This is a genomic window from Moraxella nasicaprae (assembly GCF_025643275.1).
GTDB classification, from domain to species: domain Bacteria; phylum Pseudomonadota; class Gammaproteobacteria; order Pseudomonadales; family Moraxellaceae; genus Moraxella; species Moraxella nasicaprae.
Window position 1 is genome coordinate 346,029 of the sequence record NZ_CP089977.1, and the last position, 57,671, is coordinate 403,699.

Sequence of the window (57,671 nt, forward strand, 5' to 3'; positions counted from 1 at the left end):
AAAAAAAACGGATTTTTTAGTTAATATCATCAATCAAGCAATTTAAAAAAATGCTCACGGTAATGACGAAGTTCACGAATAGAATCTCGAATATCGTCCAACGCCAGATGCGAACCGCTTTTTTGATAACCATCAATCAAATCAGGTCGCCAACGATAGCACAGCTCTTTGACAGAAGACACATCAAGATTGCGATAATGAAAATAGGCTTCTAACTTTGGCATTTGGCGAGCCAAAAAACGGCGGTCTTGGCAGATGGAGTTACCGCACATTGGCGATATGCCAGCATCGACCCATTTTTTCAAAAATTCAATGGTCTGCTCTTCGGCATCAGCCAAAGTGACTTTGCTGCGTCGTACACGGTCGGTAAGACCTGATTGTCCATGCTGCTTGGTACACCACTCGTCCATGCCGTTTAGGATAATGTCTGGCACTTTGATGGCAAGCACAGGACCTTCGGCAAGGATATTTAAATCATCGTCAGTAACAATGGTGGCAATCTCAATGATTTCATCTTTTTGGGTGTCAAGCCCTGTCATTTCCAAATCAATCCAAATCAAGGCTTTTTTTGCTTTGGCAGACGGTTTTGGTGTATGGATTTTTAGTTTATCACTCATGGTAAATTTCCAATCTTTTTTGCCATTTTAGCATACTGACAAGCCATCGACCAAGTGCTAATTTACATAAAAATATGATGCCAAATCGCCCAATCAATCTATTTTTGGTATATCAGTAACAATCTCTTTACATTTTTGTTCAAATATCATACAATTTAAATATAATGATAATTGTTCTTATTATCATTTTTACTCAAAAATAAAAGGGAGTCTTCTGATGAAACATATCCAAAAACACCCACTTGCTGTTCTGATTGGTGCCGTCATGCTGACCGCTTGTTCTAGTGGTGGCGGTGGTTTTGATTTACCAAGCACAGGCAGTACCGCCATACCAGTCGCCACCAAACCAAACACAGCAGGTACGACTGGCTCGGGTGGCTCGGGCGGTCAGTCCACCACCCAGACCACGCCAGCAGCCCCACCCAGCTATCAAGATGAAAACAATCAAAGACGCACCATTGACACCAGTACCAGTCAAGCAGCCTTGGGTTATGTGGTTGATATTCCACGCCGTCATAACAATGCTGAAATCGCCAATATTCAGACACCAAAAGCCACCAATTATGCACTAGACAATCTGCCTTATGCTGACGAAATCAAAGCCAGACCAAAAGCCAGCGAAGACGGCTTGGTGCATTCTCACGACGGTGGTTCGCCATCTCGCACTCGCTCATTTGATTATGTGCGTTCAGGTTATTTTATTGACACCGAAGCTGGCGTATTGTTTATCAAAAATGAAGAAACAGGCAAACGAGATATGTATCAAGGGGCATCTGGCGTGGTCTATTATCAAGGCACAAGACCCTCAACCACCCTGCCCACGCAAAGTATCAAATATCAAGGTGTTTGGGATTTTGTGAGTAATGCCGATAAAACTCGCACCAATTTGGCTGATGGCTTTACCAGAGACAACCAAAGCTCACCTGCCAACGCATCAGGGGCAACCCCGCTTGATGCCTATGTCAATCACAGAATTGATGGCAAAAAATTGGCTCACAGTAGCGAATTTGATGTAGATTTTGGTTCAAAAACTTTGACAGGTAAACTTTATAGCAATGGCTATGTCGCCACACAAGACAGCGAGCAAAAAATCAACGAAAACTACACCGTCGATGCCAAAATTCACGGCAATCGCTTCAAAGGCACCGCCACAGCCACGCAGAACAATCACGAGATTTTTGGTAAAAATGGCGAACTTGAAGGCGGGTTTTTTGGTGAAAAAGCCGAAGAACTGGCAGGTAAATTTCTAGCCGAAGATAACTCTTTATTTGCCACTTTTGCCGCCAAAAGAGACAAAGTTAGCGATGATGACTTACAAAAATCATTTGATGCCATCAGTATCGCCACCGATACTGACAATCTACAAAAAAGCGATTTGGACACTTTTGGTAATGTGGCTTACTTGGTATTAGATGGCAAGCCTTTATCGCTCCTACCAGCAGACAAAACCAAATTTGCCGATATGGCATTTTATGATACCGTTGTACACCAGCACAATGACAAGAGCATCTCTGTTGGTGTATGTTGCAATAATTTAGACTATGTCAAATTTGGCAACTATGCCACCGCCAATCAAGATGGTGGCGTAACCAGACTAAGCGATGGGCATTTGTTCTTGCTTGGCGAACGCACTGATACCAATAAAATCCCAAATTCAGGCACAGCACACTATCGAGGTACTTGGGAAGGCTATATTGAAAGTAAAGATGGTCGCAGATGGTCAGAGAGTGCTGGTAATGGCGAGGCGGACAATCGTTCACGCTTTGATATGGATTTTGGCAACAAAAGTTTTACAGGCAAGCTCATCGCCAAAAATGGCACAGAGGATTTACCACTGCTGACACTTGATGGCAAAATCATTGGCAATGGCTTTACAGGCACAGCCAAAACTCGTGCAAATGGCTTTACGCTTGACGCTGGTAGCACAGGCAATGCCGCCATCGCTCATCTAAATGCTGATGTTATTGGCGGATTCTATGGACCAGACGGTTTGGAGATTGGTGGTATCATTCACGCCAATCAAGCTAATGCAGATAAAGTTGGCATTGTCTTTGGTGGTAAACGCCAAACCAAAAAATAAGACTTTTGTATTACTTTTGGCAAGCCAGTCTTACAAACTGGCTTGTCTGTGTTGATATTATCAAGGAATGAGTATTTATGAATCATTTTCATCAAAAACCAACCATGCTATTTTTGGCAATCAGCACCATTTTATTTAGTAGCATTGCTCACGCTCAGCAGACCGATGACGACAATGATGAAACCGTCGTCAATCTTGGCACTCAAACCGCCAATATCAAACTTCGCACCACACGCAAAACCAACGAAATCACAGGACTTGGTAAAATCGCCAAACAAAGTCGTGATATTGACCAAGAAATGGTACTGGGCATTCGTGATTTGACTCGCTATGATCCTGGCATTTCGGTTGTCGAGCAAGGTCGTGGAGCAACTTCTGGCTATGCCATTCGTGGTGTAGATAAAAACCGAGTTGCTATTAGTGTCGATGGACTTAGTCAAGCACAATCTTATCTGACACGACGGACGCTGGCAGGTAGTGGCTCTATCAATGAAATTGAATATGAAAACATCAAAAGTATTGAGCTAAGCAAAGGGGCAAGTTCTTCCGAATATGGCAATGGTGCTTTGGGCGGTGCGGTTGGTTTTGTTACCAAAGACCCAAGTGATGTGCTTAAAGATGGGCAAAATTGGGGTGTGGATACCAAAAGCAGTTATAGTAGCAAAAACAAGCAATTTACCCAATCTGTCTCTGGTGCGGTCAAGCTGGGCAATTTTGAGCAACTTGCCATCTATACACACAAAGAAGGAGAGGAAACTCACGGGCATAAAGCCGCTGATGATTATGTGCATCATTATCAGCCTTTGACAGGTTATTTTGAAGAATATCGACTCAATAGCAGTACGCCAGAAGTACGCAATCGTGGCTACTATCTGGTAGCTGATGACTGCCCGACACTTGACTGCACCCCAACAATCATCGCCAGTCCAAATAATAACAAAACCCCCATTCGTACCACGCCAGCACTGACTGATAAAGAGCAGCTGCAGGCAAACAGCACTCGCTATCCAACGCATACCGCTAGCACCAAAGCCTATACAGGCATTGATCGCATTCACGCCAATCCTATGGAACAAAAAAGCCAATCCATTTTTTATAAAGCAGGCTATGACATCACACCAGCACATCGTGTGGAGGGTGTGGCTGAATACACCAAACAAAGGTACGACATTCAAGATATGACTTTGCCCGCCTACTACACACAAAGTGATGTTGATGGTCAGCCAAGCCGTCTAACACAAGGCAGTGTCAATGCCGAGACGGGGCTTGCTGTGGGCAACTCTGGCATTCCTGATGTGGCGGATAATCCTTTGAGTGGACTGGTGTTTAACATTGGCAGCAGTAAATATGGGGCAAGATATAGTCGCACTCGATATTTTGACGAGCGACACAACAAAAATCGTCTGGGTTTATCATATCATTATACAAGCCCTGATAAAAAAGGTCTGATTGACCACGCCCAAATCCAGCTAGACAGACAAGTCATTGATTTGGATAGCACTGTGCATTTGGGGCGTTGTAATGATTATCCCAATTTGGACAAATGCCGTGCCAGTATTGATAAGCCTTGGTCTTGGTATGGGAGCGAGCAAAACAACTATCAAGAAAAACAACTGTCGCTACGCCTAAATTTTGATAAGCTCTTTCATTTGGCTGGCGGACGGCACAAACTTAGTCTAAGCACTGGCATCAACGACCTACGCTCTATTTTGGCACGCCAAGCAATGCAGGTAGAATATGTCTCAGCAGGCTATGACAACATCTACCATCAAGGACATAATGGCTCTTATGAAAAACCCTATATTTATCAAAGAGTAACACCAACCCTACAAACACTCTCATCGTGTAACGAATCCAATGGCGATAACAACAGCTGCCAGCCACGCATCATCGATGGCAAACAATACCATCTGGCAGTGCGTCATCACGCCCATCTGAACCCTTATTTGGATTTGGGGCTGGGCGTACGCTACGACCATCATCGCTTTGATTCAGATGACAGCTGGACAGTAACGGATAATTATCACAACATATCCTACAATGCTGGCATTAACTTTCGCCCAACCGACAATCTGGTATTATCCTATCGCTATGCCAATGGATTTCGTGTGCCGTCATTTTATGAATTATATGGCGATAGGGTCGGTGCGTCTGGCAAAGATAATGAATATTCTAATAGAGGCTACACCAGCCGAGTGGCTCCAAAGGCTGAAAAATCGCATAACCACGAATTTGGCATTGGAATTTTGGGCAAATTTGGTCAGTTAGAAACCAGCGTTTTTTATAATCAGTATAAAAATTTGATTGCTCGTGGCGATCGATCAAAAGCAATCATACGCATTACCGATTTTTATAATATGCAAGACATCAGCTTGCAAGGCGTGAATGTGCTAGGCAAACTCTTTTGGCATGATGTGTCCGCCAAATTACTAGACGGTCTATATTCCACGCTCGCCTACAACCATATCAAGGTCAAAAAACGCCAAATCCATGATGGTTTTACGATGACAACCGATCCCATCTTGGATGCAATCCAGCCTGCCCGTGTGGTTGCTGGTATCGGCTATGATGACCCAGACGGTCAATGGGGCTTTTATCACACCTTGACATATTCGCAAGCAAAGAAAGCGGACGAGCTGACAGGCAATGCGTACTATGGCATCTATCGTGTCAATCTTAATAGCAAAACCAGCAAAGATTGGTACACGCACGATTTGACCGCCTATCGCCGCTTGGGTCGTCATTTTACCTTGCGTGCTGGCGTGTATAATCTGATGAATCACAAATACAGCACTTGGGAGAGTGTGCGACAATCGGGTGTCAATGCCGTCAATCAAGATTTTGGCACAAACACCGCTCGCTACGCTGCTCCTGGTCGAAATTTTGTACTGACCTTGGAAAGTAAATTTTAGCCAATATAATCAAATTGACCAGCCAGTCAATCACACAAAAACCCACGCCAAGCCATCATTAACCAAAAACCAACGATTTTTTGGAAGGTTTTGCGTGGGATTTTTGTGCAAAATTTGCTATAATCTTACAATATTATCACGCATCAAATAGCCCAAACGCAGCCAAAGATTATGCCAAAGAATAAACTAAAAGCCTGGTTACCCACTCCTGAAAAACTTCGTGAAAACCGACTGGTTGGTATGTTTGCACCATTTTTGGCAGACCCTAGACTTTGGCAGATGAACCGAAATTCTTTAAATCGTGCGGTATTTATCGGTGTATTAGCAGCATTTTTTCCCCTGCCAGGTCAGATGCCACTTGCCATCATTGGTTCGCTTTTGGTTCGTGCCAACATTCCTATGGCGATAGCCTTAACTTGGATTACTAATCCTTTGACCGCCATTCCTGTATTTTGGGTGGCGTATTGCTTAGGAGCATTTTTGCTAGGCGAGCCAATTTTGGGCATACGGGACATCGGTGTGTTTTTAACCGACTTAACGCTATGGCTAACTGCTGATGGCATCAACCCTTTTACCCGTCATCAGATTTTTTCTTGGCAGGCGTTTGCCTTAGGCTTAGTATTATCCGCCATCATCACCAGTACCGTGCTAGGATTGGCGTTTCGCTGGTTTTGGCAATATCGCACCATCAAAGATTGGCAAGCACGACATGGATATAACGCCAAAGCACCCAAATTTTCTAGCCAAAAAGGTCATAAGCAACGAGAACAACAAAAACAACCGATTGATGAAGATTTTTCCATCTAAATATCCATTTTGACACCTAGTTAAAACGCTGATTGGTGGTTTTTTCATGGTCATATAACAATTATTCATTAGCAATCATCATCATTTTAGCGTATAATTTTCCGCCAAATACCCAAAGATTTTTTGGTATCTGATGCTTGGAGCATCAAGATGTTTGCTTGCATGATGGGTATTTCTTTTGTCAAGCCTAAAAAAGCCACCAAAAGTCATGCAATTTTTTTATTAAATTAAGCGAATTTTTTATGAATTATCATCTATTTACCTCAGAATCGGTCAGCGAAGGTCATCCAGATAAGATGGCCGACCAAATCTCAGACGCCTTGCTTGATGCCATCTTAACCCAAGACAAAGACGCTCGTGTGGCGTGCGAAACCTTGGTAAAAACAGGGGCAGTGGTACTGGCAGGCGAAATCAGTACACACGCCAATATTGATGTTGAAGCCATTGTGCGTCAAACAGTCAATGACATTGGCTATAATCACTCCGACTTAGGATTTGACGGCTCAACCTGTGCGGTCATCAACATGATTGGCAAGCAGTCGCCAGAAATCGCACAAGGGGTAGATAGACAACGCCCAGAAGACCAAGGGGCTGGCGATCAGGGATTGATGTTTGGCTATGCGACTATTGAAACCGATGTGTTGATGCCTGCACCAATCCAACTATCGCATCGCTTGATGGAATGCCAAGCCAGATTGCGTAAAGATGGCACTTTGCCATGGTTGCGTCCCGACGCCAAAGCTCAGGTTACTTTGCGTTATGATGATAATTTTAAACCTGTGGCGGTTGATGCGTTGGTCTTATCCACCCAGCATGACCCAGACATCAGCTATGATAACCTAAAAGAAGCAGTGATGGAAGAAATCATCAAAAAAACCATTCCTGCCGAACTGCTGCACAAAGACACCTTATATCACATCAACCCAACAGGCAAATTTGTCATCGGTGGTCCTGTGGGCGATGCTGGTCTGACAGGTCGCAAAATCATCGTTGATACCTATGGTGGCATGGCACGACATGGTGGCGGTGCATTCTCTGGTAAAGACCCTTCAAAAGTGGACAGAAGTGCTGCCTATGCTGGTCGTTATGTTGCCAAAAACATCGTAGCAGCAGGTCTGGCTGATCGCTGTGAAGTGCAGGTTAGCTACGCCATCGGTGTTGCTGAACCAACTTCCATCTCGGTCAATACCTTTGGTACAGGCAAAATCAGCGATGAACAAATCATTCGTCTGATTCGCACTCACTTCGACCTGCGTCCTTATGGCATCACTCGCATGCTAGATTTGCTACAACCCATGTATCAAATCACCGCAAGCTATGGTCATTTTGGTCGTGATGGCTCCAACCATGCCTTTACTTGGGAAAAAACCGATAAAGCAGAAGCCTTGCGTGCTGACATCTGATTAAGATACAAATTGACAGTTTGCTCATTAAGCCTTAGAATAAATGCGTTCTAAGGCTTTTTATTAGGAAAAAACAATGAGCAATCAACCAAACAACGAAAACTTTAATGAAGAAGAATTTCAAGCTCAAATGAATGCTTTTTTTGAGCGTGCAGATGCCATCATTAATCTTGCCAATAGTCAACTTAGCCCAAGCTCGCACTCTGGGCAAGTGGCCGCATCGCTCAACTATGCCGCTGCTCGTTTTGCCATCTCGGCTGCAACCATCGGCTTTGTTAAAGGCAGTGACTTAGCAAAAGAAAAAGATGAGATTATTAAGTTTTATACACAAAAATATCAACAAATGCTCATCGAAAATCTTGACCAATACATCGAAAATTTTGATAAATATGTTCAGCTTACTGACCAGCAAGGCTGATGATTTGACATCAGATTGTTCATCATCTGGCCACCAAGAGTCATCTTTGTACTACAGTATGGTTGGTTTAGCTTTAAAAAACCGTCAAAATCGCCCAAGCCAAGCCTGTGGGCAGAGCGGTTTTTTGTTAAATTTTCCAAGCTCATCACAAACAAAAAAACTTAAAGCGGTGTATTTTTAAGTTTAATTAGCCATACAATAAATTTGTATGTCCGTCCTGATGACAGCGATAATCAAACATCATAAAAAAAACACAATGCCATCAACATTGTGTTTTTGCTTATCTCTCCAACCAATCACATACCGCTTATGGTCAAATCATTCAAAATTTGGCTTGATACTCATGCCCACTGACCACTTTTCATGGTCAAAATACGGTCTGCTTTGGCAGCAAGCTGACGGTCATGCGTGACCATCAATAATGCCATGCCAATCGATGATTGTAATTCACTAAGCAGCTCAAAAACCATCTGAGCATTTTCATCGTCCAAATTACCCGTTGGCTCGTCCGCCATCACAAGACTGGGTTTGGTGACCAAAGCACGAGCAATGGCAACACGCTGTCTTTCGCCACCTGACAGCTCGCTGGGGCGATGATGACAGCGATGAGACAGACCTACTCTATCTAGCAGTTCATTTGCTTGTCGCTTGGCCTCTTTGATGCCAACTTCATGACGCATGAGTAATGGCATGGCAACATTTTCGGTTGCACTAAACTCTGGCAATAGATGATGAAATTGATAAATGAACCCCAAATGACGGTTACGAAGCTCGCCACGCTGTGTTTCATTAAGCGAACTTAGGCAAACATCGCCCAACCACACCTCGCCTGTGGTCGGAATATCCAGCCCACCAAGCAAATGGAGCAAGGTAGATTTACCAGAACCGCTACTGCCCACGATGGCGACTTTTTCGCCAGCCTGCACGGTCAAATCCAGCCCCGACAACACTTCGGTGTGGATTTTGCCTTCTTGATACACTTTGCTGATATTTTTGGCTTGCAATACAATGCTCATCACACACTCCTATTCATAGCGTAGCGTTTGGGCTGGCTGGATTTTGGCAGCTTTATAGGCAGGATAAATCGTCATCAAAAAACTCAGCAAAAATGACGCAATCACAATCAATGCCACATCAGCAAACTGCACCTGCGATGGCAGATAATCCATGCCAAAATACACACTGCCGTCAAATAAACTGATGCCAAAAGTGCGACTGATTAAAATCAAAATATCATTGACCGTCAAAGCAAGCGTGACACCTAACACCGTACCCAGCACCGTACCAATCACGCCAATAATCATGCCTTGCACCATGAAGGTTTGCATCACAAGTTTGGGCGATGCACCAAAGGTTTTTAGGATAGCAATGTCTGATTTTTTGTCCGTTACCAGCATGACAAGGCTTGATACGATGTTGAATGCCGCCACAATCACGATTAAAAATAGCAACAATCCAATCATGGCTTTTTCCATGCGAATGGCACTAAATAGATTGCCGTGCGTATTCGTCCAGTCGCCTGGCAGTAGATTGCCAGCGTCCAATGATGCTGCTTTTTGGGCAACTTGTGGGGCAACAAAAATATCGCTCAATTTCATACGCAGACCCTGAGCCCCTTCTGGCAATCGAAGCATCACGCCTGCATCACGCATCTGCACAAAACCCATCGCACTATCGACTTCATTGCTGATGCGAAACACACCCACCAGCGTAAATCGCTTAAATCTTGGGATAACGCCCGCTGCTGATGGCGAGGCCTCTGGCAATACCAAAGTCACTTTATCGCCTAACTGCAAGCCTAATGAAATCGCCATGCTCTCGCCCAGCACAATACCAAACTCGCCTTCTTTAAGGTCATCAAGACTACCTGCCAGCATATGCTCATCGATGATGGATACTTGTTTTTCATAAGCAGGGTCAATGCCTGTCACCATCACGCCAGATACCTGACCTTCGGAGGTGAGCATGCCTTGCAAATGAATAAAGGGGGCGACTGCCTGTACCTCTTTATTGTCATCTTGGATTTGTTTGGCGAGCGGCTGCCAATCGGTAATGATGTCATAAGAGCTGACTGTCGCTTGGGGTACCATGCCCAAAATTTTTGATTTTAGCTCTTTGTCAAAGCCATTCATCACAGATAAAACGGTAATCAACACCGCCACACCCAATGTCAGACCAATCATCGAAATGAGTGAAATGAACGAAATAAAGCCATTTTTTCGTTTGGCTTTCGTGTAGCGAAGTCCAATGAACAAAGCTAACGGACGAAACATAGTCATTTTCCAAAAATTAAAATAGACGCATATTTTACCAATTATTAACGATAAACGCCAATCAAACCGCTTCTTGTCTTGATTTTTTTATAAAAATCCCCATGATGTCAGCAGGTTTTTTTGAGATTTTATCATGACAAACAGCACACAGACTTTTCATTACCGCTATCAACACGACACACCTGTGATGAAGATTGACTTACCCAAAGACAAAAACGCCAGTCACGGCGACCATTGGGCGATTTTGACAGAACACATTGGTGATGATGTGCCAAACTGGCTACAACAGATGCTAGATAAGGCGACTTTACCAGTCGGATTGGGACAAAATCACGCCAACGCAGGCAAATTATTGATTGGCACTAATGACACTTGTCACATCAAACAGATTCTTGCCATCAAAGACGGTAAGCCACAATCATTCATCAACGCCTTTCCTGCGGTCAATAGCCCATATGGTCTCACTTGCCAAATCGAACGCATCATTCGCTGCGATGAGACTTCTGATGCGATTTTACGCCTCAAAACCCCCGATGGAGCAATCATCTACGCCTTTGACCAGCTATACGCCATCAATCGCACCGAATATCGTGCCAATACAGATTATTATGTCAATTTTAGTGCGTGGGCATATAACATCGAACCCAGTCGAGATGATGAGACGATTTTGGTTGAAGACCAAGACGCCATTCGCTATCATCGTGCCTTTAATGACATTGTTGCTGCCAATGATGGCAAAGTACCCAATGACATCGATGAACAAATTCGCCAATGGCAACCAAAGGACCATAATCCAGATGAGCCATTTGCCCCTGTTGAAATCAATCTAGGACACATGTGTGCCTATCTGTTTGGCGAGACTTTCGGTCAAGAAGACGAAGCATGGTGTCAAGGTCAGGTGCTTGGCAAATCATCTGACAGCTTTTTTGGACAAGACATCACTCTATTTGATGTGGTCATTCTAAGAGAACCTGACGCTCAGCCATTTGTGGTGCGTATTGCCACCCCAAGCACACCGCAGACGCACAGCATTCAAGTTCATGACTACATTCAGGCAAACATTTGGCTACAAGCTACCATCTACGCTGCCAACCAAAAATAACTGGTTAAACAAAAAACGCAAGACAATCAAGCTTGCGTTTTTTTGTGATTGATGAACATTGATTGTCGATCAAGGCAGTAAATACGGAACAAAAATCGGGGCAAGAAAAGCGGTGATGATGCCATTTAAAATCAGCCCCAAAGTTGCATACGCCACATAGCGAGAGCCAAGCTGCATCGAGCGAGCCGTCCCCAAAGCATGTGATGCCGTCCCCAACGATAAGCCTGTCGCCATTGGGCGATGAGATTTGGCGGTGCGTAGTACATACACACCCACCATCTGACCAACCACGCCTGCCACCAATACCGTCGCTGAGGCAATACCCACCACACCGCCTAGCTGCTCAGTCACTTCGATGGCAATCGGCATTGTTACTGATTTGGCAGCCACAGCAATCATGCTTGCCTGACTACCGCCAAGCCATCTGACCAATAGCACCCCTGTGATGATACCAAGCACGCTACCAATCATCTGCGAGGTCAAGATAGGCAACCACTGCACCTTGATTTTTTGCCATTGTACATACAAAGGAATGGCAAGACACACCACCACAGGTTGCAACCAAAAGGTCAAATAACTGCTGGCTTTTTCAAAACTTTGCCATTCAATGTTCAAAAATTTTAACACAGCAATCACCACAATCGTGGTAATCAGCGTTGGATTGATGAGTGGTTGCTTGGTTTTTTGTCGCAACCAAACACAGCATTCAAATACCGCAATCAATAAAAACAACAACAAAAACGGACTGCTTGACAATGCCTTAAAATCCATCTCTACCCCTTTTGATTTTTATTTGCTGGTGTATTGGTGCGTTTTTGTAGGATTCTTAATCCCTGATAAGACCATGCTGTCCCAATCAAAACCAACACCGTGCTGACTGCCGTACCCACCAGCAATACCCAAAAATCATCACGAATCACATCAAGATACTGCATGATAGAGATACAAGCAGGCACAACCAGTAGCACCAGATAATCCAGCAGCACTTTGGCAAGTTTTTCCATTGTGCTTAATTTCACCAGTCCTGATTGTAAAGCAAAAAACAGTAGCAACAAGCCAATCACACTGGGTGGCAAAGGCAAGGTAAGCCACTCAACAAGCACCTGACCGATGAATAGGCAACCAAAAACAATCAAAATTGCTTTTAAGACCATCTCAATAACCCTTAGGATTTTAAACCCATTGCATAACTTGCCACCATCGGCTTAATACCTGGAATTTTGTCAAAAGCAATCAGTCCAACATTGCGAGCAAACTTCATCACAGGATTGGTGCTGGTAAAACTACCCACCACCGTATCACAAAATTTGATGACTCTTTTTTGGTCACTTAGGCGAGAGCGTTCATAATGAGACAATCTGGCATAATCGCCAAAATCATAGCCATCATCACCTGCCTGACTTTTGGCGCGTGCCAGTAGCTGTGCTAGACTTCTGGCATCTCTTAGACACAGATTAAAGCCCTGCCCTGCCACAGGGTGCAAGGTATGAGCAGCATTACCCATCAGCACAAAGCGTCCCAAGACTTGTCTGTCCGCCAGCACCTTGCTCAGCGGATAAGCACCTCGCCTGCCTGTCGCCAAAAAACGCCCTGCACTATCGCCAAACACCTGTTGCAAAGTCTGCAAATAGTACGCATCATCAGTCAGGTAACGCTCTTCTTCGCCTTTTGGGCAAATAAACACCACAGAGCGGCGATGACCCTTAGTATCATCTGTACCACCATCGCCAAGACCATCTGTCAAAGGTAGTACCGCCAAAGGCCCTGCACTACTAAATCGCTCAATGGCAATATGCTGGTGCGGCTTATCCGTCTGCACCACGCCAACAATGCCCACCTGCTCATAGTCGTGTGCCTGTATGCCAATGTTTAACAGCTGTCTGATTGGCGAATCCCTACCATCACACGCCACCACCAACGGAGCGGATAATTGCATCGCTGGCGTATCATCGTCAAACACCACCTTGACGATGGCCTGCTTTTCATCTTGACTGATGTCAATCACACTAGCTCCATCATATAGCGTGATGTGATGATTATCCTTGACCGCCAACAATAGCTGTCTGCCCATGTGTGCATTTTCGATGACCTGACCAAAACTCTCCACACCCTCTTCATGTTTATTAAGCCTTGCTCGACCAAAACTACCAAGCTCACTGATGGTAACTTCATCGATACGGCAAGCATGGCTTTTTAGTCTATCCCACAGACCAATCTCTTGATAAATTTGTACCGTTTTGCGAGAAAGTGCCGTATTGCGACTGTCCAAGTATGCCTTTCTTTCAAGGTCTTCATCAGGGCTAATCTTTGGGTATCGCTGCTTTTCGATGATGGTGCTATCAATGCCAAAATGAGCCAATAATAAAGCAAAAGATAAGCCCACTTGCCCACCGCCAACAATCAACACATGATTTGGGTTATTCATAATCAGTCCAATGTCATCAGTCTCATAGATAATCGGCTAATTTTAGCAGATTTTTGGTAAATTTGATATGAATGCATCAAGCGTATTCTAAAAGAACGATAAATCAAGTACAATAAATTCCATCACCCATTGTATTAAGTGTCCGATTATGAACAAGCAACCAAGCCTCTTAGAACGACTGACCATCGCCATGATTGGTTTTTTTGCCTTTTTACAAGTGTATTCAGTACAGGCGATTTTGCCCGTATTGCAGTCTGATTTACACGCCAGTGAAGTTCAGATTGGCATGGCAGTTGGTGCAACAGTGCTTGCCATTGCTCTGATTTCACCATTCATTGGTATGCTTTCTGATGCCTTTGGACGCAAGCGATTCATTGTCGGTTCGCTGTTTTTATTGGCGTTACCAACGGCGATGATTGGCTTTGGGCATACCGTTGATGAGTTGATTTTTTGGCGATTTTTACAAGGGCTGAGCATTCCTGGTATCACGGTTGTGCTGATTGCCTACATCAGCGAAGAATACAAAGACAGCCTGACCGCCATGATGTCTTTGTATGTCTCTGGTACGGTACTAGGTGGATTTAGTGGACGATTTTTTGCAGGCTATTTGGAACATTTTATCGGCTGGCGTTATGGCTATTTGGCGATGGCAGGCTTGACGCTCATTGGGGCGGTGTGGGTGCTAAACAGTCTGCCCACCTCACGGCATTTTGTGGTGAGCGAAAACTTCAAATCCGCTTTTGCCACGCTCATCAGCCACACCAAAAATCCCCATGTCATCAGCAGCTGTGTGCTTGGTGGCTGTGTGCTGTTTTCTTTGGTGGGTTGTTTTACTTTCATCAATCTGCATTTGGCAGACGCTCCCTATCAACTCTCCACCGCACAGCTTGCCAATATTTTTTCTATTTATTTGATTGGCATGGCAATCACACCTTTGACCACACAACTGATTGCTCGTGCTGGCATGGTTAAAACCATCATGCTTGCCATCAGCCTATCCGTCATTGGCATCATACTGACGCTTAGCACGCCTTTATCTTTGGTCATCGTTGGTTTAACTTTAATGTCATCAGGCGTATTCATCACTCAGTCAGCAACCATCAGTTATCTGACCAGTCATGTCAATCAAGGTCGTTCGCTGGCATCAGGCTTATACTATTTTAGCTACTATGGTGGCGGTTTTATTGGTGCTTATGGCTGTGCCATCGCCTATCAAATGGGAGCTTGGAATGGCACAGTTGTGTTGATTTTGATATTGCAACTGATGGCCTTGATGATTGCTTGGTTTTTTATGCACCAAAAAACCCAATCTGCCCATTAGCCAAGCCCCACCAGACCACCACATCACACCAAGCCAACCACCCGTGTCAAAAAACCGCTCAATGTTAACATTGAGCGGTTTTTTTATCAGCGTTTTTTGGCATCAAGCATCGCTTGGATATTGCTTAGATAATTTTCTGCCACTTTCTTTGGGTCTGACTTTGGTCGTCTGTCTGGATATTGTACATATTCCTCAGGCATTTCGTCCAAAAAACGAGAAGGTGTTGAATGCTTCATATCTTTACCAACTTTGTACTTTTTGGGGTATAGCACCGTCAGCTCTTTTTTGGCACGAGTGATGCCCACATACATCAGTCGTCTTTCTTCTTCGACACCATTATCGTTAATCATGGCATTTTTGTGTGGCAGGATTTCTTCTCTAGCACCAATGATGTACACAAAATCAAACTCCAAACCTTTGGCAGCGTGCAGCGTCATGAGGCTAACCTTATTCGTATCGCTCTCCTCTCGCTCCTGATCTAGCATATCTAGCAAAATCAGCTTGCGAATGACCGCATCAATCGTTTTCTCATCATCAGTTTCAGCACGCTCAATCAAGGCAGAAATACTTCTATAAAGCATGTCAATATTATCCAGTCGAGCCTTTTCTTGATGAGGGTTTTTGGCATCTGATTTGATGTAATCGACATACCCAGTTTCTATAATCATTTGCTTGACTGTCGGGATTGGCTCAGGATTGTCATGCAATTCACGAGTATAATGCTCAACAAATCTGGCAAAGTCATACAAGGTATTGCCAGCCTTATTACCCAAAGCGGATTTTAGATGATTATGCGAGCAGGCAGATAATAACGATAATCCATGCTCTTGGGCAAATAATCCCAATTTTTCAAGAGCAACCGAACCCAAGCCTCGTCTTGGTGTGTTAATCACTCGCAAAAATGCTGCATCATCATCAGGATTGATGATTAGACGCAAATAGCCCATCACATCTTTAATCTCGGTGCGTGAAAACATCGAAACACCGCCAGATATTTGGTAAGGCACATTATACTCTCGCAATGAAACCTCCACAGCCCGAGATAAAAAATTACTGCGATACAGCACAGCGTATTGCTCCCAGCTGTGGTTGTTTCGCATTTTATGCACCAAAATATCTCTGACCGCCCGTTCAGCTTCTTCAAATTCATCATTCGTGGCAATCACACGGATTTTCTCCCCTTGCCCCTTATCCGACCAAAGCTGTTTTTCAAACAGATGCGAATTATTAGCAATCACGGAGTTGGCAGCGTGCAAAATGCTGTTGGTAGAGCGGTAGTTTTGTTCTAACTTAACCACCGTCAATGCAGGAAAATCCTGTTTTAATAACGCCATATTTTCAGGTTTTGCACCACGCCATTCATAGATGGACTGGTCATCATCGCCCACCACCGTAAAGCGAGACTGAACCCCCACCAACAGCTTAATCATCTCATACTGTGCAGTATTGGTGTCTTGGTACTCGTCCACCAGCAAATAGCGAATGCGATTTTGCCATTTTTCACGCACCTCCCAGTTTTCTCTTAAAATCTTGACAGGCATCACAATCAAATCATCAAAATCAACCGCATTATACGCCCTAAGATTTCTTTCGTACAAAGCATACAAATGGGCAAATTGCTGGTCTTCTGGGTCTTGTACGGTTTGCAAGGCATCATCAGGGTCAATCAAATCATTCTTCCAGTCACTGATGAGCTGTATCGCCTTGGTCACAAAAAGACGATTATCAGTACCGCTAATGTTATCTCGCACCATCAAATCCAGCAACAGTCGCTTCGAATCATCGCTATCCATGATGCTAAAATTTGACTTCAATGAGGTGTGTTTTAGTTCGGCTCGAATGAGTTGTAAGCCAAACTGATGGAAAGTTGAGACCGTCAAGCCACGAGTTTTATCGGCTGGCAATAATTTTTGGACACGAGACTTCATCTCACGAGCCGCCTTATTGGTAAAAGTAACCGCTGTAATGCGTTCGGCTGGAATGTTGCAATTCTCAATCAAATGGGCGATTTTTTGGGTGATGACCGATGTTTTGCCCGAACCTGCCCCTGCCAAAACCAACAAAGGCCCTGAAATATGAACCATCGCTTCATGCTGTCTGGGATTGAGTTTGCTCATTGTTTTTACTCTTATTTTGCTGTACAAATCAGATAGGATTAAGGGTTTTTCTTGGGAATTTTGGTGATTGGCAAGAAATGATTTTTGCCAAAAAAATCCCATCAAGCGATGGGATTGCTGATAATGACACTACACCAAGCGACTGCTGGCAAGGGTGGTTAATTGATACAATCCATCACGGTATTGGTTGGCAGGTAGTTGCTCTAATGCCTGCTGTGCCAGCGTGGTCTCCTGCAATGCTCGCTGCTTACAATAATCCAACGCACCACACTCACGCACCATATCAATGAGCTTGGCAGGATTGTCCACCTTGCCCGTCTGCACCGCAATGCGTAGCGTGTCATAATCAGGCGAATGGTTATTTTTTAGGATTTCTAGGGTCTTGATGATGGGCAAAGTTGGCTTACCTTCTGCCAAATCATCGCCCAGATTTTTGCCCATCACAGCAGCATCGCCCACAAAATCAAGCACATCATCAATCATCTGAAAAGCATTACCAAAATGATAAGCAAAATCGCCAAGCGGTGCTAACAACTCATCTCTACCCTGCAAAATCGCAGCCCCTTTGGTCGCCATCATAAACAGGCGAGAAGTCTTGCCATCAATGATTTGCAAATAATCTTCTTCGGTGGTTTGTGGATTGTGCTGATGTTGTAATTGAAGCACTTCCCCTTCGGCAATATCACAAGTACCATCAGAAAATAGCTTTAATAAAGGCAAATTATTAAAGCCCACCAACAGGTTAAAAGAACGAGCAATCAAATAATCGCCCACCAGTACCGCTGTGGCATTATCCCAAGTGGCATTGGCAGTTGGACGACCACGACGCAACCCAGACGCATCAATCACATCATCATGCACCAAAGTGGCGGTATGCAACATCTCAGTAATGGCTGCCAACTGCATTGCTTGTTCGCTTTGGGTGTCGTTTAGCATGCGTGCGGTCAAGAGCGTGATGAGTGGTCGCATTCTTTTACCACCAGCATCAATCACATGCTTAGAGACACTCATCACCAGTTGCACTTTTGAATTTAGACTGCCAAATACTTGCTTATCCATAATCGCAAAATCATCAGCCACGATGGCTTGAATGTCGGCATAAGTTGGGTGTGTTGTGGTCATTTTGTTCTGATAATCCTAAACCATGTTACTGGGCAAGCCAGCTTTGCTTTTTAAAATTCGCCTATCATATCATACCTAAGAGTTTTCTTAAAGTCTTGACCCGTCAAATCCTGCCATTTGCATCATTGCAAACCATTAGTTTGGCTGATTGCTGATATTTTTCATGTAAACAACTGTTTTTTTGGCTTGTAAAGTTTGGTAAGTCAAGGCATAATAACACCATTTATTTTATTGTGCTGATGGTGCCAACTTTGACACATCACGATACACGCTTATGATGATTGTATCTATTGAACAAAATTAGCCAGCATATTTAGCACAGATTGATTTTTTTAGGCAAGGGGGAAGCGATGAGCCAAACCATTACCCACAATCCAGACATTGATGACGTGAATATCGAAAAATTTATCCCGTTGGTTACGCCAAGTGCTTTAAAAACAGAATTTCCATTATCTGACGCTGCCAGCAAGACTGTGTTAGAAGGTCGTCAGGCAATCCAAAATATCCTAGATGGCATCGATAAGCGAATCTTGGTGGTCGTTGGACCTTGCTCCATTCATGATGTCAAGGCAGCTCATGAATATGCCGATCGCCTTAAACTGCTCGCTCACGAGCTTAAAGACGAACTATTCATCGTCATGCGAGTTTATTTTGAAAAACCACGCACCACCACAGGCTGGAAAGGGCTAATCAACGACCCTGACATGGACGATAGTTTTGACATCGAAAAAGGGTTGCGTATCGCCAGAAAGCTGCTTCTGGAACTCAACGAAAAAGGTCTGCCCTGTGCCACCGAAGCCCTAGACCCTAATACACCACAGTATATCCAAGATTTAATCAGCTGGTCAGCCATCGGTGCTAGAACCACCGAATCACAGACGCACCGTGAGATGAGTTCTGGCTTATCCTGTCCTGTTGGTTTTAAAAATGGTACTGATGGCTCAATGACGGTGGCAGTCAATGCCATGCAAGCGGTACAATCAGGACATAGCTTTTTGGGTTTATCGCTCGATGGTCAGGTATGTATCATTCAGTCTAAGGGCAATAAATACGCCCATGTCGTCCTGCGTGGTGGCAACGACCAGCCTAACTATGACGAAACCGCCATTGCCGCTGCTGAAAATGAACTTGCCAAAGGAAAAACCAATGGCAAAATCATGGTCGATGCCAGCCACGCCAACTCTGGCAAAGACCCTTACCTACAACCCATGGTCATCGCCAACATCGCCACCCAAATCCAAAATGGCAACAAATCCATCATGGGTCTGATGATAGAAAGCCACCTAAAAGGCGGTCGTCAAAACATTCCTGCCGACCTATCGGAACTAGAATATGGCAAATCTGTGACAGATGGCTGTCTGGACTGGGATAAGACGGTTGAGACTTTGCGTAGTTTTGCCAAAGCGGTCAAAGAACACCTGCCAAATCGTTGATGATAAAAAAACCGCTTGAAGTTTCTGGCGGTTTTTTCTTAGAGATGACAAATAGCCAACCAAACAGTTTTGAGTCAAACATGAGCAATCCAAGTTTTAAAGATTTATTATCCAAAGAATTTAGACAAGATTTAAAAAACCTTGCCAAGCCCACCAAGTCAGAACACGGCATTGGCAAACCTGAACAAAATGTCAATCTGCCAAATGCCAAGCAAGTGGCTGGTGAGGTCAAGCGATTTAATCACGCCCAAGTGGACGAAGATAAAGTGCTGTTCATGCAAGCAATGCAAGGTGTTGCACCACTAAAAACAGACAGCGTCATACACCATCGCCCCATCAAGGCAGACGAAAACGCCCTACGCCGCCGTGCTGCTGCCGAAGGGCCAGAAGAAATCTTGGGAGCAACCTTATCAGACATGCAAGCCTTGCTCAATCCTGTGTCTGGCGAAGCCTATTTATCCTACAAAAATCCCACACTACAAAATAAAGTCTTTGAACAACTCAAACAAGGCAAGCTACGCTGGTACGATGCGGTTGATTTGCACGGTTCAAGCATCGAAGACGCTCGGTCAGCTGTCCAACTGCTAATTCATCAAGCCCTGCAAAATGGCGAAACTGTCGTCAAAATCGTACATGGCAAAGGCAAAGAAGCCATCATCAAGACCTGCGTCAATGGTTGGCTGCGTCAAATCAGCGATGTGATGGCGTTCGTCTCCGCCCCTGCCAATGATGGCGGTAATGGTGCAGTATTGGTATTGCTAAAACGCAAAACCCTCACCAAAAATGACACCAATTAAAAAAACACCGCCAAACTTAGGCTAACCAAGGTTAGCATTCGGCTTGGCGGTGTTATGATGAGATAATCACGCCTTGATGACAGGCTTCACCTGATTGAGTAGATTGATAAAATTTTGGCTACTGATTTGCCCAATCTCTTCGGCTGTCTTGCCATAGACTGCCGCCAATGCTTGTGCCACATAAGGCACATAGCTTGGTTCATTATCCTTGCCACGCTTTGGTACGGGGGCAAGATAAGGACTGTCTGTTTCAATCAATAAACGGTCAAGGGGTAGTTTTTTGGCAACCTCTCTAAGCTGTTGAGATTTATTAAAACTGACAATGCCTGATAAAGAAATATACAATCCCATGTCCAATGCTGCTTTGGCAAAAGCGTCATCTTCGGTGAAACAATGAATGATGCCATGTTCGCATTTTTCTGCTTTTAACAAATCCAAAGTATCATCATACGCACTGCGAGTATGCACCACGATGGGTTTGCCCGCCTGCTTGGCAGCCTCGATGTGGGTGGCAAAACTGTGTTTTTGGGCGGCTTTTTTGGTGTCGTCCCAATGATAATCCAGCCCTGTTTCGCCAAACGCCCATACTTTATCGCCATCATAAGAAAGCAGTTTTTCGACACAGATTGATGATAGTGTCTGCTCATCTTGGCAAGGGTGCAGACCTACGCTCATGCCAATATCCACCGCTGCCGTCTGCTCGCCAAGCCTAACCCACTGGGCAATCGGTTCGTATTCATCTAGGCGACACATGATTGCCATCGCACGAGAGACTTTCGCCTCTTGCATACGCTGCAAAAGCTGGCTTGGGTTGTCTTTGTAGTTATCCAAATAAATCAAATGGCAATGGCTGTCGGTGTACATCGTTATCACTCAGTTATTTTTTTAATGGCATGACAAACGCCCAAGATGGATTGGCACGCTTGTTGTTTTGCTTATTATAATACAAACCATCATTGAATGGAAAATACAAACGCACTTTGACCCTATTGGACACACCCAAAAAAACCAACATGGCGGCTTTCACCTAAAAAATAATTCATCATCAATAGAAAATATTTCATTAAAATTGACGATGTAACAAATTATTTCCATGTTATAATAATGGGCGAAATTCTTAACGGATTTCCACCGATAATTTTTATAATTGATAAAAGGTTTGATGTTATTATGTCTTCTATTGCTTTACGCCGTGCCATCATTTTGGCATTAGCCCCAACAAGCATGTTAGCTGCCCATGCCCAAACAGGCGAACCAACCACTACGGTCGAGCTTGACCCTGTGGTCGTTACTGTCACCAAGACCCCCACCAAAACCAGCAATCTGGTCGCCCAAACCAAAGTTTTGACCGCCAAAGAATTGGCACATTATCAAGGTCAAAATCTATTTGATGTCATCAAAAATCAAGCTGGCATCAGCTCATACAATAGTGGTGGCACTGACAAAGCCAGCAATTTTTATATGCGTGGTTTTGACAGCAAAGGTGTCTTAGTCATCATCGATGGTATGCGTTATGGCAGTTTGACCACAGGTCAGCCAGCACTTGGGCTACTTTCCGCCAACGAAGTGGAGCGAGTAGAAATCCTATACGGTGCATCGGGTTCTAGCGTCTATGGTGCAAATGCGATGGGCGGTGTAATCCAAGTCTTTACCAAAAAAGGCAGTGCTGATGGCTCAAAAATCGCTCTCACAGTCGGAGCAGGTTCACACGACAGTTTTAATTATGGCATTAGTGCAGGATTTGCAAACGAAAACACCAAGCTAAATCTATCTGCCAATCACAGCGAAAGCGATGGCATTAACACCATCGTTACCCCATATCACGCCCAAAGCCGTGATGAAGATGGTTTTGAACGCCAAAGTGCCAGCCTAGCCCTAAGCCATCGTGCTGGTCAGTTTGAAGCTGGTCTAAACGCCCTAGCCAGTAAAGCCGATGTCGAATACGATAACACTTGGTCAGACCAAAGCGACATTCGTGATAAGCAAAAAGGCGGTGCGGTAAGCATCTATGGCACTTATCATTATGGCAATGGCAGTGATGTCAAAGTGCAATATGGCGAATCTTTGGACGAAAGCAAAAACTTTGCTGGGGCAACCATGACGGGTGAATATCAAAGCCGTCAAAAACAAGCCAACCTATCTTTGACGCACGCCATCGGTGCTGGCAAAATTCTAGCAGGTGCTGAACACCTAAAACAAGAAGTAGAATCAAGCGTGGCATACGCCCAAACCAAGCGAGATAATACTGGCGTCTATGTTGGCTATCAAGGCACGCACGACAAACTTGATGCACAAGCCTTTGTTCGCTATGATGATAATTCTTGGTACGGCAAGGACACTACCTATAATGCAGGTCTTGCCTATCGCATCACGCCAAATCTACGAGTGGGTGCAAACTATACCACAGGTTTTCGAGCCCCAACCTTCAATGACCTATATTGGCCAGGTGGTGGTAATCCAGACCTACAACCAGAAACCAGCAAAAACAGTGAAGCCTTTATCGAGCTGACTGGCAATCATCACAAAACTCGTCTGACAGGCTATCATAGCGATGTCAAAGACTTGATTGCTGGCTGGCCTGCCAAAAACATCAATAAAGCCAAAATCACAGGAGCGACCATCAGCTCAGATTGGCAGTTTGGTCACTATTTGGCTGGTGTCAGCTATGATTATCAAGATGCCAATGATGTTACCCCAAATGCACTTGGCGAAAAAACCAAATCCGACCTAGCATTCCGCCCAGAGCATAAGGGTACAGCGTATGTAGGCTATGCACACGATGATTTTAATGTCCGTGCTGAATACCAAAAAGTTGGTAGTCATTATGCAGGCAGCAATCATAGCAGCAAAATGCAAGGCTATGGCTTGCTTAATCTAAGTGGCACATACGAACTAACGCCACACATCAGCATCACACATCGTTTCAATAACATTTTGAACAAAAAATACACCACCAACGAAAGTTGGGGTACTCGCTACAATGCTGATGGTGCTAATGTTCACACTTCGGTTACTTTCAAATACTAACCCTAAATGTGCAAAAAAAAAGACGGCTGATTGGTCGTCTTTTTTGTCAGTTGGAGCATGGTAAGCAGATGAAATCCGAAGTCTTTTTTGTTATAATGATACATCGCCAAGAGATGTTGCAACTTTTTAAGCAGATTGTTTGATTAAAAAGTCAGGCTTGGTTTAATTATGATTCATCAAATAATTATAAAACAACGACATCTGCCTATTTCTTTTTTACCGATAAGGAGTGGACAGATGTCTACATTCACTGACTACAAAGTCGCCGATATTTCACTTGCTGAATTTGGTCGCAAAGAGATTAAACTTGCTGAAACCGAAATGCCTGCCTTGATGGGTCTGCGTAAACGCTATCAAGATGCTCAGCCCTTAGCTGGTGCTAAGATTGTCGGCTGTATCCACATGACCATTCAAACAGCCGTTTTGATTGAAACGCTGGTGGCATTAGGTGCAGAGGTTCGTTGGACTTCATGCAATATCTTTTCTACCCAAGACCACGCTGCCGCTGCCATTGCTGCTGCTGGCATTCCTGTCTTTGCGTGGAAAGGCGAAACCGAAGAAGAATATGAATGGTGCCTAGAACAACAAATCCACAAAGACGGACAGCTTTGGGACGCTAACCTAATCCTAGATGACGGTGGCGATTTGACCGCTTTGATTCACAACAAATACCCACAAATGCTAGACACCATTCACGGCATCAGCGAAGAGACCACCACAGGCGTGCATCGTTTGATTGACATGCTAAACAAAGGCGAGCTAAAAGTACCTGCCATCAATGTCAATGACGCTGTCACCAAATCCAAAAATGACAACAAATACGGTTGCCGTCATTCACTCAACGATGCCATCAAGCGTGGTACGGATATGTTATTGGCTGGTCGTCGTGCCTTGGTCATCGGCTATGGCGATGTGGGCAAAGGCTCTGCTCAGTCTCTACGCCAAGAAGGCATGATTGTGCGTGTCAGCGAGATTGACCCCATCTGTGCAATGCAAGCATGTATGGACGGCTATGAATTGGTGTCGCCTTATGTGGGTGGCGATGCTGCTAATGGCGTCAATACTGCCCTACTTCAAGATACCGACCTTGTCGTTACCACCACAGGTAACTACCATGTGTGCGATAGCCAAATGCTAAAAGCCCTAAAATCTACGGCTGTGGTCTGCAATATTGGGCATTTTGATACCGAGATTGACACTCAATTCATGCGTGACAACTGGAAATGGGTAGAAGTAAAACCACAAGTTCATCAAGTCTATCGCTCAAACGATGAATCTGATTATCTGATTTTGCTATCAGAGGGTCGTCTTGTCAATCTGGGTAATGCCACAGGACACCCATCACGCATTATGGACGGTTCATTCGCCAATCAGGTATTGGCTCAAATCCATCTTTATCAAGAAAAATTTGCTGATTTGCCAGCATCTGAAAAAGCTCAGCACCTGTATGTCAAAGTCCTACCCAAAAAGCTGGACGAGGAAGTTGCTGCTGCCATGGTTGCAGGCTTTGGTGGTGTGATGACCAAGCTAACACAGGAACAAGCAGACTATCTGGGCGTGCCTGTTGAAGGTCCTTTTAAATCCGAAGAATATAAATACTAAACCTTCATGATTTGACAATCAAAAGCGATGGGGAGACTCATCGCTTTTTTATTAAAAATATCAAATTACCATCAAGCACTCATCACTGAATTTCAATTAACAAATCAGCAAAAACCTGTTATAATTTTCAACAAAAGTTGAGAATAATTAAATTAAATTTGATTTCATTCATATAGGAACATCATGAGTCAACATACCCTAAATCGCCTACAAACCATCGAAACACTCTTGGGCGAATTAAAACAAGATTTGGCGGTCAGCTTACAGCCAGCACGCCAAGAAACCCATGCGAAAATTCCGTTTTCTTTCGAATTTTTTCCCACCAAAACAGATGATGCACAAGCCAAATTACTCAGCACTTTCAAAGAGCTGGGCGAATTAAATCCACAATACTGCTCAGTCACTTATGGTGCTGGTGGCACAACTCGTGAACGCACGCTGGGCATCGTCAAATCTTTTCGTGAGCAGTCCGCCATTCCTGTTGTACCGCACATGTCATGTATTGGCGATAGCAAGGCTGAGATTGGCGAATTGCTTGATTGTTATAAGGGCTTGGGTGTAAAACGAGTGGTTGCCTTGCGTGGCGATTTACCATCAGGTCAGGTTGGTTATGGCGAACTGCCATTTGCCCTAGATTTGGTCAAATACATTCGTGAGCATAGTGGCGAGCATTTTAACATCAAAGTTGCCGCCTATCCTGAAATGCACCCACAAGCCAAAAGTTTCAAACAAGACATCAAAAATCTGGCGGATAAATACCACGCAGGGGCGAATGAGGCCATTACTCAGTTTTTTTATAATGCAGACAGTTATTTATTTTTAAGAGATGAATTGGCAAAACTGGGTGTTCATCAAGAGAACTTCCCCATCACCGCAGGCATCATGCCAATCACCAAAGCCAGCAATCTGATTCGTTTTGCTGATAATTGTGGGGCGGACATTCCGCGCTATATTCGCAAACAACTGACAGATTTTGGCGATGACACCAAAGCCATCAAAGAATTTGGCTTTGAGGTGGTGTATCATCTATGTCAGCGTCTGATGAGCGAGGGCGTGCCTAGTTTGCATTTTTATAGCATGAATCAGGTTCAGCCAAACAAACGACTGGTTGAAAGCCTAGGCTTGGTATAACGCTGATGTCTCGTTTTTTTATCCCCACACCGTTATCGCCCAGCCAGCTTGGGCAAGAAATTAGTCTGACTGATGACATTTATCATCATTGGTGCAAAGTGCTGCGTGCCAAAGTGGGCGATGTGGGCATATTGTTTGATGGCCAAGGTGGCGAATATCAAGTAAGCCTTGTTCATATCAACAAAAAAACAGCTCTGGTACGCCTAGATGAATACAATCCCATCAACCGCACACCGCCTTTTGTGGCGACGATTGGACTGGTGATGAGTCGTGGCGATCGCATGGATTACGCCATTCAAAAGGCGTGCGAGATGGGTGTGGCAAATATTCAGCTTTTGACCAGCGAACGCTGCCAAGAACATCTTAAATACGAACGGGATTTAAAAAAAATCACACATTGGCAAGGTGTGGCGGTATCAGCGTGTGAGCAATGCGGTCTGAATCTAGTACCCAAAATCATCAATCCTGTCAATCTTGATGAGTGGGTGGCACAGTGTGACGATGAATTAAAATTGGTGCTGGCGTTGTCCGATGGCAATCCACAGTTTGCCAAACCCCTACCCAAACACATTGCCCTACTCATCGGTGGCGAAGGCGGTCTATCGCCTCGTGAGATAGCACTTGCCAAGCAACATGGATTTTTGGCATGGACGATTGGCGAGCGAGTGCTGCGTACCGAAACCGCCCCTGTGGTGGCTTTGACCGCATTACAGATGCTTAGCTGATGTGTCTTGTAGCTGTTGCCACATGGAGAGCATCTGCACGCTACTAGCCACATCATGCACTCGCACGATGCTTGCCCCAGCCTGCACCGCCAGTAATGACATACCCGCCCCCATCAGGTCTCTGTCTGCTGGCGTGTGCGTCTTCCATGCAGGATTAGCATGACTTAAAAGCTCGCCCAAGAACCGCTTGCGAGACACCCCAAATAACATTGGTAAATCAAAATACTGCACCAGCTCATCAAAGTGCTGCATGATGAGCTTATGGTGTTCAAAATTCTTGGCAAATCCCATGCCCACATCAACAATAATCTGCTTACGCTGAATACCGACTGCCATCGCTTGATTGATTTTTTCATCAAGCTCCGCCTTGATTTGTTCTAACACTAAGTCATACACCGCCAAATCATTCATCGTATCAGGCTCGCCACGACTGTGCATCAAAACCACAGGAACACCAAGCTGTGCCGCCATCAGCAACGCCCCATCACGCCCCAAGGCTCGAACATCATTGATGATGTCTGCCCCAGCATTGATGCCTTGCTCCATCACAGCAGGACTGCTGGTGTCAAGCGACAACCAGATTTGATTGCCAAAATGCTCACGAATCGCTCGCACCGCTGGCACAACCCGAGCCAGCTCCTCTTCTTGGCTGACCTTATCAGCATTAGGTCTGGTGGATTCTCCGCCAATATCAATGATGTCCACACCAGTCTGTATCATCTGCTGACAATGTGCCAAAATCCGCTCAATGGTGGTAAACTGACCACCGTCCGAAAACGAATCAGGCGTAACATTAAGAATCCCCATAACTTTGGGCGTGGATAAGTCTAATTGCTTATGATTGGCAGTCAATAATACGGGGGTGGATTTTGGGTAGATGATGGACATAGGCTTTGCTGTGCATAAAAAAATAAATCCTACATATCATAGCACAGTTATGCCATGATTTTGATAAGATACTTTCATCTTTTGATGATTCTGGGTCAAACTGTGACAAAAAGATGGATAATACTTGCCATCAAACCAGATTTATTCTTATAATTGACAAAACAACCGACCAAAACCAATAAAAAGCCATCTTATCATGATACTCATAACAAGATGGTTGGCATTGATGATGGTTTAATATCAATATATGATTGATTTTTAAGGAAAAATTTTGCAATATTTTGACAGGCACGAAGGTGGGGAAAATGCCATTTTGGTGCATTTGGACATTCATCAAATCAGCGACCCAGATGATTTGGAAGAATTTCGCCTACTGGTGCATTCTGCTGGGGCAAATGAAATTGAAGTCATCACAGGTTCACGCAGCAAGCCACACGCCAAGTATTTTGTTGGCACAGGTAAAGCCCAAGAGATTGCTGATGCGGTCAAGCGATTTAGAGACACGCACGAAGATGGCGATGATGTGATTGTCATTTTTAATCACAATCTAAGTCCAAGTCAAGAACGAAACCTAGAAGCCACGCTCAAATGCCGTGTGCTAGATAGAACGGGTCTGATTTTGGATATTTTTGCCCAAAGAGCCAGAACTTATGAAGGCAAATTACAAGTCGAGTTGGCACAATTAAACCATTTGGCAACTCGACTGGTGCGTGGCTGGACGCATCTAGAACGCCAAAAAGGCGGTATTGGTCTTCGAGGACCTGGCGAAACTCAGCTAGAAACTGACCGCCGCCTGCTCCAAATTCGTGTCAATCAGCTCAAAGCCAAGCTCGAAAAAGTCAAGCAAACTCGTGCTCAGGGTCGCTCAAAACGCCAAAAATCAGAAACACCCACCATTTCTTTGGTTGGTTATACCAATGCGGGCAAATCCACCCTATTTAATCGACTTGCCGATGACAACATCTATGCTGCCGACCAACTGTTTGCAACGCTTGACCCAACGCTTAGACGAGTCAAATGGGCAGGTGTAGGCAATGTGGTGCTGGCGGATACGGTTGGTTTTGTGCGTCATTTGCCACACGAGCTGGTAGAAAGTTTTCACGCCACCTTAGAAGAGACTTTGGAGGCGGATTTGCTACTGCATGTGATTGACGCATCAAGCCCAGACATGCACGAACAAATCGATGCAGTTAATGATGTACTCTCGCAAATCAAAGCAGATGCCCCGATTTTATTGGTGTATAACAAAATCGACAAAAGTGGCGAACCTGCTGGTATCTACTACCAAGAAACCAACACACCTGCCAGAGTTTATGTCTCTGCCCGTGATGGCATTGGCATGGATAAACTCATTCAAGCCGTCCAAGAACTGCTTTCTGGCAATCTACATCACTACATCATCACACTGCCCTATCATGCAGGGCAACTAAAAAATACCTTGCACGAACTTGGTGTGATAGAACATAGCGACTATGATGATACTGGCAAAGAAGTGCTGAGCGTTAGGCTTTCTGCCAGCAAACTTAAACAACTTTTGGGGCAATTTAAACTTGATGCCAAAGAAGTATTATCGCCCAAAGATGCTAAAAGTCTAGCTCCTGCACTTGAACCATTTGAAGAAGCAATACAACAAAGTCGTGCCATCAAAAATAAAAATGATGAACATAGCTTGACAGACCTTGACCCTTTTTGTCATTAGACGGTACAATCGCCATTGACCGATGTTTGATGAACATCAAGATAAATACCCAAAAGGATATACATAATGACAACCGCTCGACAACCTAGATTTTGGCTCGGTATGATTGCCACCATTGCCATCGTGGTTGGCGTACGAGAATTGTCATTGCTGATTTGTGCTTATTTTGGTATGCCCACCGCTGCCAACATTGTCGGCTTGGTAGGTCTGTTTGTGATACTGATTGGCGTGCGTATGACACTAGGCTTGCCAGAGTGGCTTGCTCAGTCAGCCAGCAGACTGCTGGTCGATAGTGGTTTTGCTTTTTTGCCTGTTTCTGCTGGTGCTGGCATTTTGCTGTTTGGCTTAGGGGCGGATTTGCCAGCCGTCTCTTTGGTCATCATCATCAGTACCGTACTGCCCTTGTGGTTTTTTGCCAAACTGTCCGCTCTATGGCTGGCTGACCACACTCAGGGAGAAAGCAAATGACAGTCCTAGATAGCAGTACCATTGCTTTGGCATTCATGATTACGCTGGTGGCACACATTGGCTCAAAATATGTCCTAAGATACCTCAATCGCTACATTCGTGGCATTCCAATGATTATCATCGCCATCTGTTTAACCCTACTGATTTTATGGGTGATTGGACTAGATTATCATCATTATTACGCTCACGCCAAGCCTATATTTGATAGACTCTTAGGTTATAGCACCGTGCTACTGGCTGTGCCGTTGGCTGGCATGAATTTTCAGGGATTACCCATCAAAAAACTTAGCCTCATTGTACTATTTGCCAGTATGGTTGGTGCTATCTTACCCATGTCACTTAGCTATCTGCTTGCTCTAAATCACGATACCCTACTTGCCTTTGCTACTCGCTCTGTGACCACGCCTGTGGGGCTATCTGTTGCCCAAATCATCGAAGCACCGCTGGTCATGGCAAATCTTATCATCATCGTCTCTGGTATCTTAGGGGCTGGGATTTGTCGTGTGCTATTTCGCCACATCAAGGACGAGCGAGCTCAGGGGCTGTCTCTTGGCTTAGTGGCACACGCCATTGGCACGGTTGAAGCATGGCAAATCAGCCCAACCGCCGGACGCTATGCCGCTTTTGGTCTGGCGATTAACGGTCTGGTTACGGCGGTCTGGTTGCCGATTTTTATGCTAAATATCATCTAACATACACTCTCTATATCGCCGTCAATCTTGGCGGTTTTTTTTATCCAGATGGAAAATAGCCACACCAACAAGCAAGCCATCACACCAATACGATAATACAATCCATCAAACCTAGCAAAACAGCCATCTTGCCATAACAATTTATACAAGCCATTCATCACCAATGATGTGATGGTCTGTTACTCATCATGTCCATCTTATACAAGCCCACATCAATGCCAAAAAATATATTCAACTCACATCAAAATCATACAAAAACCCTTTCTCTTAGTAATAGGCTTGTCGAATTATCAACGAGTGAAGTGGTTTTTGCTTGATTTCCCAAGCCTGCCACAAACAAAAATCTTGATTGGCTTTTAAGATATGCCTCAAACTTAGCAAAAAAGTCATATATAGTGATTTAACTTCAAAAAATCACCAAAACCGTTCGCCCCAAGCTTGCCTTCGGGTGAGGGTTTTCCATTATGGGCAGGCAAGCTTATCACGAACGAAAAAACTTAATATAATGTGTTTTGAGCTTAATTTATACTCAATTCAACTCAAAATAAGACATCAGCCCACCTTCAATACTCTCAAACTTTGACAGATGACTTCTAAGCCATCTCTTAATAGTTGCCCAAGTGTGTTCTATGGGGTTTAGGTTAGGTGAATAAGGTGGGAGTGGCAAGATAACATGTTTGCATGTTGTGTTATTAGCAAGTACCTGTAACTGCTTCATTCTATGAAATCTTGCATTATCTAAGATGATGATACAAGGTCTACCTGTTTGCTTGGCGTGGTTGTCAAGGCTAGGTAGAAGCATTTGTTCAAACCAAGTTTCAAATAAGTTGCTTACCATTGTGTTTTGATAGATAAGTGGAGCAATCAAGTTTTTGGCTTTGTTACCAATTTGTCCAGCAACCAATGATATGCGTTGATAATATTTACCACTCACCTTATCATAGACTTTTTGACCCTTTAAACTTCTGGCGTGGGTGCGGTGTAGGTAAGTGTCAATACCAGTTTCATCTACATAAACAAGCTCGTAGTCTTGTATGCTTTGTAACTGTTTTAGCCTGTCTTGATAGTCTTTGATTTTGTTTGGGTCTTGTTCTTTGTAACTTGTGGTCTTTTTTTATGGGTAATACCAAGAGAGCGTAAAGCATAAAAGATGGTACTTGTACCACAATTAAAAACTTCAGCAATTTCATACAAGTAAGCATCAGGGTTTTGCTCTACATAAGTTTTAAGCTTATTTCTGTCCACTTTAACACCACGATTGCCACCACTTTGACAGGACAAATCACCTTGTTCTTGTTTTTTAATCCAAGCATACAAGGTGCTTCTTGAAATGTTGTAAGCAGTACAAACTGTGCTAATATTACCACACTGCTCTAAGTAGGCTAAGGCCTTTTGTTTAAGTTCTATTGAATATGCCATAATAGCGATATTTTAGCATAGATTTGTAGGGTTTTAAAGTGAATTTAGTATACTATATTTTTAGCATGATTTGACCAAGTCCTTTATCAATAACAAAAATCACTCAAACACCAAAACAAAAACACGCCCACAAAAAACACCACCCATCAAGGGCGGTGTTTTGTCATCTTCTGTGTTTACTGTTTGTGTGTTTGTCAAACAGTAAATACTAACAAGATTATGGATTTAGGATACCAGAGCCATCCACATCAACGGTCACACGACGGTTTGGTTGCAAGCAGTCGATAAGTTGGTTGCGTGGTAGTTTGGTGTCACATTGTTTAACTGGGTCAGTTTCGCCAGCACCAACAGAACGAATGATGTTTGCTGGTACGCCACGCTCTACTAGGTAGTTAGTCACAGTGCGAGCACGGTTTTGAGATAGGCGTTGGTTGTAAGCGTCAGTACCTAGGAAGTCGGTATGACCTGTAACGATGACAGCGTTTAGCTGGTCGAAAGTGCGTAGACGAGCAGCAAGCTCATCTAGGTCTTGACGACCTTGTGGTAGCATGTCGCCCACAGTGTGCTTGTCAAATCTAAATAGTGCATCAGCATTTAGCGTGTAGCGTTGTAGTTGTGGTGCAGCAGGAGCAACTGGTGCTGGTGCTGGTACAGCTACTTCTTTGATGATGACTTGTGGTGCAGCTTCTTGTACTGGTGGTGGGCAAACTGCATCAACTGGATCTACTGGGTTCCAGAAGAATGAACGAGTGAACTTGTCTTTGTCAAATAGGACTTTAAATTGGCAAGTAGTTACGCCATCAGTACCAACACCTGGGGTGTGGAAGTGGAATAGATAGTTCCACTCACGAGGACGCCATACTTCATCATAGTGTGGACGACCTAGTAGATGATATAGTTGGTCTTTGGTCATGCCAGCTTTGACTTCTTTTAGGCTAGCAAGATTTGGGAAAGTACCACGATTTTTGTCAAAAGTCACAGAATCCCAACGAGGCCATACTGGGTTTTCAGTAGTACCTTCTTTGGTGACTTTGGTAGGAGTAGTGGCACAAGCAGTAACCGCAGCAGCTAGGGCTGATACAGTTAGGGCTTTAAACAGAATGTTTTTCATAATAAGTCCTTAAAAATAAATGGGAAACCGCCCCACCGCAGGGGTGGGGAGGTTTGAGTGGTCAGATTACCATTGATAGCCTAGACCAACAGTACCGCCGAACTTGCTTTCTGAGTTACCAGTCGCAGTACCTTTTAGAATCCAGTTGCCACCATCGCTGATGCTAGAGAAACCAACTGCATAGCCAGTCTTACCTTCATAGGTACTTGCTGCTACTGCCACTAGGTTTTTACCTGGTAGGTAAACTTGTGGCAAGCCAGCCGCTGCCAATGCTGCCGCAGTACCTGCTTCTGCTTTGTCTTCTACATCATTGATGCGTCCGTTTAGAGCATTTGCAGTGTTATTCAAGTTGTTGTTGAATGTATTAGCAACATTGTATAGCTGACCACCATTGATGGCGTCTTTGCTATTTGCTGCGATGGTACCGTCAGCAACATTGGTTACTTTCTGATTGCCAGCATTGACACCTGAGCCGCTGATAGATACATTGCCAGTTTTCACTGAGCCATCATTACCCAAATCAACATTCTTAGCCAGTTTCACTGCCAAGCCGCCTTTACCATCTGATACTACACCAATGTTAGCATTGTCAGATAGTTTGGCTTGATCTTTTTCACCGCCAGTCAAAGTAACTTTATTGTTCAACTTAACAGCAGAGTCTTCACCAGAGTCACCAGCAAATACCAAACCATCATTCATGGTGGCTACTTGCTCTTTAACACCTGTAGCTGGATCGGTGTAAGTGATACGAGTCTTACCTTGACCACCTGCACCGTTTGTGCCATCAACGCCATTTGCACCTTTTTCATTGGTGTTGGCATCATCATAGCCTTTCTCGGTTGAGATGTTAAGATTTGAACCATCTTTACCATTTAGACCAATGGTTTCAAAGGTTGGATTCTTTGATACTGCAATGGTAACATCGCCAGCTTTTTGCGTTAGGGTGATGTTATCGCCAGCAATCAAAGTAATGCCGTCTTTAGATAGCTCAGATTGCTTACCATCTTTACCATCTTTACCATCTTTACCATTTGCCACAGCGTTGGTTGCTGTTACATCTACCGCAGTAGAGACCTTGGTGGTGTTTGCAAATTCTTTGATAAGATCATTTAGCTGCTTAACATTCACAGCGTCATTGTCATCAGTACCAGTAGCAACATTGCTTACTTTCTTGCCAGCAGCATCGATACCGTCTTTGCTGATAGATGGGCCGTTTGTGCCGATAGATACTTTATCGGTCGCTGTTACAGTAGTGAACTTCGCATCTTCTGCAATCTTCACAACCAACTTACCGTCTTCGCTATCAACACGAGTATTGATGTCGCTTGCTTTTGCATCATTGGCTAGACCACCGATAACATCAACTTGCTCACCAAGTTTCTTGTTAATCACCTCGCCTTGGTTGCCAGCAAAGTTTAGACCTTTGTTTAGCACGCCATTGATTGCTGTGCTTGCATTGTTTGCAGCATCAGCAACTGCTTTTAGCTGATCTTCGGTTGCTGCTTGACCGCTGGTGATGTTTTGTGGGTCGAAAGTCTTATTGGTTAGACCACCGATTGTACCTTTGTTACCATCAACAGTCACAGGGTTGCCACCAGTTTTTGGACCAATGGTAACCACTGGGCTTAGATCGATATTGGCGGTTTTTTCACCAGTTTTAGGATCAGTCTTGGTGGTGATAATCAAATTGCTATCGCTATTGGTCACACCATCAAGTTTGCCTGATACTTTATCAACCACTGCATACAGCTGAGCACCATTGATGGCATCAGTAGATGTTGGGTTGATTGCACCGTTAGCCACATTCGTGATTTGAGATGGATTGCCCTTATCATCAGCAACACTGATTGCGGCAACATCACGAGCTGGGTTGTTTGGCGTCACACCATCAACTTGCAAATCTTTACCTTGAACACCAGTCAAAGTTGGTACTGGGTTAAACACAGGGTTGCCTTGTGCATCAACTTTTGGTTGTGTGGTTAGCTTAATGGCATCAAAAGTTGGTTTGTCAGCGATTTTAACAACCAATTCGCCATTCTCAACATCTACACGGGTGTTTCTGTCAGATGCTGGCTCTGAGCTGTTCAAACCACCACGAATCACCAACTGCTCATTCAATTTGGTGTTGATGGTTTCTTTGATTGGGTTGCCATTAGCATCTTTTAGTACTTCGCCTGTCGCTGGATCAACCTTGTTGGTGTTGCCAGCAAATTTGATGCCGTCATTTAAAGTAGCAAGTGTTTCTTTGATGGTGTTGCCATCTTCATCTTTAACAGGGTTGCCATCTTTATCTGTTGGTACATACACGATACGAGTTTTGGTATTTTCTTCTGTACCACCAACACCATTAGTACCATCAACACCATTTCTACCGTTGTTATCAACGCTAATGATGGCACTTGGCTGCTCAGGAGTAGCTGGCGTTGTGTCATCAGCTGGTTTTGCTGGGGTGTTTAGAGTGATAGAAGTAACACCTTTGATGTCGCCCTCAACATCATAAGCAATCTCATTTGCACCTGTGGTTGCATTCACTTTGACAACCGCTTTTGTGTTTTTACCATCAACAAAATCAACGGTATCATAAGCAGTTACCACATCAACAGCATTACCATTGTTTTTCAAATTCCAGCCAGCATTAAGCACATCACCCAATGTCGCTGCATTGTCCTGTTGCTCTTTGGTTGGCTTGCTGTCGTTTTCATTAGAGGCACTTTCTGGTGCTTTGATGGTGGTGTTTAGACCATCGATGGTATTGTTGCCATCTTCGTCAGCACCAATCGTGATTGGAGCTTTGGCAGGCTGACCATCTTGGGCAGGCTGACCGCCAACGGTGATTTTATCCAATGTCACTTCTGGATTTAGCGAGTAGGTAAACTCTTGACCTTCTTGCTTCATGATTAGGTTGTCGCCAGCGATGAATTTCACTTCTTCGCCTGCTTTCACCACTTCAATGGTTGCACCTTCATCACCACGCTTGCCTGTGCCAGTTGTGCCAGAAGTTGCTTTCCAGCCTGCATTGTTAATAGCATTGATAACAGTGCCTGCACCAACGAAACCACCCAAATCATCGCCATCTTTTACTTTGATGACGCCATCTTCAGCATCAGTGGTCGTTGTGCTTGGTTTGGTTTCCAAAATAGAAGTGCCAGCCAATGAGAAAGATACTTGGGTATTAGTGCCATTGCTGGTGGTTGTTACTTTAACACCAGTGCCAGAGTTGAATTCAACTGTGTCATAAGGTTTTACAAAATCAACATCTTTGTTGTCACTCTTCAAATTCCAACCAGAATTTAGCACATCACCAACGGTGGCAGCTTTGGTTTGGTCTTGCGGAGCAATGCTTGGTGCTGGCTGAGTTTTGGTTGCATTGGTCGTCTCTGGCAATGTATTGTTCAAGCCAGAAATACTATTGTTACCATCTTTATCAGCACCAATAGTGATTGGAGCTTTGGCAGGCTGACCATCTTGGGCAGGCTGACCGCCAACGGTGATATTGGTTAGGCTGACATTTTCTTTTAGTGCGTAAGTGATTTTACCAGCAGCATCTTGTTTAACAGATAGGTTTTTGCCAGCAATCATTTCAACAGCGTCGCCTGCATTGATTAGCTCGCTTGCACCACCTAGGTCGTCACCACCATTAACCGCTGAATGCTTCAAAGTAAAGCCAGCATTGTTGATAGCGTTAGCAATGGTTGTTGCATTTAGTAGCTTGCTACCTTCTGTACTGTCAGGGGTGTTGATTTTACCAGTGTTGTCTGGTGCTACTGACAAAGTTGTGGTGTCGATGTCATATTTAACAACTGTGGTATCGCCATTGGTAACCACATTTGCCTTTGTGCCATTGCCGCTGACAAAGTTTACTTTATCACCAGGATTAACCACAGAAGTAGTGCCATCGCTGTTAGTTGTTGTCCAGCCTGAGGCATTGATGGCATCAACAACATTTTGAGCGGTGGTTAGTGCATTTGGATTAGCGGCAGCTTGGTTGGTGTTACCAGCCTTGGCAGGTGTATCGCCAACAACAGCCTTGCCGTCAGTTGCATTTGTTTTTAGCTCTTGGGTAACAACATCATAAATGACTTTTGCACCGCCATCTTCTGGGTTAACAATAACCTTAGCAACAGTCAAATCACCATTGTTAAAGTCAATCTTGTTGTTTAGACCAATGTTGGTTGCGTTGTTGTGAATGGTACCAGCAGTGTCGTTCTCACCTAATTGGAAACCAGTATTTGCCACACTTTCAATACGAGACATGACAGCAAATAGCTGAGAACCGTTCACACCATCGGTTGAGTCAGCAGAGATTTTACCTGCGGCCAAATTCTTGATTTGACGCTCGTCACCAGCAGCACCGATAGAAAGATAGTTACCTGTTTTATTTTCGTCTGGCACGCCTGCATAGTTATCTTCACCATAGGTAAAAGACTTACCGCTGCTTGAAACGATTTCAGTATCGCCAGCGGTGGTGTAACCTACTGGTGCAGAGTTTGCACCCAATACCACAGAGTTGGCGTGTGGGTTGGTGATATTACTACCTAATACAAACGCATTGTTCGCAATCACGGTGTTATTTAGACCGATAGCGGTAGATGCTGTGCCAGTAACATTGTTCAAGGTACCAACAGCATTAGAATATGAACCAGATACTTGGTTGCCTGCACCAACAGCGTTAGAATATGAACCAGTCACATTGTTTTGAGCACCAAAAGCACTAGATGCTGTGCCTGCAACATTATTTTGAGCACCTGTTGCGGTTGAAAGTGGTGCACTTACTGTTGTGCCGTTACCAATAGCAGTAGCACGGTCAGCAGTTGCTTTGGCTTGGTTACCAACAGCGATTGAGCCGCTGCTTTGTGCCACAGAGCTAGCACCAACAGCAGTAGAACGCACGCCAGAAGCGGTAGATAATGCACCAGAAGCAGTTGCGAATTCAGCAGTTGCTTGTGAGTAACCACCAGATGCGGTGGCTGCGGTAGCGGTTGCGTGTGACAAAGCACCTGTGGCTGATGCACCTTGGTTAGTTGCAGTTGCACCAGAACCTTGTGCCAAAGAGTCACGACCGCTAGAAACAGAACTCACACCGATGGCAGATGAGTATTCGCCAGAAGCGGCTGCACCATTACCCAATGCCATTGCGTTTGTACCAGAAGCATGAGTGTTGCCTGGACCGATGGCCATTGCACCATCTTTGTCAGCAACAACATCAGTACCTAATGCGATGGCGTTTTTTGCTTGTGAGGTGGCGTTAGTACCAAGTGCAATACCATTACCTGAGCCAGTTACATTAGCATTAGCACCAATAGCAATTTTGGCATTTAAGTCAGAGCCTGTTGCATTGGCATTTGTACCAATGGCAATACCACTTCGATTGCCACCAATGGCATTACCACCGATAGCAATAGAGGCATTTTGTGCAGAAGTATTGGTACCAATAGCAATAGCACTACCACCATCACCAACGGTGGTAGCACCACTACCGATAGAAATACCTAAGCTACCAGCAGAAGCAGTATTAGTGCCAGCACCTGCAGCCACAACAACTTGTGCAGCTTTTGGGTCAATGGCGATACCGCCAGGTTGTGCAGTTGCAGCAACAGCTTCACCTGCCACAGCCAAGGCAACAGCAGTCGCTGCTACACTCAATGATTTGGTTTTGGTTTTTGATTTGCCAATTTCTGAAACCGCTGTCCAAGTACCAGACGCTGCGTTCCAAATGACTTTATAAACTTTATTCATAAACAAGTCTTCTCAAAAATTAAGGTTTAAAATGATAGATCGATTAAATTTTAAACAAAAAAGATGATTTTGTTATAAAAATTTAACAATTAATCAAAAATACTAACCCTTACCAAAAACCCATCATTGAAAGAAATTTGGCAAGTTGTGTAGATTATATCATCTAAATTTAAAAAATCTACTCCCCCCCCCCCCTGCGAAATTTTAGTTTTTTATCATTGTGTATATTTGTTCATTTTTTGTTATAATTTAAAAAAATTATTAAAAATCATATAGTTATAAAATATTCAATTGAGGATTTATTTTTTTGTTACATATCATTACAATTAGAAATATTATCATAATTTAACAATTTAAAACATATATCACACTTTTTGATAAAATCAAATTTGTATAAAAAATATGCAATATCCATGAATTTTTTGATGATAAAAGAATGGGATAATATTTCAAAAAATCTGAAAAAACTTGATTTTACTAGATTTTTTGTCCATTACTTCATTTTTTTATATTATTTTATTTCATAATCATTTTATTCGATATAAATGATGAATATTTAGCTATTTATCATAAAAATATTTGAATAAGGCAGTCCATAGACGGTAAATTTGCCAATTATGTAAACTAATATTTGCATCATGTATTTTTGTAAGAAATTGTATATTTTTACCAATGCTAATCAACAACAATAATAAAAAAGACGGCGATAATCCGTCTTTTTTTGTGTGGCACCAATGATTCATGACGGTATCATGATTGCACTTTTGCCTCGGCAGCTTCGACCGTCTGACGAATCAGGGTATTGATGGTCATCGGCCCTACCCCACCTGGTACAGGCGTGTATGCTGAGGCAATCTCCTGAATACCATCAAGCTCAATATCGCCACAGCCGCCCTCATCGGTTGGGTGGAAACCTGCATCGACCACGACCGCTCCTGTCTTAATCCAATCTTTTTTGATGAGTTCTGGCACCCCAACCGCCCCGACCACGATGTCGGCTTGGCGGATATGCTCGGCAAGATTGACCGTCTTAGAATGGCAGATGGTAACGGTACAGTTAGCATTAAGCAACATCATCGCCATCGGCTTGCCTAAGATGGCACTACGACCAACCACGACAGCGTGCTTGCCAGCCAGCTCAATCTGATGATGCTCTAATAGGTGCATGATACCCTGCGGCGTGCAAGAACCGTAGGCAGGCTCGCCCATCGCCATACGCCCAAAGCCCAAGCAAGTTACACCGTCCACATCTTTGGTTAGGCTGATACGATCAAAGCAGGCTCGCTCATCAATCTGAGCAGGTACAGGGTGCTGTAACAAAATGCCATGCACATCTGGATTGGCATTAAGCTCATCAATCTTGGCAAGCAGTTGCTCTGTGGTCGTCTCTTGGGGCATCTCAACACGAATGCTGTCCATACCGACTCGCTTGCAGGCATTGCCTTTCATACGCACATAAGTCGCTGACGCTGGGTCATCGCCCACCAAGATGGTCGCCAAAATGGGCGTGCGTCCTGTGGTCTGTTTGAGGCGTTCAACACGAGTGCGTAGTTCGTTTTCGATGTTGCTTGCCAGTGCTTTTCCGTCCAATACCAATGACATGGTTAGTTCCTTATAAAAATGAATGTGAGGGGTAACTTGGGTTAATGAAGATAAATACGGTGTTTTGCCAAAAGCCAAATCATCAAGATACCAAACCAATCAAACGCCCATCAGACCAAAGTCTGTATCAAAGCGTGCAGTCTTGGTGTATGAACTTGGCAGATATGACAAATAAAAATGGGCGGATTTTAGCCTACGCTAATCCGCCCATGTTATCACAGACCAATCTCGCCAATGAATGGTAGATGGCGGTATTTTTGGTCGTAATCCAGTCCATAGCCAACGATGAATTTGTCCTCAACCTCAAAGCCTAAAAACTGCACAGGCAAGTCAATCACACGGCGAGACGGCTTGGATACCAGCGTACAGATGTTGATAGAGTTTGGGTTGCGAGTGTGTAGGATTTCCATTACCTTAGATAGCGTACGACCAGAATCAATGATGTCTTCGACAATTAGTACATCTTTGCCAGCAATCTCGCTGTCTAAATCTTGGATAATCTTAACATCGCCACTAGATACGGTGGACTTGTTGATATAGCTTGACACCGTCATAAAGTCAATCTCGTGCGACTTGTTGATTTGACGGCACAAATCTGCCATAAACAGCACCGAGCCACGCAACAAGCCAACCAGCACCAGCTCTTTATCGCTATTGGCATAGTGGGCGTTGATGGCATCGCCTAATTCTTTGACACGCTGGGCGATTTGCTCAGCAGAAATCATCACGGTTAATTCTCTTGGTTCGCTCACAAGGCTACTCCTAAAAACAATCACAAATGATGGCTGATAAGCACATCACAAAGAACAAAATCACTTCCCCAATATCTGATATATTGGCAGTCATGCTGGCTTGTATAGGATTTTGCCCAAATTAGCCAATCTTTGTAAGGCTTGATGATAAACCATCATCAAATCATAATATATCAGCGTAAAAGACACGCCAAATAGATAAAATACCTATTATACCAAACTTAATGCCATTTCCGATAGAATAAATTGACGAATATCATTGAGCATCGTGGTATCGTAGTTATGAATAAAGGCAAAAGACAGCTGACGGCTTGGGTCACAGAACGCCACAGAACCGTTATAACCCATGTGTCCATAGGCTTGGCTGGCGTTTTGCAAGCTAAATACTCGATGAAATCCAGCTCGCCAACGCATATTGGCAGGCATCACAGCATCGAAGCCGTCTGTATAGATGGCTTGCATCTGAGTAAGTGTCTGGGCATTGATGAGGATTTGGTCTTGCCAGATACCATCATTGGCGTGCATGGCGTAGATGGTTGCCAACGCATTGGCGGTAGAGACACCATTTGCCGCAGGAATGACTGCCGTCAAAACTTCATCGCTATGATAGCTTAGCCCATCTCGCCCATTTGGCATTAGAGCGTTTTTATAATTAACCAAATTCATCTGACTGGTGTCAAAATACAGTCGATTGATGTTGGCGGTGGTCAGCTCACTCGCCTGTTGCCAAAGTGGTGTTACAGGTAGCTCGCCTAAGGTTTGTTTGGTGGCATCGCTGTCAGGTTTTAGGGTTGGCTTGCGTCTGGGGGCGTCTGCTGTCTGTGGGTCAAAATATCGCTCGGGCTTGGCAATCAAATGCAACTTATCACTTGGCACGCCATAGTATAGCTGACCCACCAAATCCAAAGGCTTGGCAAGATACTCATCAAGAGCCGCTTGCAAACTTAGCCCTGTTACACGCTCAACCAATCCACCCAAAATCCAGCCAGACACTAAGGCACTGTACGCACTGGCATAATGCTTGCTTTCTTGACCTGCTGGCGTGCTGGTTGGCATCTGTGCCACCAAATCAGTCATCGCCTGCCAGTCAATCAGCGTCTGGGTATCGCTTGCCACCGAACGAACATCAAATAAGCCTGCGGTATGCGTCAAGACATCAATCAAGCGAATGTGCTGCTTGCCCTGCTTAGCAAATGCTTGCCAGTAATGAGCGATGGGCATTTGATAATCTAGCATTCCTTTGGATACCAAAATGGCAATCAAAGTCGCCATCACGCCTTTACCGATGGAAAAATTGACCGACAAAGTATCGGTCGTCCACGCCATGTCAGGTAAAGCAAGCCCTGTGGCGGTATTCACCACTTGCTTGCCTTGATGGTAAATCGCCAATGCACCACCACAAGGAGCATCGTCAAACTGAGTCAGTGCTAATAGTTCGTCAAAATCTTGCCAGTCAATCATTGGTGTTATTCTTGTCATTAGGTTAGGATAAAGATAAACAAAAAACGACATCATCAACCAGATGCCGTTTTTTGTTTGATGATTTATAGATAGGCGATGCTACCCACCAAATGCGGTTTTTCGCCATCAGCTTGATAAATGCCAAATTCAATACCGATTTGACAAGGAGTGTCGCTGATAAGCTCAACCTGCGATGGTAAAAATATCGGCTGTTTAAAAGTCACATCGACACGATAAGAATCTGGCAATTCATAGGTCTTGGCAAGGATTGCCAATGCTTTTGCCTTACTCCACATACCATGAGCGATTGCCTTTGGAAAGCCAAAAGCCCTTGCTGACAATGGGTGTAGATGAATCAAATTAAAATCGCCCGACACGAACGCATAGCGTCTGCCAATATCTTCGGCAATGCTCAGCACTTCATGTACGCCCCCTGCCATTGGTTCAGGTTTTGGGGTGGCGATGGGTCGTGGTGCGGTAGATTGCTCTTTGGGTTGTTTGGATTTTTTTTGACGACACAAATAAGTCGATACCCCCTCCCAAATCAGCTCATCGCCCACAGATACGCTGGTGATGAAATCAAACTGCTGCCCTTTGTCATGTCCACGCAAATTATCCAAACGCACCGACATACTGACTGTCTGGGTATCAAAAATCGCCCGATGTACCGTCACGCTATTTTCTAGATGTACCAGTCCAAGCATCGCAAATGGAAAGTTTGGCTTTGCCATCATGTTCATCTGCAAAGTCTGAGACAATACCGCAAAATAAGTCGCTGGCACTCGTCCATCGTCCACAAAACCACAGATTTTGCGGTATTCTTGCAAGTTGGCTTGGTCAATTACCAGCTTATCCACCACATAGACATCATCAGGCAAAGTAGTTGCTTTTTTGTCATTACTTGGCAATAGGCTTTTGATGACATTGGCGTAAGTGGTGTGCATCTTTGGCAACTGGTCAAATTGTTTTTTTGACATACATTATCCTACTGTTTATTGACGAACCAATCATGCACCCAAGATACTCTGACCGCAAACACGCACCACACGACCATTGATACCGCCTGCTTGTGGTGCAATCAGCCAAGCAATCGTCTCAGCCACATCAACAGGTTCGCCCCCTTGTGTCATCGAGTTCATACGGCGACCCGCCTCTCGAATGGCAAATGGAATTTGCCCTGTCATCTTGGTTTCGATAAATCCTGGTGCGACTGCATTGATGGTGCGATGAGTGCCTTTAAATAGTTTGGCAGTCGCCTCAACCAAGCCAATCACGCCAGCTTTACTCATTGCATAGTTGGTCTGACCTAGATTGCCAGCGATGCCCGAAATGGACGATATGCACACGATGCGTGCAGCATCAGACAGACCATCGTGTGCCAATAGATAATCATTGATGCGTGCAATGGCAGTCAAGTTAATGCCTAGCACCAAATCCCACTTATCCTCACTCATGTTTGCCAAAGTCTTATCACGAGTTACGCCTGCATTATGCACCACACCATCAAGCTGACCACAAGCACGCACAATCTGCTCGCCTGCATCGTCTGCTGTGATGTCAAGCGGTAATGCCTGACCGCCAATCTGTCCAGCCACTTTTTGTAGCTCTGGCAAGGCTTGTGGTACATCAAGACAATACACTTTTGCCCCATCTCGTGCCAAGATAGTGGCGATGGCTTGACCGATACCACGACTTGCCCCTGTTACTAGGATTTTTTTGCCAGCCAAAGTGTCATTGGTCTGATAAGATGATTGGCAAATCGTAATCGGCTGACCTGACACATAGGCAGATTTTGCTGACATGAAGAAATTTAAAGTGTGTTCCAGTTCGTTTTCTGCACCTTTTTGTAGGTATAGCACTTGGGCGGTGATGCCTTTTTTAAACTCTTTGGCAACCGACTTAACAAAACCCAACAACGCTCTTTGAGCAAGGGCAAAATGCACATCGCCCCCTGTGCAACAATCAGGGCGAGCAATGACAATGATTCTGCCTGATGACTTGATACGACGAGCAATCAGATGAAAAAACTCATAAACCTGTTTTAGGTCATCGCTGTTTTTTAGGTTGGTGGCATCAAAAATTGCCACTTTAAAGCGAGCATTCTCATCGCTCAATCGCTCAGTTAAGCTGGTGCTGGCAAGCGTCAATAATTCGCCTTGATTGGTGGAAATGTTGGCAGATAGCTTGCCCAAAATCTGTGCCAACTGCTGACGCACCGCCTCATCATCGCCCACAGACAGACCCAGTGCCACCTCGCCACGCAAAATCGGCTGACCTGCTTCATAGCGGTCAAGTTTCATTGGGACAGGCAGTCCTAGATTTTTGGCAACTTTTCTACCCAAAGAAGACTGCATCAATTCGCCATAACGGTCACTCATAATTTCTCCCAAAAATTGGCTGTATTGCTATTTTATTTTATGCTAACACCTTACCACAAAATCATCAAAAAACCAAACCCAACTTACATACCAAATACCACATTTAACGCACAAAAAACCGCCAGCCAGCTTAATGAACCCATCAAAACACCGACCGACGGTTACAAATAAAGCAGTAAAGGCAATCAGGTCAGCGTGGTCTGCTTAGTCTCACGCACCATCAATAAACCAATCAACGACAGCACCGCATTGACAAGCATATAGCAGCCCACGCCAATAAGACCAAACTGAGCGTTAAGCTTGATGGCGACGATGGTTGCTACACTTGCCCCCAAAATGCCCGCCAAAGTAAAACCAAGCGACGCACCCAGATAACGCACCTGCGTGGCAAATAACTCAGGCAAAATCACCGCCATTGGTCCAAAATTTGCCCCAAGCAAAACCATGCCAATGCCAATAAAACCATACAGCCCGACCGCCTGATACACCAAGCCATCTTGTGCCAATAACATCGGCAAACACAGCCCAAACACACCAATCAGACTGGTGCTGGCAATTAGGACAGTTTTGCGACCCAGTTTATCACACAGATGACCTGCCGCCACAATACTGATGGCAAATACCACCGCCCCAAACAGCAATGCCATCGTAAACTGCTCACTGGGCAAACCTAAGCCCTGTGCATGCCCAAAATCAGACAGCTGCGTACTGCTCTTTGCATAAATCTGCCCAAAAATAACCACCATATAAAATTGCACATAGCCAATAATAGCAATCAAAATCGCCTTAAAAAACGGCACTTTATGCGTTGTAAAAATCTGCTTAATGGGCAATTTGTGTAGTTTATCCTGATTTTTTGCATGGTCAAAAACCGCACTTTCTTGCAGAGTAAGACGCACATACAGACCAATCATCACAAGGCAAGCAGATGCAATGAACGGCAATCGCCACGCCCAAGCACTGACCGCCTCTTTACCTAAGCCAAGTGCCAATCCCAAAAAGACCAAGTTCGCCAAAAACAGACCTAGTGCCGCTCCCAGCTGCGGAAAGGCAGTGAATAATCCTCGCTTGCTTTGTGGGGCGTTTTCCAATGCCACCAATGCCGCACCACCCCATTCGCCACCAAGTCCAATGCCCTGCAAGGTACGACATAAAAATAGCAATACTGTCGCCCATACGCCAATGCTGGCATAAGTTGGCAAAAGACCAATCACCACCGTTGAAACACCCATCAACAGCAGTGAAATGACAAGGGCATTTTTTCGCCCCAAAGTATCGCCATAATGCCCAAACAACATCGCCCCCACGGGTCGTGCCAACAGATTGACCGCAAAAGTGTAAAGTGCTGCAATCTGACTGGCAACAGGGTCACTATGGTCAAAAAATTGCTCAGAAAACACCAATACCGTCGCCATTGCATAGATATAGTTGTCAAAATACTCAATGGTTGTGCCAGTCATTGTAGCGATGGCGACTTTTTTGGGGTTGTTTTTTTGGGGTAAAGACAGATAATGATTATCGCCAGATTGGTTCATTTTAGTTGCTCCACAGCAGTTATGATGTTGTCAGCTTGCGTGATGGCAGAGATGATTGCCACGCCATTTGCTCCATAAGTACGCAAAGTCTGAGCGGATTGATGTGTGATGCCACCAATTGCCACAAAAGGTTTTTGGATACCAGCTTGTCGCAAAATTTTGGGAAATTCGATGCCGACAGCAGGTTTTTGATCGCTTTTTGATTGGGTTGGGAAAATCGGACCTGTGCCAAAATAGCTCACTTGCGGTATGCTATCCCAATATCGAGCCTGTTCCAGAGTATTGACCGACAGACCCAGAATCATCGGTTTGGGCATTTCTTGGGCAATGTCAATAATCGACTTATCCCCCTGTCCCACATGAATGCCGTCCACGCCAAGTTCAAAGGCAAGCTCCACCATGTCATTTAGAATAAACGGCACGCCATACCGCTGGCACAGCCGCTGGCATTCTTTGGCAAGTTGTTTTTGTTCGCTTGGATTATCTTGCAGCGAAAATGCTCCCTTATCTCGAAATTGGTAACAGCTGATTCCTGCTTGCAAGGCTTGATGTAGGATATTTAGCAGATGCTCGCTGCGGTCGCCTGCTAGATGCCGACAGTCTTGTGTTCCTGCGATAAAGTATAAATTTAGGATTTTGGGGTCAAATGATGACAAATTCATAACAGATGTTTCCTTGCTTTGATGGCGTCCGCCCCTGCCCAATGATTGACAGGATTGATGCCGCCTCCGACCTTAATGGGGTTGGCAATGGCGTGCGTGATGAATGCCTTAGCGTCTTTGATGGCATCCATCATCGGCACACCTTTGGCAAGCTGAGCTGTCAGGCAAGCTGAAAAACTACAACCAGTGCCGTGCGTCCCTGACTGTAAAATCCGTCTTTGCTCCACAAAAAATCTTGAACCACCTACCGACACCCAATCACGACACCACTCATCATCACGATGACCACCTTTGATGATGACTCCTTTGATGCCCATTTGATGCAACTTATCAATGGCAAGCTGTAAGCTGTCATCATCACTAATGCTCAATCCTGTCAAAACTTGTGCCTCTGGAATGTTGGGCGTGATGACATCTGCCAATGGCAATAATTTTATCAATGCCGTTACCGCATTTTCTTGTAATAAATTTGCCCCACCTTTGGCAATCATCACAGGGTCGATAATCAATTTGCCAACGCTTGCCTTGTGCTGTACCAAAAAATCATACACCGCCTGTATGCTTGCCACATCGCCAAGCATACCAATCTTGCACGCCTTAATACTAAAATCATCAACCACCGCATGTAGCTGGCTTGTGATGGTCTTAGGCGGTATCTGATGAATATCAAACACACCTTTGGTGTTTTGGGCGGTGATGGCGGTAATCACCGAAGTGCCAAACACCCCGCACAGCCCAAAAGTTTTCAAATCTGCCTGTATGCCTGCACCGCCACCAGAATCCGACCCTGCGATGGTTAGAGCTTGATACATCATGACAATCCTCCTTGATACTCATCAATCTTGGCAAATTTGGCAACCGTGTCATCATCAATCGCCCCAAGACAATCCATCAGCCCCACATAAAACTGCCCCAACTGGGTTTGTTCCAATCGAGCTGCCACCAATTCTCCTGCCACAGCATAGCTACCAGCTGCCGCCACAACCGCCTGCAATGCCTCAGATGGATTTGCCACCGCCAAAAATGCACCGCACACGCCAGCCAAAAGACAGCCAGATGCGGTAATCTTGGGAAACATTGGTGTGCCATTATTGATGGTAAAGACCACATCGCCATCACTGACATAATCCACCGCTCCGCTAACCGCCACAACACAGCCGTATCGATTGGCACAGTCTTTGGCAAGCATCGCCACATCAGCATGACCACAGCCAGCGTCCACGCCTTTGGCTTGCCAATCCACACCTGCCAAAAACGCCACCTCGCCAGCATTGCCACGAATGGCAGAAAAACGAATTTCGCTAAGCAGTTTTTTGGCAATCTGTTGACGATAAGCAGTTGCACCAGCACCCACAGGGTCTAGCACCACAGGCTTACCCAGCTCATTCATCGCCTTGCCAGCCACAAGCATCGCCTCTACTTGTGTGATGCTCAACGCCCCCATATTGATGACCAAAGCATCGGCAATGGCAGGCACTTGACTCATCTCATCAAGTGTGGACGACATGAATGGCGATGCACCAATGGCAAGCAATCCATTGGCGGTAAAATGAGCAGACACCAGATTGGTGATGTTATGCACCAAAGGGTTTTGCTGGCGAATCTTGGATAGATACTGAAAATTCATAAATTCTCCCTAAAAACGATTTTATTCATCGAAGATTGATGGCAGATTGTCATCAACCACCAGTATTTAGGTCAAATTCATCAAGACAGTAAGCACTCATCAAAATTGCTTGGACAATATGATGCTTACCAAAAAGACAAAAGCCCTTTTAGGTCTTGATAAAACAGACCCAAAAAAGGCTTAGTTAGGACGGCAGACAACCGTCAAATAAATCAAATAAGTTCATCTTAGTTCCCTACGCCAGTGCTAACTGTATCAGGTTCACGGGTATCATCTCAGCCTGACCATCACGGTCTAGGCACCCCGACTAAATTTTGTCATTTAGTTTAAACAAATCAAAAAATATTGTCAATATAAAATAAATCACTGTATAAAATTAAATCAAAATAATAACCATAAGTATTCAAATATAAATTTCTTATAATATTTTATTATAATATAAGGAAAAATTGGCTTAATTCATGATTTTGTTGGTAAATAATGCTAATCTAAGCCCAATCACCATTCATCAATTAGGAAATTTCACATGACCATCAAAAAAGTCGCCATCTTGGGCGGAAATCGCATTCCCTTTGCTCGTAGTAACGGTGTGTATGCCGATGCCAGCAATATTGATATGTTAAGTGCTGCATTGGACGGTTTGGTTGAGCGGTTTGATTTGGCGGATAAAGAGATTGGCGAAGTTGTTGCTGGCACTGTCCTAAAACACAGCAATGACCTAAATCTTACCAGAGAATCACTGCTCAACACTCGCCTATCGCCAACCACACCAAGCTACGATATCTCCCAAGCGTGCGGTACAGGCTTGCAGGCAGCATTTGCTGTTGCCAACAAAATCGCACTTGGTATCATCGATAGCGGTATTGCAGGCGGGGTGGACACGACTTCGGACGCACCGATTGCCTTAGGCGATGGCGTGCGAAAATCCTTGATTCGACTGGGTAATGCCAAGACCGCCAAAGACCGCCTGACCGCTCTTAGCACCATCAATCCAAAACAACTGCTTGCTTTCCCCCAAAATGGCGAACCACGCACTCGTCTATCGATGGGGGAGCATCAGGCCATTACCGCCCTAGAATGGAACATCAGCCGTGCCGCCCAAGATGAATTGGCTTATCAAAGCCATCAAAATCTTGCCAAAGCCTATGCCGAGGGGTTCTTTGACGACCTAATCACACCATACAAAGGTCTTAGCCAAGATAACAACCTGCGTGCCGATACCACGCTTGAAAAACTTGCCAGCCTAAAACCTGTATTTGGCAAAAAGAATGCCAACCCCACGATGACCGCTGGCAACTCCACCCCATTAACCGATGGTGCATCTTGTGTTTTGCTTGCCAGTGACGAGTGGGCAGATAAACACGGTTATAAGCCCCTAGCCTACCTAACCCATCAGCAAACAGCGGCGGTGGATTTTATTGGTAAAGAAGGCTTGACCGAAGGACTTTTGATGGCACCTGCTTATGCTGTGCCAAAAATGCTTGCTAAGGCTGGTCTGACTTTGCAGGATTTTGATTTTTATGAAATTCACGAAGCCTTTGCATCACAGGTGCTATCGACACTTGCCGCATGGGAAGATGAAAACTTTTGCAAAAACCGCTTGGGTCTAGATGCACCGCTTGGCTCAATCGACCGCACTAAACTCAATGTCAATGGGTCAAGTCTGGCTGCTGGACACCCTTTTGCCGCCACAGGTGGGCGAATCCTTGCCAGTGCTGCCAAACTCCTTGCCCAAAAGGGCTCTGGTCGTGCATTGATTTCTATCTGTGCTGCTGGTGGTCAGGGTGTAACCTGCATCCTAGAACGCTGATTGACAATCCAAAAAAAACAGCACCGTCATTGGTGCTGTTTTTTATTCATTGATTTTTCGATTGTTGTCGCCACGCCTTATATTTCATATTGGCAAATAAGATTGGCCATATACCAACTGCATATAACGCCCCGCCCAGCCATTGAAAATAAAGCGTTTCCTCGCCAAACATATGATTGGTATAAACACCCAATAAAAAGAAAACGATGGTAAATAACAACCAATCTAGCTTGATTGTCTTGCCGTCCCAATAACAAAATACCAAACTGGCAAGTCCCAAAAATGCCAATATGCTCATCGTCAAATCAAAAGAAAAATCATAATATGTCATCATCGTCTAACTCCTTGATTGGTTGGTTAAAATTTTTTTATTCTAAATTTATCCCTAAAAATATGGGAACGAAGCAACTGTTCATATTGCGGACGAGAGCTTTGAGAAACAACCAATGATATGATTAACACCATCGCCAAATGCATTGCCATGACATTCGCCGTCTGCTTTTCTGGATAATGCCACAATAAAAAAATACTGGGCAAAAACCCCACCGCTATATGTAGCAGACGCCACCAGTGAATTTTCTTATCATGAAATAGCATGACTAACAAATAAAACTGACATGCAAAAACCAGCTCTGTTGCAAAAAATCCAAGCATCACAACACTCCTTGATTATTCCGCCCAAAATACCCTTTCTTTCAGCTGAGCAACCTTCCACCCTTGATAAAACCAAATAATGAAAAAAGGCGACATTGCTCTTGTTACGGCAGCATAAACATAATTAAAAGCGGAAGCACCCAATTCTTTTCTTAGCTCGTTGGTCTCAATTAGATTTTGTGTCTCAACAATATCTGAATGTACAGCAGCCATCGCAACCAAAACCAACACAATCAATACATGTATCATGGTCGTAAATTCAATGACATGTTTTCTCCAAAACAGCAAGGTAAAAAAAGCACCAAAAATCAATGCCATAAATACATTCGCCATCCATCAAACCTCCATATCATCAATAGACCGCATAAGCAGTCTATTGATATTGTTTAGATATTATTGATGAATTTGGTCTTTGCCATCTGTATCTAAACACTTCTCGTTCAAACTTTTTACCATCATCACGACTGTTGGTTGTTCTTTGTATTTTTGCCATCAGAATTACCTTATTTGGATTTGGTATCATTCTTTGAAGGTTGTGAATCAAATCGCCAACTTTCAAGCCAAGAAATACCATCTGTGATGTTAAAAGCACCTTCCATGAAAGCCTCTATTCTGGCTTTTAAAACACCCATATTTAATCTTAAACCACCGCCATGAAGAGATTTACAAGACACATCGGTCGCAGACCGCATCTATCCAATTTTTATAAAGTTATTTGGGATTATTTGCCATCATCGGCATGAGCGATGCTTGTTGCCAGCATCGTGATGAGCGTACCAGTCATCAATAGGTGATGTGTTTTCATAAAAAACTCCTTTTTTGATTAAGATAGACATTGCACAAAGAAAACAATAATCAGCACATCTTCCTTGTGCATTTTTATACTATTACAAATTTATACTATTACAAAATAATCTGTCTGTCAATATTTTTTATTAAATAAACTTAATAAAAAACACGACAGCCTAAGCCATCGTGTTTTTTGATTATCTGACGATGATTTAGTCGTCTAACTGCTGCTTAGTTGGGCGAACCATCATCATGAATACCACAAAAGACACCGCAGTAATCGCCAATCCCAGCCATACCGACAAGTCATAATCCAATCCCAAGCCAATCGGAGCATTGAGAATAAAGGTGGTACATACCGCTGTCATGAATATCGCAGGCACGGTAGATACCCAGTGGAATTTCCCTTTATTCATCAGATAGGCAGAAGTTACCCATAGTGTTACCATAGCTGTGGTTTGGTTTGCCCAACCAAAATAACGCCACAAAATCTGAAAATCAACTTTGGATACCAAAAAGCCCACCACGAATAACGGCAAAGCAATCATCAAACGCTTCATCAATGTTTTTTGTTCAAAGTTCAGCCATTCAGCAATCGTCAAACGAGCCGCACGAAATGCTGTATCACCTGAGGTAATCGGCAAAACCACCACGCCAAGCACCGCCATGATACCGCCAGCCATGCCTAACATGCCAACCGCAGAATCATAGACAACTTTTGACGGTGTACCTTGCAATGCCTCCACCAATCCAGCTTGACTGTCATAAAAACTTAGCCCCACCATACACCAAATCAAGGCAATCACACCCTCGGCAATCATCGCTCCATAAAAGATAAAGCGAGCCTCTTTTTCATTTTCGGCACAACGAGCCATCAGTGGTGTTTGCGTGGCATGAAAACCAGAAATCGCCCCACAGGCAATGGTCAAAAACAAAATTGGCCAAATCGGCACATTGTCTGGATGCATATTTTTGAAGAAATCAGCAAAACCAATGTCTGTACCGACCGTACGGAAAAAACTGATGTCATTGGCAAGCAAGCCATACAACATACCAAAAGTCATGAATAACAACAATGCCCCAAAAATTGGGTAAATGCGACCAATGATTTTGTCAATCGGTACTAAGGTTGCCAAAATATAGTAGGCAAAAATGACGGTCGTCCATACCGCCAAGATAGTCTCTTTTGACCAACTGCCATTGGTTGCACCACTCAAATCCATCGTGATGTTTGTCAATAATGAAGCAGGACTTGCCACAAACACCACGCCCACCAGCAGCAGTAGCAATACCGCCAAGATGTTCATAAAGTGTTTAAAAGGCTTGCCCAGATATTTACCAGCCAAAAATGGTAAATTCGCCCCACCATTACGAATGCTTAGCATGCCAGTCAAGTAATCATGCACCGCACCTGCAAAAATACAGCCAAACACAATCCACAGCATCGCCACAGGTCCATACAACGCCCCCAAGATTGGCCCGAAAATCGGACCTGTACCAGCGATATTTAGCAGTTGAATCAGCCAAATTTTGCGTTTTGACATCGGTACATAGTCCACACCATCAGCCATCGTATGAGCTGGTGTGGCTCGCTCTGGACGAATGCCAAAAATCCTCTCAATGACTTGGCTATATAAAAAATAGCCCATCAATAGCAAGGCAACGCACGCCAAAAACCATAACATATCTATACTCCCTATAACCCAAATAACATCACACAATCCATCAGCAAACCCAGCAATCAGCCAATTTGCCAATCCTTATCACTCATTTGACAAAACATCATCTTGATACACAAGCCAACTTACACTCGCTCATTTGGCATCATTAGCCTCATCTGCCTGAACGGGCAAGCGATGTTCGATGCGTTTGCCATTGTCATCAAACTGATATTTTGGCACGCAGCTACGACAGCCGCCTTGCTCCACACCCATGTCTTTGCATAGCTGGTTATAGGCATTCCATAATTTTCGCCAAAAACCGACATTTTCTTGATTAGACATTGATACTCCTTATCAGTTGCTTGTCTTTGTTTTCATTCTATACAAATCAGCAACAATACGCAAATAGTTTATACATAAATCAATAATCTCATTACCCAACATAATCCTATTGCCCAATCAACACAACATCGTCACGCAATCATCATGCCTGACAGACAGCAAGAGACACTCTGTTTAAACATCGACCCAAGCATTGTCACAAAGCTGATTTTAAGATGGCAAACTGAGTATGCTACACACCAAACGCCCATCTTGCCTAAGCAGTTGAGTGGTTAAACATGATTGTTAGCACCGTATCATCAATTCTCATTAATACAGCAGTAAACATCAAGCCATAAAAAAACACGACAGCCTAAGCCATCGTGTTTTTTGTTTGATTTGATTATTTGATACGCATATCGCCAGTTTCGACAAAGCGTTGATGCCATGATAGGGCTTCTAGCAAAATGTGCGGTGTATGTAGTCCGCCTGCTTTTTCGGCACGGTCGTAATAATCTCTTAGCATATCACGGTAGTCAGGGTGTGAACAGTTGTCAATAATCAGCTTGGCACGCTGACGAGGCGACTTGCCACGCAAATCTGCCATACCCTGCTCAGTGACGATGAACATCACATCGTGTTCGGTGTGGTCATGATGCGATACCATCGGTACGATTGCAGAGATTGCCCCGCCTTTGGCAGTTGATGGACTGACGTAGAATGAGAAGAAACCATTGCGAGTGAAGTCGCCAGAACCACCGATACCGTTCATCATCTTAGTACCCATGATGTGTGTTGAGTTCACGTTACCATAGATGTCCGCTTCAATCATTGAGTTCATGCCAATGACACCCAGACGGCGAATCACTTCTGGGTTGTTGCTGATTTCCATTGGGCGTAGGATAATCTTATCTTTTAGGAATTCGATGTTTTCATTAAAGCGAGCCAACGCATCAGGACTGAACGACAAAGCAGTCGCAGAGGCAGTTTTCATCTTTTTGGCTAGGATTAGGTCAAGCATGCCATCTTGAAGCACTTCGGTATAACCTGTCAAATCTTCAAATGGTGCATCAAGCAAGCCTGCCATCACAGCGTTCGCCACATTGCCCACGCCTGATTGTAGTGGCAGCAAGCTCTTAGGCAAACGACCAGCCTTGACTTCATGGTCAAGAAAATCAATCACTTGGGCGGCGATGGCTTTTGAAACCTCATCAGGCTCAGCAAATTTTGAGTTACGGTCGCCAGCATTGGTCAAAACAATGCCCAAAATCTTGTCAGCAGGACAATCTAAGGCAGTTGTACCAATGCGGTCAAACGCACCAATGATAGGAATTGGCTTACGATGTGGTGGCAAACCAACCTCAGCATAGACATCGTGCATGCCTTCTAGTCCAGCACTCAATGCTCCATTGATTTCGATGATGACTTTTTCGGCATTATTAACCGCTTCAACGCCATGCCCAATACCCATCGCAGGAATGATTTTGCCATCTTCGGTAATGGCAGTCGCCTCAATGATGGCGATGTCAAACTTACCATAGAAACCTTGACGCATCTGCTGCTCGACATGCGATAGGTGCATGTCTTGATAAGCGGTATTGCCAGCGTTGATACTGTTACGCAATGTTGGGTCTGATTGGAATGGTGAGCGGAATTTAATGGCATTGGCTTCGGCAAGCACACCATCACACTCAGGGGCAGTAGAAGCACCTGTTACCATACCAATGCCAAATGATTCGCCACGAGCGTGAGCAGCTTTGGCTTTTTCAGCGATGGCGGTCGGTAGAGCTTTTGGATAGCCTGCACCTGTAAAGCCAGTAATGGCAAGATTCATGCCGTCCTTGACAAATTCAGCGGCAGCTTCGGCACTCATCACTTTTTGGCGTAAGGCTTCATTTCTGATGCGTTCGATACTCATTGTGTTATCCTCTTGTTTTTTGGGTCATCGCCCAACAGTTTCCAAAGTATTGAATTTACAGTTGTAAATCATCTTTGATTTTACCATTAGATGAGATGTAAATAAATACCCAAAATGAAATTTCAACCAGCTTGTTTGTATTTATTGTTAATCCATCGGGCATCAAGTAGCAAAAGACACATTTTTTCTGGATTTGTTGAGCTGACATTTGGTTATTTCAAGCCAATTCTTAGCACAATAAAAACAAAAAACCACCGCATGACACGGTGGTTTGATGATGATTTACAATCCAGCTTTTAAACTTGCTTCAATAAATCTATCTAAGTCGCCATCAAGCACCGCTCCTGTGTTACTGTTCTCAACGCCAGTACGCAAGTCCTTAATGCGTGAATCATCAAGCACATAAGAGCGAATCTGCGACCCCCAGCCAATGTCAGATTTGCTGTCTTCTAGGGCTTGCTGTTTTTCCATGCGTTTTTGCATTTCTAGTTCATACAGCTTGGCACGCAGCATTTTCATGGCGGTGTCTTTGTTGGCATGCTGTGAGCGTTCGTTTTGACACGCCACGACCACCCCTGTGGGTTGGTGGGTAATACGCACCGCAGAATCTGTGGTATTAACATGCTGACCGCCAGCACCTGATGAGCGATAAGTATCGATACGCAAATCAGCAGGATTGATGTCAATCTGAACATTATCATCAATTTCAGGGGAAACAAACACCGCCGCAAATGAAGTATGACGACCATTATTGCTATCAAACGGCGACTTACGCACCAAACGATGCACACCTGTCTCGGTGCGTAACCAACCAAAAGCATAATCGCCCTTGACTGAGATGGTTGCTGACTTGATGCCAGCCACGCCACCTTCGCTGATTTCGATGATTTCTGCCTTAAAGCCGTGCGACTCACACCATCTGGTGTACATTCGTAGCAACATCTGTGACCAATCTTGGGCTTCTGTACCGCCAGAACCTGCCTGAATGTCCAAATAGCAATTATTGGCGTCCATCTCGCCAGAGAACATACGCTTAAACTCTAAATCCTCAACCTTAGCACGAGCTTCATCAAGCTCACTTTGCACATCGGCAAGCAAGCTCTCATCATCTGCCTCCACCGCCAGTTCAAGCATGGCAATGGCATCTTCTAAGCTGACATCCAGCCCTTCAATGAC

47 protein-coding genes and 1 riboswitch (1 of these 48 only partly in view) are annotated in these 57,671 nt (G+C 44.4%); of the genes, 17 read left to right on the forward strand and 30 right to left on the reverse strand.

Annotated features, from left to right (window positions below):
* Positions 1-29 precede the first annotated feature (29 nt).
* Positions 30-617 carry an oligoribonuclease gene (orn, locus tag LU297_RS01470; RefSeq protein ID WP_263076650.1) on the reverse strand — a complete coding sequence of 196 codons (588 nt, stop codon included), beginning with the start codon at positions 615-617 and terminating at the stop codon, positions 30-32.
* Between the two features lie 217 nt (positions 618-834).
* On the opposite strand from orn, the gene LU297_RS01475 reads away from it, so the two are divergent.
* The 5 genes from LU297_RS01475 (at position 835) to LU297_RS01495 (ending at position 8,237) form a co-directional block, all read left to right on the forward strand.
* A complete protein-coding gene (locus LU297_RS01475; RefSeq protein WP_263076651.1) occupies positions 835-2,697 on the forward strand; it encodes a transferrin-binding protein-like solute binding protein in 1,863 nt (620 codons plus the stop codon).
* 77 nt (positions 2,698-2,774) lie between these two features.
* The gene (locus LU297_RS01480; protein ID WP_263076652.1) at positions 2,775-5,609 is read left to right on the forward strand and encodes a lactoferrin/transferrin family TonB-dependent receptor; all 2,835 of its coding nucleotides are present in this window, start codon (positions 2,775-2,777) and stop codon (positions 5,607-5,609) included.
* Positions 5,610-5,780: 171 nt separating this feature from the next.
* Entirely contained in the window at positions 5,781-6,416 is a 636-nt protein-coding gene (locus tag LU297_RS01485) for a DUF2062 domain-containing protein (RefSeq protein WP_263076653.1), read from the forward strand.
* 242 nt (positions 6,417-6,658) lie between these two features.
* A complete protein-coding gene (metK, locus tag LU297_RS01490; protein WP_263076654.1) occupies positions 6,659-7,819 on the forward strand; it encodes a methionine adenosyltransferase in 1,161 nt (386 codons plus the stop codon).
* Positions 7,820-7,895: 76 nt separating this feature from the next.
* Positions 7,896-8,237: a DUF3144 domain-containing protein gene (locus LU297_RS01495; protein ID WP_263076655.1), complete on the forward strand. Its 342-nt coding sequence runs from the start codon at positions 7,896-7,898 to the stop codon at positions 8,235-8,237.
* A gap of 341 nt (positions 8,238-8,578) precedes the next feature.
* Here LU297_RS01495 and lolD read toward each other — a convergent pair whose 3' ends face one another.
* On the reverse strand, positions 8,579-9,253 hold the full coding sequence (lolD, locus tag LU297_RS01500; protein ID WP_263076656.1) for a lipoprotein-releasing ABC transporter ATP-binding protein LolD: 675 nt from the start codon (positions 9,251-9,253) through the stop codon (positions 8,579-8,581).
* Positions 9,254-9,262: 9 nt separating this feature from the next.
* Complete coding sequence (locus LU297_RS01505; protein WP_263076657.1) at positions 9,263-10,510, reverse strand: lipoprotein-releasing ABC transporter permease subunit; 1,248 nt, start codon at positions 10,508-10,510, stop codon at positions 9,263-9,265.
* A 133-nt stretch (positions 10,511-10,643) separates the two neighbouring features.
* Here LU297_RS01505 and LU297_RS01510 point away from each other — a divergent pair, with 133 nt between their 5' ends.
* Complete coding sequence (locus tag LU297_RS01510) at positions 10,644-11,612, forward strand: hypothetical protein (protein ID WP_263076658.1); 969 nt, start codon at positions 10,644-10,646, stop codon at positions 11,610-11,612.
* Between the two features lie 69 nt (positions 11,613-11,681).
* On the opposite strand, the gene LU297_RS01515 is transcribed toward LU297_RS01510, so the two are convergent.
* The 3 genes from LU297_RS01515 to LU297_RS01525 are packed head-to-tail and all read right to left on the reverse strand — an operon-like array spanning position 11,682 to position 14,037.
* On the reverse strand, positions 11,682-12,383 hold the full coding sequence (locus LU297_RS01515; protein WP_263076659.1) for an LrgB family protein: 702 nt from the start codon (positions 12,381-12,383) through the stop codon (positions 11,682-11,684).
* A gap of 2 nt (positions 12,384-12,385) precedes the next feature.
* Positions 12,386-12,766, reverse strand: a complete 381-nt coding sequence (locus LU297_RS01520; RefSeq protein ID WP_263076660.1) for a CidA/LrgA family protein — start codon at positions 12,764-12,766, stop codon at positions 12,386-12,388.
* An 11-nt stretch (positions 12,767-12,777) separates the two neighbouring features.
* Positions 12,778-14,037, reverse strand: a complete 1,260-nt coding sequence (locus tag LU297_RS01525; RefSeq protein ID WP_263076661.1) for an FAD-dependent monooxygenase — start codon at positions 14,035-14,037, stop codon at positions 12,778-12,780.
* 148 nt (positions 14,038-14,185) lie between these two features.
* Here LU297_RS01525 and LU297_RS01530 point away from each other — a divergent pair, with 148 nt between their 5' ends.
* On the forward strand, positions 14,186-15,358 hold the full coding sequence (locus LU297_RS01530; protein ID WP_263076662.1) for an MFS transporter: 1,173 nt from the start codon (positions 14,186-14,188) through the stop codon (positions 15,356-15,358).
* A gap of 86 nt (positions 15,359-15,444) precedes the next feature.
* On the opposite strand, the gene LU297_RS01535 is transcribed toward LU297_RS01530, so the two are convergent.
* A complete protein-coding gene (locus LU297_RS01535) occupies positions 15,445-17,475 on the reverse strand; it encodes a UvrD-helicase domain-containing protein (RefSeq protein WP_263076663.1) in 2,031 nt (676 codons plus the stop codon).
* A gap of 129 nt (positions 17,476-17,604) precedes the next feature.
* Positions 17,605-18,597, reverse strand: a complete 993-nt coding sequence (locus LU297_RS01540) for a polyprenyl synthetase family protein (protein ID WP_263076664.1) — start codon at positions 18,595-18,597, stop codon at positions 17,605-17,607.
* A 350-nt stretch (positions 18,598-18,947) separates the two neighbouring features.
* On the opposite strand from LU297_RS01540, the gene LU297_RS01545 reads away from it, so the two are divergent.
* Positions 18,948-20,030, forward strand: a complete 1,083-nt coding sequence (locus LU297_RS01545; protein ID WP_263076665.1) for a 3-deoxy-7-phosphoheptulonate synthase — start codon at positions 18,948-18,950, stop codon at positions 20,028-20,030.
* A gap of 80 nt (positions 20,031-20,110) precedes the next feature.
* Positions 20,111-20,827 carry a Smr/MutS family protein gene (locus tag LU297_RS01550; protein ID WP_263076666.1) on the forward strand — a complete coding sequence of 239 codons (717 nt, stop codon included), beginning with the start codon at positions 20,111-20,113 and terminating at the stop codon, positions 20,825-20,827.
* A 66-nt stretch (positions 20,828-20,893) separates the two neighbouring features.
* Here the strand turns inward: LU297_RS01550 and LU297_RS01555 are convergent, their stop codons facing one another.
* Entirely contained in the window at positions 20,894-21,691 is a 798-nt protein-coding gene (locus tag LU297_RS01555) for a TatD family hydrolase (protein ID WP_263076667.1), read from the reverse strand.
* Between the two features lie 306 nt (positions 21,692-21,997).
* Here LU297_RS01555 and LU297_RS01560 point away from each other — a divergent pair, with 306 nt between their 5' ends.
* From LU297_RS01560 to LU297_RS01575, 4 genes are all read left to right on the forward strand, one after another.
* Positions 21,998-23,854 carry a TonB-dependent receptor plug domain-containing protein gene (locus LU297_RS01560; RefSeq protein WP_263076668.1) on the forward strand — a complete coding sequence of 619 codons (1,857 nt, stop codon included), beginning with the start codon at positions 21,998-22,000 and terminating at the stop codon, positions 23,852-23,854.
* Positions 23,855-24,091: 237 nt separating this feature from the next.
* Positions 24,092-25,456 (forward strand): adenosylhomocysteinase, encoded by a 1,365-nt coding sequence (gene ahcY / locus LU297_RS01565; protein WP_263076669.1) that lies wholly within the window; start codon positions 24,092-24,094, stop codon positions 25,454-25,456.
* 183 nt (positions 25,457-25,639) lie between these two features.
* Complete coding sequence (gene metF, locus LU297_RS01570) at positions 25,640-26,587, forward strand: methylenetetrahydrofolate reductase [NAD(P)H] (RefSeq protein ID WP_263076670.1); 948 nt, start codon at positions 25,640-25,642, stop codon at positions 26,585-26,587.
* Positions 26,588-26,592: 5 nt separating this feature from the next.
* Positions 26,593-27,312, forward strand: a complete 720-nt coding sequence (locus LU297_RS01575; RefSeq protein ID WP_263076671.1) for a 16S rRNA (uracil(1498)-N(3))-methyltransferase — start codon at positions 26,593-26,595, stop codon at positions 27,310-27,312.
* On the opposite strand, the gene folP is transcribed toward LU297_RS01575, so the two are convergent.
* The gene (gene folP, locus LU297_RS01580; protein ID WP_432806263.1) at positions 27,295-28,200 is read right to left on the reverse strand and encodes a dihydropteroate synthase; all 906 of its coding nucleotides are present in this window, start codon (positions 28,198-28,200) and stop codon (positions 27,295-27,297) included. The two genes, LU297_RS01575 and folP, sit on opposite strands and share 18 nt — an antisense overlap.
* 271 nt (positions 28,201-28,471) lie before the next feature.
* On the opposite strand from folP, the gene hflX reads away from it, so the two are divergent.
* From hflX to LU297_RS01595, 3 genes are all read left to right on the forward strand, one after another.
* On the forward strand, positions 28,472-29,899 hold the full coding sequence (hflX, locus tag LU297_RS01585; protein WP_263076672.1) for a ribosome rescue GTPase HflX: 1,428 nt from the start codon (positions 28,472-28,474) through the stop codon (positions 29,897-29,899).
* A 66-nt stretch (positions 29,900-29,965) separates the two neighbouring features.
* Complete coding sequence (locus LU297_RS01590) at positions 29,966-30,367, forward strand: CidA/LrgA family protein (RefSeq protein WP_263076673.1); 402 nt, start codon at positions 29,966-29,968, stop codon at positions 30,365-30,367.
* The gene (locus LU297_RS01595) at positions 30,364-31,059 is read left to right on the forward strand and encodes an LrgB family protein (RefSeq protein ID WP_263076674.1); all 696 of its coding nucleotides are present in this window, start codon (positions 30,364-30,366) and stop codon (positions 31,057-31,059) included. The genes LU297_RS01590 and LU297_RS01595 overlap by 4 nt, the downstream gene beginning before the upstream one ends.
* 529 nt (positions 31,060-31,588) lie before the next feature.
* Here LU297_RS01595 and LU297_RS10030 read toward each other — a convergent pair.
* From LU297_RS10030 to thiM, 13 genes are all read right to left on the reverse strand, one after another.
* Complete coding sequence (locus tag LU297_RS10030; RefSeq protein WP_349773723.1) at positions 31,589-32,134, reverse strand: transposase; 546 nt, start codon at positions 32,132-32,134, stop codon at positions 31,589-31,591.
* Positions 32,110-32,478: an IS630 transposase-related protein gene (locus LU297_RS10035; protein ID WP_115007331.1), complete on the reverse strand. Its 369-nt coding sequence runs from the start codon at positions 32,476-32,478 to the stop codon at positions 32,110-32,112. The genes LU297_RS10030 and LU297_RS10035 overlap by 25 nt, the downstream gene beginning before the upstream one ends.
* Before the next feature lie 217 nt (positions 32,479-32,695).
* Entirely contained in the window at positions 32,696-33,589 is an 894-nt protein-coding gene (locus LU297_RS01605; protein WP_263076675.1) for an OmpA family protein, read from the reverse strand.
* A gap of 66 nt (positions 33,590-33,655) precedes the next feature.
* Positions 33,656-39,325 carry a YadA-like family protein gene (locus tag LU297_RS01610; protein WP_263076676.1) on the reverse strand — a complete coding sequence of 1,890 codons (5,670 nt, stop codon included), beginning with the start codon at positions 39,323-39,325 and terminating at the stop codon, positions 33,656-33,658.
* Between the two features lie 750 nt (positions 39,326-40,075).
* Positions 40,076-40,927: a bifunctional methylenetetrahydrofolate dehydrogenase/methenyltetrahydrofolate cyclohydrolase FolD gene (gene folD / locus LU297_RS01615; RefSeq protein ID WP_263076677.1), complete on the reverse strand. Its 852-nt coding sequence runs from the start codon at positions 40,925-40,927 to the stop codon at positions 40,076-40,078.
* 215 nt (positions 40,928-41,142) lie between these two features.
* Positions 41,143-41,652 carry a hypoxanthine phosphoribosyltransferase gene (gene hpt / locus LU297_RS01620; protein ID WP_263077303.1) on the reverse strand — a complete coding sequence of 170 codons (510 nt, stop codon included), beginning with the start codon at positions 41,650-41,652 and terminating at the stop codon, positions 41,143-41,145.
* Positions 41,653-41,889: 237 nt separating this feature from the next.
* On the reverse strand, positions 41,890-43,140 hold the full coding sequence (locus LU297_RS01625) for a serine hydrolase domain-containing protein (RefSeq protein WP_263076678.1): 1,251 nt from the start codon (positions 43,138-43,140) through the stop codon (positions 41,890-41,892).
* A gap of 83 nt (positions 43,141-43,223) precedes the next feature.
* Positions 43,224-44,117, reverse strand: coding sequence for a MaoC family dehydratase (locus LU297_RS01630; RefSeq protein WP_263076679.1), 894 nt, complete (start codon positions 44,115-44,117; stop codon positions 43,224-43,226).
* A gap of 30 nt (positions 44,118-44,147) precedes the next feature.
* Positions 44,148-45,518, reverse strand: a complete 1,371-nt coding sequence (locus LU297_RS01635) for a 3-oxoacyl-ACP reductase (protein ID WP_263076680.1) — start codon at positions 45,516-45,518, stop codon at positions 44,148-44,150.
* 185 nt (positions 45,519-45,703) lie between these two features.
* The gene (locus LU297_RS01640) at positions 45,704-47,053 is read right to left on the reverse strand and encodes an MFS transporter (RefSeq protein ID WP_263076681.1); all 1,350 of its coding nucleotides are present in this window, start codon (positions 47,051-47,053) and stop codon (positions 45,704-45,706) included.
* Positions 47,050-47,715, reverse strand: a complete 666-nt coding sequence (gene thiE, locus LU297_RS01645; RefSeq protein ID WP_263076682.1) for a thiamine phosphate synthase — start codon at positions 47,713-47,715, stop codon at positions 47,050-47,052. Before thiE ends, LU297_RS01640 begins: the two co-directional genes overlap by 4 nt.
* Positions 47,712-48,530 carry a bifunctional hydroxymethylpyrimidine kinase/phosphomethylpyrimidine kinase gene (thiD, locus tag LU297_RS01650; protein WP_263076683.1) on the reverse strand — a complete coding sequence of 273 codons (819 nt, stop codon included), beginning with the start codon at positions 48,528-48,530 and terminating at the stop codon, positions 47,712-47,714. The genes thiE and thiD overlap by 4 nt, the downstream gene beginning before the upstream one ends.
* Entirely contained in the window at positions 48,527-49,342 is an 816-nt protein-coding gene (gene thiM / locus LU297_RS01655; RefSeq protein ID WP_263076684.1) for a hydroxyethylthiazole kinase, read from the reverse strand. Before thiM ends, thiD begins: the two co-directional genes overlap by 4 nt.
* A gap of 215 nt (positions 49,343-49,557) precedes the next feature.
* A riboswitch (TPP riboswitch) is annotated at positions 49,558-49,658 on the reverse strand.
* Between the two features lie 210 nt (positions 49,659-49,868).
* On the opposite strand from thiM, the gene LU297_RS01660 reads away from it, so the two are divergent.
* Positions 49,869-51,152, forward strand: coding sequence for an acetyl-CoA C-acetyltransferase (locus tag LU297_RS01660; RefSeq protein ID WP_263076685.1), 1,284 nt, complete (start codon positions 49,869-49,871; stop codon positions 51,150-51,152).
* Between the two features lie 46 nt (positions 51,153-51,198).
* Here the strand turns inward: LU297_RS01660 and LU297_RS01665 are convergent, their stop codons facing one another.
* From LU297_RS01665 to prfB, 7 genes are all read right to left on the reverse strand, one after another.
* A complete protein-coding gene (locus tag LU297_RS01665; RefSeq protein ID WP_263076686.1) occupies positions 51,199-51,486 on the reverse strand; it encodes a hypothetical protein in 288 nt (95 codons plus the stop codon).
* Between the two features lie 23 nt (positions 51,487-51,509).
* A complete protein-coding gene (locus tag LU297_RS01670) occupies positions 51,510-51,806 on the reverse strand; it encodes a hypothetical protein (RefSeq protein WP_263076687.1) in 297 nt (98 codons plus the stop codon).
* A gap of 15 nt (positions 51,807-51,821) precedes the next feature.
* Positions 51,822-52,139 carry a hypothetical protein gene (locus LU297_RS01675; protein ID WP_263076688.1) on the reverse strand — a complete coding sequence of 106 codons (318 nt, stop codon included), beginning with the start codon at positions 52,137-52,139 and terminating at the stop codon, positions 51,822-51,824.
* 668 nt (positions 52,140-52,807) lie between these two features.
* Positions 52,808-54,280, reverse strand: coding sequence for a carbon starvation CstA family protein (locus LU297_RS01680; RefSeq protein WP_263076689.1), 1,473 nt, complete (start codon positions 54,278-54,280; stop codon positions 52,808-52,810).
* A gap of 129 nt (positions 54,281-54,409) precedes the next feature.
* Positions 54,410-54,598, reverse strand: a complete 189-nt coding sequence (locus tag LU297_RS01685) for a DUF5363 family protein (protein ID WP_263076690.1) — start codon at positions 54,596-54,598, stop codon at positions 54,410-54,412.
* Positions 54,599-54,980: 382 nt separating this feature from the next.
* On the reverse strand, positions 54,981-56,495 hold the full coding sequence (gene scpC, locus LU297_RS01690; RefSeq protein ID WP_263076691.1) for a succinyl-CoA:acetate CoA-transferase ScpC: 1,515 nt from the start codon (positions 56,493-56,495) through the stop codon (positions 54,981-54,983).
* A 282-nt stretch (positions 56,496-56,777) separates the two neighbouring features.
* Positions 56,778-57,671, reverse strand: a protein-coding gene (prfB, locus tag LU297_RS01695) for a peptide chain release factor 2 (protein WP_263076692.1); it runs 202 nt beyond the window's last position. Within the gene, positions 56,778-57,671 belong to an annotated coding region that runs on past the window's edge; the region does not span the whole gene.

Bases quoted from the DNA above. Each gene is read 5' to 3' on its own strand.
- LU297_RS01480 (WP_263076652.1), top strand. From the start codon at position 2,775: ATGAATCATTTTCATCAAAAACCAACCATGCTATTTTTGGCAATCAGC.
- LU297_RS01685 (WP_263076690.1), bottom strand. From the start codon at position 54,598: ATGTCTAATCAAGAAAATGTCGGTTTTTGGCGAAAATTATGGAATGCC.
- LU297_RS01485 (WP_263076653.1), top strand. From the start codon at position 5,781: ATGCCAAAGAATAAACTAAAAGCCTGGTTACCCACTCCTGAAAAACTT.
- LU297_RS01575 (WP_263076671.1), top strand. From the start codon at position 26,593: ATGTCTCGTTTTTTTATCCCCACACCGTTATCGCCCAGCCAGCTTGGG.
- LU297_RS01665 (WP_263076686.1), bottom strand. From the start codon at position 51,486: ATGATGACATATTATGATTTTTCTTTTGATTTGACGATGAGCATATTG.
- LU297_RS01515 (WP_263076659.1), bottom strand. From the start codon at position 12,383: ATGGATTTTAAGGCATTGTCAAGCAGTCCGTTTTTGTTGTTGTTTTTA.
- lolD (WP_263076656.1), bottom strand. From the start codon at position 9,253: ATGAGCATTGTATTGCAAGCCAAAAATATCAGCAAAGTGTATCAAGAA.
- LU297_RS01495 (WP_263076655.1), top strand. From the start codon at position 7,896: ATGAGCAATCAACCAAACAACGAAAACTTTAATGAAGAAGAATTTCAA.
- metF (WP_263076670.1), top strand. From the start codon at position 25,640: ATGAGTCAACATACCCTAAATCGCCTACAAACCATCGAAACACTCTTG.
- LU297_RS01475 (WP_263076651.1), top strand. From the start codon at position 835: ATGAAACATATCCAAAAACACCCACTTGCTGTTCTGATTGGTGCCGTC.
- ahcY (WP_263076669.1), top strand. From the start codon at position 24,092: ATGTCTACATTCACTGACTACAAAGTCGCCGATATTTCACTTGCTGAA.
- LU297_RS01545 (WP_263076665.1), top strand. From the start codon at position 18,948: ATGAGCCAAACCATTACCCACAATCCAGACATTGATGACGTGAATATC.
- LU297_RS01610 (WP_263076676.1), bottom strand. From the start codon at position 39,325: ATGAATAAAGTTTATAAAGTCATTTGGAACGCAGCGTCTGGTACTTGG.
- LU297_RS01560 (WP_263076668.1), top strand. From the start codon at position 21,998: ATGTCTTCTATTGCTTTACGCCGTGCCATCATTTTGGCATTAGCCCCA.
- LU297_RS01640 (WP_263076681.1), bottom strand. From the start codon at position 47,053: ATGAACCAATCTGGCGATAATCATTATCTGTCTTTACCCCAAAAAAAC.
- LU297_RS01520 (WP_263076660.1), bottom strand. From the start codon at position 12,766: ATGGTCTTAAAAGCAATTTTGATTGTTTTTGGTTGCCTATTCATCGGT.
- thiM (WP_263076684.1), bottom strand. From the start codon at position 49,342: ATGAATTTTCAGTATCTATCCAAGATTCGCCAGCAAAACCCTTTGGTG.
- hpt (WP_263077303.1), bottom strand. From the start codon at position 41,652: ATGATTTCTGCTGAGCAAATCGCCCAGCGTGTCAAAGAATTAGGCGAT.
- LU297_RS01670 (WP_263076687.1), bottom strand. From the start codon at position 51,806: ATGCTTGGATTTTTTGCAACAGAGCTGGTTTTTGCATGTCAGTTTTAT.
- folD (WP_263076677.1), bottom strand. From the start codon at position 40,927: ATGTCATTGGTATTGGACGGAAAAGCACTGGCAAGCAACATCGAAAAC.
- scpC (WP_263076691.1), bottom strand. From the start codon at position 56,495: ATGAGTATCGAACGCATCAGAAATGAAGCCTTACGCCAAAAAGTGATG.
- LU297_RS01675 (WP_263076688.1), bottom strand. From the start codon at position 52,139: ATGGCGAATGTATTTATGGCATTGATTTTTGGTGCTTTTTTTACCTTG.
- LU297_RS01605 (WP_263076675.1), bottom strand. From the start codon at position 33,589: ATGAAAAACATTCTGTTTAAAGCCCTAACTGTATCAGCCCTAGCTGCT.
- LU297_RS10035 (WP_115007331.1), bottom strand. From the start codon at position 32,478: ATGGCATATTCAATAGAACTTAAACAAAAGGCCTTAGCCTACTTAGAG.
- LU297_RS01590 (WP_263076673.1), top strand. From the start codon at position 29,966: ATGACAACCGCTCGACAACCTAGATTTTGGCTCGGTATGATTGCCACC.
- LU297_RS01625 (WP_263076678.1), bottom strand. From the start codon at position 43,140: ATGATTGACTGGCAAGATTTTGACGAACTATTAGCACTGACTCAGTTT.
- LU297_RS01630 (WP_263076679.1), bottom strand. From the start codon at position 44,117: ATGTCAAAAAAACAATTTGACCAGTTGCCAAAGATGCACACCACTTAC.
- folP (WP_432806263.1), bottom strand. From the start codon at position 28,200: ATGTCCATCATCTACCCAAAATCCACCCCCGTATTATTGACTGCCAAT.
- thiD (WP_263076683.1), bottom strand. From the start codon at position 48,530: ATGATGTATCAAGCTCTAACCATCGCAGGGTCGGATTCTGGTGGCGGT.
- LU297_RS01595 (WP_263076674.1), top strand. From the start codon at position 30,364: ATGACAGTCCTAGATAGCAGTACCATTGCTTTGGCATTCATGATTACG.
- LU297_RS01525 (WP_263076661.1), bottom strand. From the start codon at position 14,037: ATGAATAACCCAAATCATGTGTTGATTGTTGGCGGTGGGCAAGTGGGC.
- LU297_RS01540 (WP_263076664.1), bottom strand. From the start codon at position 18,597: ATGACCACAACACACCCAACTTATGCCGACATTCAAGCCATCGTGGCT.
- thiE (WP_263076682.1), bottom strand. From the start codon at position 47,715: ATGAATTTGTCATCATTTGACCCCAAAATCCTAAATTTATACTTTATC.
- LU297_RS01680 (WP_263076689.1), bottom strand. From the start codon at position 54,280: ATGTTATGGTTTTTGGCGTGCGTTGCCTTGCTATTGATGGGCTATTTT.
- LU297_RS01530 (WP_263076662.1), top strand. From the start codon at position 14,186: ATGAACAAGCAACCAAGCCTCTTAGAACGACTGACCATCGCCATGATT.
- LU297_RS01510 (WP_263076658.1), top strand. From the start codon at position 10,644: ATGACAAACAGCACACAGACTTTTCATTACCGCTATCAACACGACACA.
- metK (WP_263076654.1), top strand. From the start codon at position 6,659: ATGAATTATCATCTATTTACCTCAGAATCGGTCAGCGAAGGTCATCCA.
- LU297_RS01635 (WP_263076680.1), bottom strand. From the start codon at position 45,518: ATGAGTGACCGTTATGGCGAATTGATGCAGTCTTCTTTGGGTAGAAAA.
- LU297_RS01535 (WP_263076663.1), bottom strand. From the start codon at position 17,475: ATGAGCAAACTCAATCCCAGACAGCATGAAGCGATGGTTCATATTTCA.
- LU297_RS01505 (WP_263076657.1), bottom strand. From the start codon at position 10,510: ATGTTTCGTCCGTTAGCTTTGTTCATTGGACTTCGCTACACGAAAGCC.
- orn (WP_263076650.1), bottom strand. From the start codon at position 617: ATGAGTGATAAACTAAAAATCCATACACCAAAACCGTCTGCCAAAGCA.
- LU297_RS01550 (WP_263076666.1), top strand. From the start codon at position 20,111: ATGAGCAATCCAAGTTTTAAAGATTTATTATCCAAAGAATTTAGACAA.
- LU297_RS01555 (WP_263076667.1), bottom strand. From the start codon at position 21,691: ATGTACACCGACAGCCATTGCCATTTGATTTATTTGGATAACTACAAA.
- LU297_RS01660 (WP_263076685.1), top strand. From the start codon at position 49,869: ATGACCATCAAAAAAGTCGCCATCTTGGGCGGAAATCGCATTCCCTTT.